Source organism: Leucobacter sp. gxy201, assembly GCF_051043335.1.
Classification (GTDB): Bacteria; Actinomycetota; Actinomycetes; order Actinomycetales; family Microbacteriaceae; genus Leucobacter.
This window is the reverse complement of the sequence record NZ_JAMXWS010000002.1, coordinates 115,344-171,536: the sequence shown is the minus strand read 5'-3', so window position 1 is coordinate 171,536 and position 56,193 is coordinate 115,344. Positions and strand designations below refer to the sequence as shown.

The window sequence follows — 56,193 nt, the reverse complement described above, 5'->3', positions numbered from 1 at the left end:
ACGACAGACCCCTGCGAAGAGCTGCGGGGCCGCGGGGTGACCAGGAGCTCAGCCGCTCCTTCTTGCCCATGGGTCAGGAACGGCGCCGGCGTGAGCGGTGCCCGCATGGTCGCACTGCTCGTGAGTTGCGCCCTATATCGACAGGCATCAATATAGACACGTGTCGAATCAAGAGCTCACAGCGGCCGCCCCTCCGATGCGGCGCATGTCGATGCTGGATCGGTGGCTGCCGCTGTGGATCGGCCTCGCCATGGTGGCCGGCCTGTTGCTGGGACGCTGCATTCCCGGCGTCTCCGGGCTGCTCGCGCGAATGGAGGTCGGCGGCATCTCCGTGCCGATCGCGCTGGGGCTCCTGGTGATGATGTACCCGGTGCTGGCGAAGGTTCGCTACGACAAGGTCGCCGCGGTCGCGGGCGATGCGAAGCTGCTTTTCTCGTCCCTGATCCTGAACTGGCTCATCGGGCCCGCGCTGATGTTCGCCCTCGCATGGTGGCTGCTGCCCGACCTGCCCGAGTACCGCACCGGCCTGATCATCGTCGGCCTGGCGCGGTGCATCGCTATGGTGGTGATCTGGAACGACCTGGCGTGCGGCGACCGCGAGGCGACCGCTGTGCTGGTGGCGATCAACTCGGTGTTCCAAGTCGTGATGTTCGCCGTTCTCGGCTGGTTCTATCTCACGATCCTGCCCGGCTGGCTCGGCCTCGACCCGCAGGGGCTCGACGTGTCGATCGGGCAGATCGCCCTGAACGTGGCCGTCTTCCTCGGAGTGCCGCTCGTCGCCGGGTTCGCTACGCGGTGGATCGGCGAGCGGCGTCGCGGGCGCCCCTGGTACGAGGAGACCTTCATCCCGAAGGCGGGACCCTGGGCGCTGTACGGGCTGCTGTTCACGATCGTGCTGCTGTTCGCGCTCCAGGGCGAGGCGATCACGACGAATCCGTTCGACGTCGCCCGGATTGCGCTCCCGCTGCTCGTGTACTTCGCCGTCATGTGGTTGGTGGGGCTGTGGGTCGGCAAGGCCATCGGCCTCGGCTATGCGCGGTCGACGACGCTCGCGTTCACCGCGGCGGGCAACAACTTCGAGCTGGCGATCGCGGTCGCCATCGGCACGTTCGGCGCGACCAGCGGCCAGGCCCTCGCGGGCGTCGTCGGCCCGCTGATCGAAGTCCCGGTGCTCGTCGGCCTGGTCTACGTCTCGCTGTGGGCCGCACGCGCCTGGTTCGGTACGGACCCCCATGCAGGGATCGCCGATGACCGCGCCTGACCCCGCGGAGTGCGCTCCGACGTCGTCGCGGGCGCTCGGCGTCGACATCGCATCCGAAGCGGCGGGAGTGCTGCGATCGATCGCCGACCCGCTGCGGTTGCGCATGCTGTCGGCGATCGCCGCCGACCCACGCGGCGAGGCCTGCGTCTGCGACCTGAACGATCTCGCCGACGTGTCGCAGCCGACGATCTCGCACCACTTGAAGGTGCTCAGGGATTCGGGGTGGCTCACCTCAGAACGACGCGGCACGTGGGTCTACTACCGCATCGCGGAGGCGCGTCGGGAAGCCGCGACGGTGCTGCTCGGCCCGGCAGTCGCCGCGCTCACCGCACCTGACGAGAGGGTCGCACCATGACCGACCGGAAACCGACCGTGCTCTTCGTCTGCGTGCACAACGCCGGGCGCTCCCAGATGGCCGCCGGTTGGCTCCGCGAACTCGCCGGCGACCGGGTCGAGGTGCGCTCCGCCGGCTCGATGCCTGCGCAACAGATCAACCCGGTCGCTGTGGCGGCGATGCGCGAGGTCGGCATCGATATCGCGGCCGAACAACCCCGGATCCTCACCCCCGAAGCCGTGCAGGTCTCAGACGCGGTAGTCACGATGGGGTGCGGTGACGCCTGCCCGTTCTTCCCCGGCAAGCGCTACGAGGATTGGCAGCTCGCCGACCCCGCTGGGCAGGGCATCGAGTCCGTGCGCCCGATCCGCGATGAGATCAGGGCGCGCGTCGAAGGGCTCATCGCTGATCTGCTCGTCTGACGGGGTTCGCGCGTTCGCTCCGGGCGCCGAGTCGTGGGGAACCGGGCTTTGCGTTGCGGCGAACGTCGTAGCTATGCCTCCCCTCTGCACCCCGTGAATGCGCGCTCAGCTTGCGCCTCGATACTGGCCTTCCCGTACGAAGGAGTGCAGCATGACCGCGACAGAGCGCAGCCCCTGGGCACGGCCGGAGCCGACCCCGATCTCGGACCCGCAGCACCCGGAAGCCGAGCTGGACGACACGATCCCTCTGCCCGCCTATCGACCCGAACGGCTCGGCTGAGACCGGCGCCGAGGCCGAGGCCGGAGCGGAAGCCGAGGTCGGAACGGGAACGCCCGCGCTACTCGCCGCCGGCGCTCTCGGTGCTCTCGGTGCGCCGCCGTTTCGGGTTCGTCGTCGCTTTGAGGAACAGGCGCACGAGCGACTGCTTCTTCTCGAAGTAGGCGTGGCGTTCGATCTCGCCGGCCGCATATTGCGCCTCGAGTTCGCGCAGCGTCTCTTCGGCGGCCGATGCGTCGAAGCGGGAGTGCTGTTCGCCGAAGTCGCGGGTCTCGCGGATTCTCATGCGCGCCGCCCGTTCGGGCTGTGCTGAGCGGGGCGGGCGTTCGGCGGGCCCGCGTTCATGCGGTGCACGCGTTCGACCGGCGCCATGTCGGAGGTGACCGAGGAGTCGGCGTCTTCCAGGCTGATGTAGATGCCCGTCATGCGCCGCATCGCCGGGTTCGCGTGCCAGGTCAGTACGAGAAAGCGCGCCTCGCCCGTGGTGTCGGTGATGCGGTTCACGATCGCGACGGGGTGGTTCGACGGGTTGCGCATGAGCATCCACGAGTCGGCCTCGATCTGGATCGGTTCGGCACGGGCCATGGCGGAGGCTCCTCTCGAAACTGTATGCGACGAGCGTAGGCGATGCCTCTGTCATCGCACTGCGGAGGTGAGACATCCCCAGGCTCGCAGTGTGCCGGGGCGAGAGGTCGGTCGTGCGCCGAAGGCTCTACGCCCGCCGGTGCTCCGCGACGATCGGGCATTCGAACGGATCGCGCGCTGCGAGCCCGACGCGGTTCAAGTAGGCGATCACGATGGCGTACGAGCGCCAGAGCGATGTCTCCGTGTACGGGACGTCGAGCGTGCGGCAGTGCTCGCGCACGATCTCGCGCGCCTTCGCGAGGTGCGGTCTGGCCATGCTCGGGAACAGGTGGTGCTCGACCTGGTAGTTGAGGCCGCCCATGAGGATGGTCGCCCACCATCCGCCGCGGATGTTGCGCGACGTGCGTACCTGCTTCGAGAAGAAATCGACCCGGGCGTCGTGCGCGATGATCGGCATCCCCTTGTGGTTGGGGGCGAACGACGCCCCCATATACACTCCGAATACGGCGAACTGCACGCCGATGAAGGCGAAGGCCATGCCGAGTGGCAGCAGCATGAACACGGGAACGAAGAGCGCCGCGAACCGCAGCGCGATGATGCCGAGCTCGAGCCAGCGCTGCTTGACCGGGCCGCGCTGCACGAGGTGCCGCAGGCTCTGCACGTGGAGGTTGAGCCCTTCGAGGGTGAGCAGGGGGAAGAACAGCCACCCCTGGTGCTGCGTGATCAGGCGGCGCAGGCCGCGCGCCTCGACGGCGTCCTCCTCGATGAACGAGATCGTGTCGACCGCGATATCGGGGTCTTTGCCGACCCGGTTGGGGTTCGAATGGTGCCGGGAGTGCTTCGAGTCCCACCACGAATAGCTCATGCCGATCGACCCCGCGAGCACTCGGGCGAGGCGGTCGTTCTTCGGTCCCTGGAGCAGGATCTGGCGATGCGCCGCTTCATGTGCGAGGAATGCGACCTGGGTGAAGATGATGCCGAGCGCTGCAGCGATGAGCAGCTGGAGCCAGCTGTGCCCCAGCAGCACGAAACCTGTAGCGGCGGCACCCAGCGCCACGAGGATACCGAGGCCGACGCAGACGTAGAACCAGGGCGTGCGTTGGAACAGCCCGGTCTCGCGCGCCACCTCCGACACCTGCCGGTACGCTTTCGCCACCGGGGGGAAGTCGCTGCTTCTCGCTCGTGTGGGGCGGAGCGGGCTCAAGCCCGTGAGATGCGACGGTGGAATAGAGGGCATTGCGCAGCCTGCTTCCTGAATGCAGCTCTTCTCGGAAGAGTGCTGGTGAAGCCAAAGGCGGGCGCCGATCGCTGGTGCCACCGTAACGGGTCGACCATGGCGTTACATGCATACCGGTGACGTCGACGGCGCGATCCCGGGTTGCACACCGGCCGAGGCGAACGCAACCCCCTATCGACCGGCGCCGACGCTTGCGAGAGTGGTGCCGTTCCCGATCGGGAGTCGGGGATGCAGGATCAACCGACGCGAGAGCAGAGGAGACGACTCATGGGTGCATCCGAGAAGATGTCGGCCGGTATGGACAAGGCCAAGGGAAAGATTGAAGAGACGGTCGGGCACATGACCGGCGATGAGGGCAAGGTCGCCGAGGGCAAGGCCGAACAGGCGAAGGGCGAGCTCAAGGGCGCCGCCGAGCGTGCGAAGGACGCCGCGAAGGACGCCTTCGACCGCTGATCGAGACCGACCGCCGCTGACGGCCGCGGCGAACCGACTGCCCCGGGGTCGGGCCGATGCATTCGGCTCGGCTCCGGGGCAGTGCCGTGCCGTTCGCCCCATGCGCGCCTGGTAAATTCGTGTGGTTCCCGCTTTTCCGTTTCCGAGCCGATTCCGTCCCTTCCCGGGCACCGCTGAACTCGAACCGGCGAGGCCCCCGCACGACCCCAGGCACGAAGTGGCGATGAATCAGAACCGCAGTCTCGAATGGATCCCGCCGTGGACCCAGGCGGTCGCCGCCATGCTGCTCGTGCAGCTCGCGGCAGCGCTCTCGGTGCCGCTCATCGATGTGATCGGTCCGGCGGCGACGGCCTGGCTGCGTCTCGCCTTCGGTGCGCTCATCGTGCTGTGCATCGCGCGCCCGAAGCTGCGCAGCATCAGGCGCCGCGACATTCCGGCGCTGCTCGGGCTCGGCATCGTCACGGGCGGCAACAACATGTTCTTCCTGTTCGCGATCGAGCGTCTGCCGCTCGGCACCGCCGTCGCGGTCGAGTTTCTCGGCCCGCTCGTCGTCGCGGGCATCGCCAGCAAGAGCCTGCGCGCTTTCGTGTGGCCCGTCATGGCGCTCGGCGGGGTCGTGCTGCTCACCGAGCCGTGGCACGGGCAGGCCGACGTCATCGGCATCGCGTTCGCGCTCGCGTCGGGTGCGTGCTGGGGGCTCTACATCGTGTTCACTCAGTTCGTGGGCGACCGTTACTCGGGCATCAGTGGTCTCGCGGTCACCTTCCCGATCGCGGTCGTGTGCACGGCCCCGGTCGGGGTGCCGCCGCTCTTCGCGCATCAGGTGCCGCTGTGGGGGGTCGCCGCGGCCGCCGGCATCGCGCTGCTCTCGCCCGTGATGGCGTTCGGTCTCGAAATGCTCGCGCTGCGCCGCATGACGCAGAACGCGTTCGGCACGTTGCTCTCGATCGAGCCGGCGTTCGCGATGCTCATCGGCATGGTGGCGCTGCAGCAGTGGCCGACGGCGATGAAGCTGGCAGGGATCGCCCTCGTCGTGCTCGCGGGCGCCGCGGCGCAGCGCAGCGGAAAGCGGGTCGGCGCCGCCGAAACCGAGGTACGGTAGCGGCATGAGCCTGCTTCGCGCCGCACGTATCGCACTCGGGTATGGGGCCTGACGGTGTGCGCGAGCTACGGCCTCGGCGGTGGCCGCCGCGACGACGGGCCCGGCACCGGAGTGAAGTTCGCACCGGTCGCGCCGCTCGACGAGCCGGTGCCCGCCGGGGTGGTCGCCGCGTGGATGCGCGAGTGGGGCGGCAAGGCCTCCACGAGCCGCGTGCGCAAGGACGGCCGTACCAATCTCAACCCCGTCATCTGGCAGGATGCCGGCGGAATGCGCCGGGTCGATCTCGGTTGGTGGTGGCTGCATGTCGGGGGAGCGCCCGCGAGGTTCACGGCGTTCAACAGCCGGGATGACGCGCTCCTCGTGAAGTGGCGGGAGCCGTTCCAGCATCGCGCGATCCTGCCTGCCGACTGGTATTCCGAGGGTGGAAAGGTCTGGCGTCTGCCGGGCGGCGAGTCCTTCGGCATGGCCGCGATCCTGTCTCCGCGCATCGTGGGCGGTGCGACCACGATCTCTTACTCGCTCGTCACCCGCGCGGGCATCGGCGAGGCTGCCTCGGTCGTCACTTCGCGGGGCGATTCGCGCATGCCGCTCGTGCTGCCTGCGGGCTTGCACGACGAATGGCTCGACCCGGCGCGGCCCGGTGATGCCGCACTGGTCGCGAAGGTGCAGGCCAGGAGCGAGGAGATCTCGCGCGCGCTCACCGCGAGGTGAGTGCGCGCATCTGCGAGGTCGGAGGCGCCTGGCGCCCCTGAGCGGGCTGCGCCGCCTGCGCCGCTTTGCGCGCCGCGCGCCAGGCGTGCCACCGCTCCCAGAACCGGGCGAGGATGCGGCGCAGCGCGCCGAGCAGACGCCTCGCCCAGTGGTATTCCGAGCCGAGCACGGTGAGGCCGAGGAAGACGATGAGCCAGCCCGGGCCGGGCAGCGGCACGAGAATGAGCCCGATCGCGACGATGGCGAGCCCGAGCGCGGTGACGATGATCTTGTACAGCGTGTTCAGCCAGGGCCGCCGTTGCAGCCAGCGCCGCCACCGTGCCATGAAGGCGCCGACGCGCCGGCTCATGCGGTGCGCGCGGGCGGCGTCTTTCGCGTACGGGTCGGTCATGCGGCGAGCGTACGCCCGGCGACTGAAAGCCGACTTCGAGCATGCGCCTCTCGTGCGAACTCGAAGCGAATACATAGGTGAATGCCCGAACGGCCAGGTTCGCGTCAGGCTCTCCAGCGTATGGTGGTGACTGTCGGCGGTCGTCGGCATTCCCGACGAAGGGCTCGATAGTGCAGATCATCAGCTACAACCTGCGCAAGAACCGTGCGGTGTGCGAGCTCGGCGAGCTGGCCGAGCGTCATGAGGCCGATGTGCTGTGCCTGCAGGAGGCGGAATCGGTAGCCCTGCCCGAGCACCTCGGGCACATGCAGCTCGCGCATACGACGTCGCGCAACCGGTTGGGGCTCGCGATGTATGTGCGCTCCGATCGCTTCGAGGCCCGCGCGGCGAAGACGTTCCAACTGAAGAAGTCGATGCACGACCGGCTGCTGGCGCCGGCGCACGAGCGTCTGCTCGGCGTCTCGCTGCACGACCATCGGACGGGCCGCGATGTCGTGATGGCGTCGTTCCACGCCGCGCCCCTGACGGCGTTGAATTCATTGCGCCGGCACCAGATCCATGCGGCGCTCGCCGAGCTGCGCGAACTCGGCCCGGGCCTGCCCGCGCTCATGGTGGGCGACTACAACTACCCGGTGTTCAAGGGGCGCCTCGATACCGAGATGCGTTCGCGCGGGTACGAGCTCAGCCTGAGCGACAAGCGCACCTACACGCGGTACAAGATGTTCCGCGGCCACTTCGACTTCGCGACGTCGGCGGGGCTCGACATTTCGAGCGTGCGCACGCTCGACCGCGGCCTCTCGGACCACCTGCCGATCATGGTGTCGGCGACGATGCGCGAGGAGCGCGTGCGCGAGATGGCCGCGGCGTAGACGGGTGAGGCGATCCCTGGAGCCGCTCTCGAACTGCGGGCGGCCCAGGGATCACCGGGCGTCATGCCTCCGGTTCGTGCCGATGGCCTTCGGCGCAGCGGCGCGCGGGCCCGTCGGGGCGCTGCGCATCCGATGACGCGTTGAAGCGGTGCAGTCCGTTGCGCAGTTGTTCGAGGTCTGCCGAGCTCCAGTCGGCGAAACGCTCGTGATAGGTGTGCGCCCACTGCTGATGCAGCCCCTCGAGCAGCTCCTTCGCGCGGGCGCTCGCGGTGAGCAGCACGACCCGGCGGTCTTCGGCCGCGGGCTCGGCCTCGACCAGTCCGAGCTCGCGCAGCTTCGTGATCTGGCGGCTCACGACGGCCTTGTCCATGACGAGCAGTTGGCCGATGCCCGTCGCGGTGATGGGGCCCTTGCGGGTGACGAGCTGCAGCACCATCATGCCCGCGCCGCGCAGGTCTTCATGGGTCTCTTCGGCGTACTTCGCCCAACGGGTGCGGGCGAACGCGAAGATCTCCGAGAACTCGACGATGATCTCGGAGATCACATCGGCGTCGTGACTCATGATCGCGAGCCTAGCGCTTCGACCCGGCCGCGTTCGACGGCCGGTGCGTCGGCAGCGTGATCGACCCCGTCGACGCGTCGAGCAGCACCGGGTCCGAGGCGCGCTCGGCGTCGGTCTCGGTATCGCCCGCGGCGTCGCCCGACCCGGCGTTCTTCGCCCGCTTCGCCTGCATCTCGGCGATGAGTTCGGAGTTGCTCTTCGTGCTCAGCGGGATGTTCGGGATGAGCGCGATGGCGATGAGCGCGATGACCGCGATCGGGGCGGCGGCGAGGAAGATGTGGCCGATGCCCATGCCGTACGACGCTTCGACGACCTCGCGGATGGGGGCGGGCAGCTCGGAGACCTTCGGCAGTACGCCGCCCGAGAGCACCTCGGCGCCCTTGAGGTCGGTCGGGGCGAGCTGCGCCAGCCCGTCCTTGATGTACTGCGCGACCTGGCCCGCGAGCATCGCGCCCATGGCCGACATGCCGGCGGTGCCGCCGATGGTGCGGAAGAACGTGACCGCCGAGCTCGCGGCGCCCATCTGGGTCGGCGCGACCGTGTTCTGCACGACGAGCACGAGGTTCTGCATCGTCATGCCGACGCCGGCGCCCAGCACGAACATCGAGATGCCGACGTACCAGTACGAGGTGTCGTAGCGCAGTTGGCCCATCATGAGGAGGCCGGCGAGCAGGCCGAAGCCGCCGATGATCATGTAGCGCTTCCACTTGCCGGTGCGCGTGATGATCTGGCCGACGACGGTCGACGAGATGAGCACGCCGCCCATCATCGGCATGGTGAGCAGGCTCGATTCGATGACCGAGCGGCCGCGGGCGAGCTGCATGTACTGGCCGAGGAAGACGGCGGTGCCGAACATGGCGAGGCCGACCGCGAGGCTCGCGATGACCGACATGGTGAAGGTGCGGTTCTTGAAGAGCGTGAGCGGGATCAGCGGTTCTTCCGCCTTGAACTCGGCGACCACGGCGAGCGCGAGCAGCACGATGCCGCCGCCGACCATGGCCAGCGTCTGCCACGACCACCATTCGAACTGCTGGCCGCCGAGGGTGACCCAGATGAGCAGGCTCGAGAAGCCGGTCGAGATGAGCACCGCGCCGAGATAGTCGATGCTGATCTTGCGCTTGAGCGTGGGCAGGTGCAGCGTGCGCTGCAGCATGATGATCGCGACGACGGCGATCGGGGCGGCGACGTAGAAGTTCCAGCGCCAGCCGATGGTGTCGGTGAAGAACCCGCCGATGAGGGGGCCGCCGACGGTGGCGACGGCCATGACGGCACCCATGATGCCCATGTACTTGCCGCGCTCGAGGGGGCTGATGATCTCGGCGAGCACGATCTGGCCGAGGGCGCCGAGGCCGCCCGCGCCGAGGCCCTGGAACACGCGGAACACGATGAGCCAGGTGGGGTCTTGCGCCATGCCCGCGAGGGCGGAGCCGAGGGTGAAGACGATCAGGGCGAGCTGCAGCAGCACCTTCTTGCTCGTGAGGTCGGCGAGCTTGCCCCAGATCGGGGTCGAGATGGCGCTCGCGAGCATCGTCGCGGTGATGACCCAGGTGTAGGCGGCCTGGGTGCCGCCGATGTCCGAAATGATGACGGGCATCGACGTGCCTACGACGTTCATCGCGAGCATCGAGACGAACATGCTGAGGAAGAGGCCGGTGAGCGCCAGATTCTTGGCGCGGCCGGTGAGCACGCCCGCGGGCGGCATCTGCTGGGTCTGGGTCATCGAGGTGACGGGATCCTTCCGGAACGGACGAATTGGTTGATGAGCGTCAACTATACGTGAATGGTTGATGCGCGTCAACCATCGGAGTCAGGCGGATTGCGGCGCGGCGGGCTGCCGCATTCCGGCATCGAAGAATGGAACCAGGTCGGTAGGGCAGAATAGGGGGCATGGCTTTGGGCGAGAGCGGCAGCATCAACATCGGTGTCATCGGGGGCGGGCAGCTCGCCCGCATGATGGTGCCTCCGGCGATCCATCTCGGGCTGCGCATCAGCGTGCTCGCAGAGGCAGAGGGATCGAGCGCCGCACGCGCGGCCGACATGGTCGGCGACTACCGCGACCCCGAGACGGTGTACGCCTTCGCCGACACCGTCGACGTCGTCACCTTCGACCACGAGCACGTGCCCGGCGAGATTCTGCGCGAGCTCGAGCGCCGCGGCAAGGCCGTGCACCCGCGCCCCGACGCGCTGCAGTACGCGCAGGACAAGATCCTCATGCGCGAGAAGCTCGGCGAGCTCGGCGTCCCCGTGCCCGACTGGGCCGCGGTCTCGGACGAGACGGAGCTGCAGGCCTTCATCGATGCGCACGGCGGCCGCGGTGTCGTGAAGACGGCGCGCGGCGGCTACGACGGCAAGGGCGTGCGCGTCGTGTCGAGCGCGGCCGAGGTGCGCGACTGGTTCGCGACTCTCGCCGAAGACGGCCGAGGCGGTCGCCTGCTCGTCGAAGAGCTCGTCGATTTCGTGCGCGAACTCTCGCAGCTGGTCGCGCGGCGCCCGAGCGGCGAGATTCGCACCTGGCCCGTCGTCGAGACGATCCAGGCCGACGGCGTGTGCGCCGAGGTGCTCGCTCCGGCACCCGTGCAGAACCCCGAGAACCTCGACGTCGCCGCCGGCATCGGCGTGACCGTCGCCGAGGGCGTGCAGGTCACGGGCGTGCTCGCGGTGGAGATGTTCGAGACCCGCGACGGCCGTGTGCTCGTGAACGAGCTCGCGATGCGCCCGCACAACTCGGGCCACTTCTCGATCGAGGGGTCGGTGACGAGCCAGTTCGAGCAGCACCTGCGCGCCGTCGCAGATCTGCCGCTCGGCGACACCGCCATGACCGCCCCGGCGGCCGTCATGGTGAACGTGCTCGGCGGCCCCGCCGAGGGGCCGATGCCGATGCGCTACGCGCAGGTGCTCGCCGCCCACCCGGGCGCGAAGGTGCACAGCTACGACAAGCAGCCCCGGCCGGGCCGCAAGGTCGGGCACGTGACGGTGACGGGCGACGAGCTTGAATCCGTGCTCGCGGAGGCGCGCGCCGCCGCCGCCATGTTCGACTGATAGGCCGGTCCATACGTGACGCCGGCGGTGTGAACCGAGCCGATCGAATACCGCATCACTACGTGCATCGAGGGCGGGTGCCCAGGTCCTCGATACTCGGCGTACTCATGCGGATCTCGGTCAGCCGTGCGTGAGTTTGGTCGCTGGTCAGATGTGAGTTTGGTCGCTAATGGCGTGTCAGTTTCGTCGCTGGTGGTAGGCAAGTCCGACCGCTCGGCCTGAGCGTGAGCGGCGGGGCTGCACACTGCTATTCGGACGCGGTCAAGCGTCGGGATCTTCGAAGGTGACGTCGCGGCCGCCGAGGCTGAGGCTGCCCCCTGCCGGCACTGCGACCCGTACACGGGGTTCGCATTCGAGCAGCAGGTCGCCGTCGGCGTCGATCACGTCGGTGCCGTTCGTCGAATCGAGGTCGGTGACGTAGAGGGTGTCGCCGTCGACCTCGAGCAGGGCGTGCGTGCGCGAGAGCACGCGTTCCGCATCGGAGAGCGACACCAGCTGCGCCTTCTCGGGGGCATCCTTCGGCGACGGGTTGCGGCCGAACACGTTCGAGACGTGCAGCGCGTACGCGGTGCCGTCGAGGTCGATGAGCTTCCATCGCGTCGCGGTGTTGCTGCGCGGGATGACGATGGTCGCCTCGAACTCTTCGTCGTCGAAATCGACTGCCGGGGGAGCGGCTGCCGGCTCGGGCCGGGGCTCCGGCTGCACGTTCGGCTGAGCGGGCTGCTGCGCGACCGGGGCGGCGAACATCGAGCGCTGCGGCTCTGATTGCTGCGGCTCCGACTGCTTCGGCTCCGACTGCTGCGATTGAGGTTGGGGCGGTCGCACCTGCTCGACCGGTGCTGGTGCCGATGCTGGTGCTGGTGACTGAGCCGGAGCCGGAGCCGGAGCCGGAGCCGGTGCCTGAGCCGTAGGTGCCGCAGGTGCAGGTGCAGGTGCAGATGCAGATGCAGGTGTGGGCGAGGCCACCGGAGACGCTGACATCGGTTGCTGAGGCCGTTCCGGTGCTGGAAACGCCGGTGGCTGAGGCGTTTGCGGTTGAGGCTCCTGCGGTCGAGGCGCCGGTGGCTGCGATGCCGGTGCGGCGGGTTCTGCGAGGCCAGGCTGAGCGGGTTCCGGCGGGGTCGGCCCGGAAGCCGCTGGCTCGGCCTCGATGGGATCGGACGGGACCGGCATCGAGGGGTCGAGTTCGGAGACGGCGGGCTCAGGAGTGCGGGTCGTCAGTAATGGAGGCCCTGGGAGCACCAGGGGAACATCGCTCACCTCGCGCTGGGATCGCGGCGCGGGCCTCGGCGCGGGCGGGGGCGCCGGTCGGGCCTTGCGCTGCTTGCGCTCCTGGGGCTTGCCGGGGGCCGGCTCGGCTGCGGCGGAGTCTCCCGGGAACACCGAAGGCGGCATCGGCGCCATGGGAACCTGCTGCGGCTGCCCGAACTGCGGCGGATAGTGCGTCGGGGGCGCGAACTGTTGAGGTGCTGAGTGCGGCGGTGCGAACTGTGGCGGGTGGGCATGAGTCTGGCCCGGTGGCTGAGGCACTGGCTGCTGAAGCGCAGGCTGCTGAGGCATAAATCGCTGAGGCGCGAATCCCTGAGGTGCGAATCCCTGAGGGTCGGGGGCCTGGGGCGCTGGGGGTGCAGGTGAGGGGTGCTGCATCGGTGACTGCGGGGGCAGCTGTTCGGCCGGGCGAGCGAACCGCTGCTGGTCGTGCGGGGGCTGCGGGGCCGGCGGGAGGTACTGCTGCGGTTGGTTCTGCGCTTGCTGGAATGACGGTGCCTGCTGGGGCCACTGTGCTTGCTGGGGCCACTGTGCTTGCTGAGGCTGCGGTGCCTGCTGAAGCTGCGGTGCCTGCTGGGGTCGAGCCTGCTGGGACCACTGCGCCAGCTGCGGAGCCTGCGGTGCCGGTTGCTGCGGTGCCGGTTGTTGGGATGCCGGTTGCAGGGGTGCAGACTGCTGCGGCTGCCATTGCTGCTGGCCCTGCCAATGCGATCGCGGCGATTGCGGTTCTTGGGGCTGCGGTTGTTGAGGCTGAACCTGCGGCGGCCCGGGCGGCGCTGCTGCAGGAAGTACCACTGCAGGCGGTGCATGCGGTGGGCCGGCCTGAGGTGGCATGGATTGGGGCGGTATCGCCTGCGGCGTCAGGGCCTGCGGATGCGGATACTGCGGCGGCGGAGGTGTTGCGGGCTCCGGTTGCTCCTGCGCGTCTTGAGAAGACCGGGCATTCGCAGCAGCGTTCTCCGGGTGTTCCCACGCCTGGGGGTGCGGCGGGTTCGGCTGTGACATCGGAGAATCTCCCGGCGCTCACGGGCGAACCGTGCGCGCGATCTGCTGTGATCTGACTTCGCTTCAGGGGTTGCACGTCGATCTCTGTGCGCGCCCTATGGCGAAAGTCTACGGGGGAGAAGCGCAGCCCGCACATCATGCGGCCAGAGGAGAGGCAACTGTGACATGAGAACCGTGACATGAGAACTGAGGCATGAAAGCGGAGGCATGGGAGCACGAGACATGCACTGTCGCCGATGTGCTGAGACAGCGCCTCGCGCACCCGAGAGTTTCGCCCGCAGCTTCGTGGGCGTCCTCAGAAAGACAGCCCCGATTCCTCACGCAGCCCTTCGTTTGTCGATGCTCGTGCTGAGACCGGTGCTGATGCCGGTTCCGTGCCCCGTGCCGGGCGGTGACAGTGCGTTGGCGAACGCATCTGCGAACGCATCTGCGAAGGCGAGGGCGTAGTCGAGCGTCGCACGTCGTTCGAGCGGAATCGGGTCGCCGCCATCGGGCGGATGCAGCATGAACGGGCCGAGCCCGTGCCGCGTCACCTTCCACCCGCGGTTGTGCAGTTGGAGGTGATGGAATCTGCAGAACAGCAGCCCGCGGTCGATATCGGTGCGACCCCCGTCGGCGACCCAGTGGTCGATGTGGTGCGATTCGCAGTACGAGGCGGGGCGGTCGCAGTCGTTCCAGCGGCACCCGCCGTCGCGCACGGAAAGGGCGATGCGCTGCCGCGACGAGTAGAGGCGCTGTTCGCGGCCGAGGTTGAGCGGGTCGCCGTTCGGGGCGACGTCGACGGTGACGGTGCCCGAGTCGCAGATGCGCTGGTCGGCGATGGCGGTCGGGATCGTCGCGAGCCCGTCTTCGCAGTGCGCGCTGCCCCGCGAAGCTCCGCCGGTTGCATTGCCAGCAGCTGCGCCGAAATCAGTACCGGCACCGAAAGCCGCGCCGGTCGCGTCATCGACGGCGGGCGGGACGACGCGCACGATGCGCACACCGGCCTGCTTCGCGCCGAGCACGGTCTTCGCATCGGCGAGGGCGCCGGCCTTGAACAGATCGATCATGAGGTCGAAGCTCAGCTGATCGTTGGTGCGCGGGTCGGCGATGAGCGCGTCGGCGCGCGCCCGTTCATTCGGGTCGACGAAGCGGGGCCCGCCGCGGCGCGGGCGCAGCGCGGCATCGATGACCGACTGCAGCATCGCCGCCGACTCGTCATCGAAGACGAAGCTGCCGCGGTGCTGCCCCTCCGCATCGATCCACATACGGAACGAGCGGGCCTCGTAGCGCTGCATGAAGCGCGCGTTCGCCCCATCGGGGTCGAGCAGATCGCGCAGGCTGCGCGCGGACTTGGCGAGCTCTTCGGTGGTGCTGTGCTCGGCCTCTTCGAGCAGCGCCGTTGCCGCCTGCGACCAGGCCTCGCGCACGGCGGCCGTGTGCGCGGCAGACGCCTCCGATGCATCGCCAGATTGTGCATCGCCAGATTGCGCAGCAGTCAGCGCAGCAGGGAGCGCATCCGGCTGAGCGTCGGCGGGCAGCGGCGGCTCGCCGAGCCCCTTCTTGATCGCATCGAACTGGGCGGAAGAGATCTCGCCGGCCGTGAGTGCGCGGCGCAGCGGGGCGTGCCAGGGCTCGGGGCGCGGGGCGGCGGTTTCGCCCGGCAGTACCGACCGGTCAACCTCACCGGAAGCCCCGGCCCCGGCAGCCGAGACGGGCCCGGCGCCGGGGTCGAACGCCTCGAGCAGCGACTCGCCGACGCGCACCTGGTGCAGGGCTTCGCCGCGGGTCGCCGGTCGCGTGCTGAATCAGCGCGACCGGCGACCGGTGCCCGAGCGATTGCGCGAGCCCTGAGTGCCCGGCCGCGCGCGTCGACCGTGCGCTCGCGACGCCGGTGGCTGCGAGCCCGATCTGCTCGATGGTGCGGGTGAGGCCCGACACGGCGGTGATGATTTCGACGATCGCCGCGTCGTCGAGCGCGGCGACGGCGGCCGGGAGATCTTCGGTGCGCGCGACCTCGCCGAGCCGGTCGCGCAGGGCGACGACCCGGGTCGTGAGGTCGGTGAAGATGTCCATGCTTCGATGATGAACCATGCCACCGACATTCGGTTTCGGCAGCGGACGGCTACGATATTCCCATGACTGAACCCGCATCGACCACCGCCGGCACGACTCCGCTCGTCGGGGTGATCATGGGCTCCGACAGCGACTTCAACGTGATGAGCGACGCCGTGCAGGTGCTGCGCGATTTCGGCATCGCGCATGAGGTCGAGGTCGTCAGCGCGCACCGCACCCCCGAGAAGATGGTGTCGTACGCGCACGACGCAGCGGGCCGCGGGCTCAAGGTGATCATCGCCGGCGCGGGCGGCGCGGCGCACCTGCCCGGCATGGTCGCGTCGATGACGACGCTGCCGGTCATCGGTGTGCCGGTGCCGCTCGCGAAGCTCGACGGCCTCGACTCGCTGCTGTCGATCGTGCAGATGCCCGGCGGCATCCCCGTCGCGACCGTGAGCATCGGCGGCGCGAAGAATGCGGGTCTGCTCGCCGTCCGTATTCTGGGCGCGACCGACACGCAGCTCGCGACGCAGCTCGACGACTACGCGCGCGGTCTCAGCGACATGGTCGCGGAGAAGAACGCTGCGCTGCAGGCGCGCATCGCAGCCGAATAGCTTCCGGGGGAAAGGCTTACGGGAGAACTCGTAGCTCGGGCCGGGCCCGGCGCGAGCTACAGGTTCGCGTGGGTCTCCCAGAGCTGCCAGGCGGTGTTGTGCCAGCTGAAGGCGCGGCTGCGGTCGAGCGCGAGCACCGTGTAACGGGCGTGCTCTTCGGCATCGCCCATGAGGCGGGTGAACTCGGCGCCGAAGTCGCCGGAGGTCTCCGCGATGATGCCGGCGTCGATCACGAGCTCGGTCGTGGCGGGGTGGCCTGCGTGCAGCACGGGCACGCTCGCGGTGAGCGCGCCGAGCACGGTGTATCCGGTCGTGGCGTAGCTCTGCGGCTGCAGCAGCAGCGAGGCGCCCGCGAGGGCGGCGCCGACGTCGCTGAGGTCGCGTGGGGTGACCATGAGCACGCGGCCGGCGAGGTCGACAGGGATCGCCGGTTCTTCGACCTGCTCGCCGGGGGCGGCATTCGCGGCGGGCTTCGGCCCGGGCTTCACCGGCGCCGTCGGGTCGAGCCCTTCGAGCACGACGACGGGCGGCAGCGATCCGTTGGCGCGCAGCGCGTCGAAGATCCATTCGAGGCGGCCGTGGTCGCCGCGAGTCGCGGTGGTGACGGCGTACTGCTCGGGCAGGCCGAGGGCCGCCGCGCGCTCGGCGCGGTCGACCGGCTCGAGAAACTCTTGCGGGGTCGCGAGCTGCAGCACCTGCACGGGCAGGTCCTCGCCGTAGTGCTGCTGCAGCAGGTTGGCGACGGAGTGCGAGGTCGCGAGGATCGCATCGGCGTACTTCGCGGCACGGCGCACGAAACTGCGGTAGAGGCGGGCCTGTGAGGCGCCGAGCAGCTCGGGCGCCTCCCATGCGAGACCATGGGTGATGGTGACGGTGTTCTGGGAGCCGTCGTCGTCATCGCGCTGGCGCAGCGGCACGAACGGCGTCACGGCGTGCACGAACTCGCCATCGAGCGGGCGCGCGGCCGACCCCGACCGCCAGATCAGCGGCAGCGACTTCGCGGGCACCGGCAGGTGCTCGGCGCGGATGCGCGGAGAGGAGAACTCGGGGATGTGCGCTCCACGTGACGCGAGGTAGCGGGCGCTGCAGGCGCGCGGCGCGGTGGCGGCGACCCCGATGGTGAGGTCGCGGGCCGCTGCGAGATGCTGCGGCGCCTCCCAGTCGGGGAAGGGCTCGGCGATGAGCGTGAGTGCTGTCACTGGTCTCCCGCCTCTAACTGCGCCTGTACATGTGAATCGGAGTGCATCGATTGTGACACCTGATCCATGATTCATTCTATGGAGTGCGCGGCTGGGAATATCGCGTGCTTCGCCGAGAACGTCGAATTGTGACCTCCCCGTGCTCTTCTCGGTATTCCCCAAAGAAGGTCGGGTAGATTCTTCACGTACTTTCGCGCCGGGAGCGGCGCAGGCCGGCACCCCGGTCGCCAGCAGCAGAATCGAACGGGCCCGCGCCCGTGCCACGATGGGACCATATAGACAGATGAGCAGAAGCCGCGAAGGTGAGCAGTTCGGCCGCGTCAGGCACGGACAGCTGCGCCGGTCGAACGCCTGGACGAACGGCCTCAAGCTGCTGCTCACCGGCGTGATCGCGTTCGGGCTCAGCGGGGTCGCGACCGTCGCCTACGCCGTGTGGGGGCTGACGCAAGACCTGAACACCGTCACGCTGGCGAAGGAGCCGGGCGTCGACACGGTCGACCTGAACGGCAAGGCGCTCGAGGGCGAGTTCACGGTGCTGCTCGTCGGCTCCGACAGCCGTGCCGGCTCGGTGCTCGACGACGGCGAGGAGGGCGAGCTCAACGACGTCAACCTGCTGCTGCACGTCTCGGCCGACCACCAGAACGCGACCGTCATCAGCTTCCCCCGCGACCTGATGGTGCCCATTCCGAGCTGCCCGGGGCCGAACGGCGAGCCCGAATACACGCCCGCGATGAGCGAGCAGCAGATCAACAGCGCTCTCAGCGTCGGCGGCCTGCCCTGCGTCGCCGAGACGATCTCGTCGCTCACCGGAATGGACGTGCCCTATGCCGGCCTCATCACTTTCGACGGCGTCATCGATATGACGAGCGCGATCGGCGGCGTCGGCGTGTGCCTGGCCGAACCGATCAGCGATCCCTATACCGGCCTCGACCTGCCGGCCGGTGAGAACTGGCTGCAGGGCCTCGATGCGCTGCAGTTCTTGCGCACCCGTCATGGCGTCGGCGACGGCGGCGACACGAGCCGCATCAGCAACCAGCAGGTCTTCATGTCGGCGATGGTGCGCCAGCTCAAGAGCGCCGACACGCTCGGCGACCCGCTGAAGGTGTTCGGCCTCGCGAAGGCTGCGGTCGAGAACATGACGCTCTCGGACAACATGGCGAGCGTGCCCTTCATGCAGTCGGCCGCGAGCACGGTGAAGGACATCGACCTGAACCGCATCAACTTCGTGCAGTACCCGACCTTCACCCACCCGTACGAGGAGGGGCGCCTCACCCCCGACTCTGCGTCGGCCGCGATCCTCATGGATGCTGTGAAGGCGGGCCAGGCGATCCAGGTGACCGCCGTCGGCGAGGGCGTCACCGACGCGGGCGCCGAGGGCACCGCCCCCGCGATCGACCCGGCGACGGGCTACCCCATCGACCCGGTGACCGGATGGCCGGTCGACCCGGCTACGGGCTGGCCGATCGACCCGGCTACGGGCGTGCCGACCGACCCCGCGACGATCGCGCCGCCGGCGACCGACACGCCGAGCGCCGACCCGAATGCGCCGGTGCAGCTGCCGTCGACGATCACGGGCCAGCCCGCGGCAGAAGAAACGTGCACCTCGGGGCGTACCGTCTTCTAAGGCGGCGAGCTGAGATAAAGTAACGCGCGTGAGCCAGGACCTCGAGCGGCCGATCCGCTATCCCGACGCCGAATCCGCCCCGCTCATGAACAAGCGGGCGCGGTGGCTGGTGCTTCTCGGGTTCGTGCTGCCCGGCAGCGCACAGGTGCTCGCCGGCAACCGGCGGCTCGGGCGCTTCGGCCTCGCGGCGACCGGGACCGCGCTGCTGCTGCTCGTTCTCACCGGCGTCGGCATGCTCGTCGCGCCGACCGCGACGCTGACGGTCGTCACAAACGCCTGGGTGCTGCTCGTCGTGCAGTGGCTGCTCGTCGCCTACGCGGTGCTCTGGCTCGTGCTCGGCTTCGATACGCTGCGCCTCACCCGTATCGTGAAGATGTCGCCGGGCTGGCGCGCCCCGGTCGCCGCCGTGGCGGTCGTGCTGACGCTCGTCGCGAGCAGCGGGGCCGTGTGGGCGTCTTCGGTGGTGTCGGCGAGCCGCGGCGTGCTCGACATCTTCGCGGGTGCCCCGTCGGTCGAGCCGGTCGACGGCCGCTACAACATCCTGCTGCTCGGCGTCGACCCGGGCGCCGACCGCGAGGGCACCCGCCCCGACAGCATCTCGCTCGTGAGCGTCGACGCGAAGACCGGGCAGTCGGTGATCGTCGGCCTGCCGCGCGAGCTCACCGACATGCCCTTCCCCGAGACGTCGCCGATGGCGCCGGTCTACCCCGAGGGGTTCTGCGACGAGGTCAACAACTACGAGATCGTCGAGGGCGGCGGCTACTACTGCTACGGCACCGGCTACCTCAATTCGATGCTGACCGAGCTCGACCAGTCGGGCTCGCCGTCGTACGAGGGCATGTACGCGGACGCCGTGTCGAAGGGGTCGAGCCCCGGCCTCGAGGCGATGAAGGATGCGGTCTCGGGCGCGACCGGTCTGACCGTGCAGTTCTACGTCATGATCGAGATGGACGGCTTCTCGTCGCTCATCGACGCGCTCGGCGGCGTCACCGTGAACGTGGAGCAGCCGATTCCGCTCGGCGGCTATGAAGACGAGTACACGGGCGAGTGGGTCGATGGTGACTCGTACATCGAGCCCGGCGTGCAGCACATGAACGGCGAGTTGGCGCTGACCTTCGCTCGCGTTCGACACGGCCTCGAGAACGGCGACTACGACCGCATGCTGCATCAGCGCGAGCTGCAGCGCGCCATTCTCGCGCAGATGAAGCCCGCGAACGTGCTGCTGCGGTTCCAGGAGATCGCGAAGAGCGGCACGGAGGTCGTGAGCACCGACATTCCCGAATCGATGCTCGGCCGCTTCGCGACGCTCGCGACGAAGGCGAAGGAGTACGAACCGGTCGCCGTCGAACTCGCGCCGCCCGCGGTCGACCCCGAGCTGCCCATCTACGAGGTGATTCAGCAGCTCGTCGCAGACGGTGTCGCAGCCGCCTCCCCGGCCCCGAAGGAGTAGGGGAGGCGCACCCGCGACCGCGGCGATTTCCGCGCCGGGTCCCGTTCCGTCTATCCTCAGTTCACGCACCTACAATCGGATGTTTGGCGTATGTGCGCCAGTGGGTCGTATTCGCTTGATCGACGGCAGGGATGGGTGCGCTGATGAGGCTGCGGAGGCTGCGCTCGCAGGGGAGCGAGAGCGACCCGACGTCGCCCGCCCCCGCGCGCACCGAGCACCGCTTCTGGCGTGCCCTCCGCCGCATCTCGGGCTGGCTCGGGGCGCTGCTCGGCGGTGCCCTCATCGGGGCCGCGATCTGGATTCGTACGACCTTCGGGCTCATCACCGTCGACCAGATGCTCGCGAATCTCTCGGGCGGCGGCGAGGGCGTGCCCGAGGGGTACCTGTCGAGCTTCGTGTGGCAGGTGCTCGTGCTGCCGGCCGTGGCCATCTTGGCGGCGTACGCGGTGGCGCGGGTGATGCGCTGGCGCGTGCGGCGCAATGCGCGCAGCAGGGATCTCGGGCCCGGCATGGTGCGCCGCGGGGCAGATGCGACATCGAAGTGGCTGCCCGGTCTCGCTGCCGTGAGCGTGCTGTGCGCAGGTGCCGGCCTCTTCGCGCAGACCATCGACCTCGCCGGGTACGTGCGCTCGCTCACGACCGACTTCTCGCTCGCCGACTACTACGTCGTGCCGACCGTCGCCGAGAACCCCGACCCGAAGAACCTCGTCGTGATCTACCTCGAGTCGGCCGAGAACGCGTTCGGCGACGAACGGTACGTCGAAGAGAACGCGTTCGCGCCGCTCGAGGGCGTCACGCAGGGCTGGCAGAGCATCGAGAACCTCAAACAGTTCGATGGCGGCGGGTGGACGATGGCCGGCATCGTCGGTACGCAGTGCGGGGTGCCATTGCGCGGCACGCAGACGGCGCAGGCCGGTCGTCTCGACGAGATCGGCGCGCACTCGAGCGAGTTCATGGCCGGCGCGACCTGCCTCGGCGATGTGCTGCGGCAGGCGGGATACGAGAACGTCTTTCTCGGCGGCGCGGATGCGTCGTTCGCGTCGAAGGGCAACTTTCTGCGCACGCACGGCTTCGACGAGGTGCACGACCTCGAGTACTGGCGCGAAGAGGGCGTTGCCGAGGAGTCGGAGTGGGGCGCATCGGACCGCTCGCTGATGGAGCAGGCGAAAGACGAGATCGACCGCCTGCACGAGACCGGCCGGCCCTTCAACCTGACGATGCTGACCCTCGACTCGCATGAGCCGGTGTACCTCTTCGACTACTGCGATGCCGACACCGAGATCGCGCTGACCTCGGCGCTGCGCTGCTCGATGGAGCAGGTCGCCGGGTTCGTCGAGCACATCGAGGAGCAAGGGTATCTCGATGACACCGTGGTCGTGCTGATGGGTGACCACGAGAAGTTCGTCGTCGCCCAGTCGGAGTACCGCGACTTCGCAACGATCGAGAACCGCACGATTTTCAACCGCATCTGGGCGCCCGATGGGGCGGAGATCGCGCGCGACGACGTCGACCAGCTGAGCATGTACGCGACGATGCTCGACCTGCTCGGCTTCGACGTCGCAGATCATCGCGCCGGCGTCGGCGTTTCGGCGACGGTGCCGGCGAGCGCGAAGACGGGCATGCTCGCGCTGCGACCCGCCTACTACCGCGAAGCGGTGGAGTCGCGGTCGGGCGATCTCTACGCGAAGCTGTGGGGCCTTCCCGACGGGCAGACCGTCGATGCCGACTACTTCGACCCCAATAACCCGGATCGCGCCTCCGAAGAGTGAACGGCATCTGGCGTTCAAGGAAACGTTCAGTGCTGCCACGTAAGCTAAAGCACTTATGCGGCGTGTACTGCTGCGATGGGGATGCTAGGAGTGGCGGTTGCAGGAAGTGTCGGAGCACGAAGCGGGAGAAGCTGAGTCGGTTAGCTCTGAACGACGGTTCTGGCGGGGCTTTTTTCGAGTAGGCGGCAGAGTGGTCTTTTGGCTGCTTCTCGTGCTCGGCGCCGTCTTTGTCGGCGCAGCGATTTGGATCCGGCGTACTTTCGGACCGATCACGGTCGACCAGATGATCATGAACTTGGTCGGCGGCGGCGAAGGCGTCCCGTCCGGTTACATCGAAACGTTCATCTGGCAGGCAATCGTCATCCCGATCGCACTTCTGGTCGTTGCAGCACTGCTCGTACGGTTCGTGACGCGGAGGATTACCGGGCCTCGTGCTGCGCACACTCATCCCGAGCTGCCGAGTGCTCGAGGGGTTTCTCGATGGAGGGGAGCGGTCAAGCCGCTCGTTGCGATCGTGGCATTCTCGACTGGTTTGGCGGTGTTCGTGCAAGTGGTCGGTCTGGACACGTTCATCCGATCGATCGTCACCTCCGTCACCATGGAGAAGTACTACGTGGTGCCCGACGCCGAACAGACCTATCGGAACGCTGTTCAACGGGAGGACAAACCGAAGAACTTGGTGATGATCTTCCTCGAGTCAGGAGAAGAAAGTTTCAGCGACCCGTCGCTGTTCGGTCGGAACTTGAACGAGTCACTCGAGGAAGCCACTGCAGACTGGCAGAAGTTCGACCGCTTGGAGACCTACGAAGGCGGCGGATGGACGATGGCTGGCGTCGTCGGCACCGAATGCGGTGTTCCCCTCCGCGGTGCGGGGATCTTTGCGACGGCGGGCAGCCCGAATGATATCGGCACGGACAGCGATGGATATATGCCCGGCGCCGTCTGCATCGGTGACGTTCTGGACGATGCCGGCTACCGAAGTGTGTTTCTCGGTGGCGCGGATGCCAGCTTCGCCTCGAAGAAGGATTTCCTCAAGACGCACGGCTATGACGAAGTTCTCGACTACAACGACTGGCATGAAATGGGCGAGACCCAGATGTCGCCTTGGGGCTTGTCGGATGGGCGCTTGATGGAGCAGGCGAAAGCCGAGGTTACCCGCCTGCATGACAGCGGTGAACCGTTCAACCTGACAGCGCTTACCGTGGATCCGCATGCTCCGGCGTTCATCCATGAGTACTGCCCGACCGATTCAGACGATGAGACGGAGAAGATGGCAGCTGCCACGGAGTGCTCGCTGCAGCAGGTGGCAGGCTTTGTCGACTACATGCGGGAGATGGGCTATCTCGAAGACACCGTCGTATTCATCACCGGTGATCATCCGAAGATGACGGGCGAGGGCGAACCGTTCTACGAGGAGATGCGAGGCCTGACAGACCGGCCGCTCTTCAACAGGCTGTGGAATCCGGACGCAACCGAGATCGAGCGGACCTCGATCGACCAGTTGTCCGTCTACGCCACGTTGCTCGATGTGCTGGGCCTCGGCCGCAGTGATCACCGTGCCGGCGTAGGCGTATCGGCGCTCGTCAGCCCGGATGGCTTCGACGACGATAAGTCGGCGATCACGAGTCTCACTCGTGATGAGTACAGCGAGGTGATCACCTCCCGGTCTCCGGGGCTGTATGAGAAGCTCTGGGACGAATCAGGTGCGAACACGTCGGAGGCGGCGGACCGCTGAAGCAGTGGACGCTCTCTGCCTCAGAGCCTGTTCACGCAGTCGTCACCTCGAGTGGATGGTTCATGCAGTGTTGGTTCCCTAAGCTGAAGGTTTGGCTCAAGTCTTGATATCCGGGAACGGTGGATGCGGCGCGAAGTGAAGTTAGAGTTCATCCCTGAGATTCAGGGCCTGCGTACCGTCGCGTTGCTGATGGTTGCTACCTTCCACGTCTGGTTCGACAAGGTTTCCGGCGGCGTGGATGTATTCCTGCTGGTGTCCGCATATCTCATGACGCGGTCGCTGGTCGCACGGAGTGAACGCGGTTCGATCACGCGACCGTTCTCGTTCCTCGTGCACAAGTTCTCGCGACTGCTTCCGGCTGCGGTATCGGCGCTACTGCTCATCTTGGCGGGTGTGTTCTTGGTCCTGCCGCCGAGCAGGTGGAACGAATCGGTCGGGGAGTCGGTCGCTTCGCTCTTCTACGTTGAGAACATTCGTCTCCAGAATGCACTGGTCGACTATTTCAATACCAATCAGATCGACGCCAGCCCGTTCCAGCACTTCTGGTCGTTGTCCGTGCAAGGGCAGATCTTCATCGCATTCGTTCTCATCCACCTTTTCGGGGATCTCGTCGCCCGAGCGTTGAAGCTGTCTCCGCGGAAGGTGCTCCTGGTGCTTTTCATCGTGGCCGCTTCGTCTTCGTTCGCCTACTCGGTCTGGTTGACGAGCCAAGACCAGGCGTTCGCATACTTCGATACCGGAGCACGCGCTTGGGAGTTCGCAGTCGGTTCTATACTCGCGCTCGTTCATCCCTGGATTCGCGCGGCGACTTGGTTCCGTGTCGTCGCCTCGTGGGCGGGTATCTGCGCAATGCTCGCCTGCGGTTTCGTGCTCCCCGTCGAGTCGAGCTTCCCCGGTTGGGCGGCGCTCTGGCCCGTGGGCGCTGCAGCGCTCGTCATCATCTCGACCGGGCCGCCCACCAAGTACGGTGCCGATCGAATCCTTGCGACCGGCGTGCTGAACTCGCTCGGTTCGTACACCTATGCGCTGTATCTCACCCACTGGCCTGTGCTCATCCTCTTCCTCTTCGCCATGGATCTCGAGCGATTGAACTGGTGGCAGGGGGCTGTCGTGCTGGGCATATCGTTTGTGCTCAGCTTCGTGATCGCGCGTCTCGTCGAACAACCGATCGCGCGGTGGACCAAGGCCGAATTGCCTCCGAAGAAGCTCTGGATGCCGCGGTTCGGGTGGAGGAGCCCGATCACTATCGCGCTCAGTGCGGCGCTGGTACTCGTCGGAGCCGGAGCCGGTGCGCACGCAGTCGAGCAGCAGCGCTCGGCCGACCTCGACTTCGTCGAAGGCACGGTTATCGCCGACGTGGGAGCCAACGCCATCGGGAATCCCGATGCGACACCCGCACCGGTGCCGGCCGAGACAGTGGCATCGAACGACTGGGTGTTCGCCGGCGCCGAATGCGCGCAGGACGACCCGTACATCAGCGCTCGATGCTATGAGATTCCCGCTGAGACGAAGCAACCCGAGAAGACCGTTCTCACCGTCGGCAGCTCCCACACGGCGCAGCTGAACGGTGCGCTTCTGGAGGCGGTGAACCGAAATCCTGGTTGGGAATTTCGAACGCAGTTCACGCCCTTCTGCTACTTTTCAAACCGGGTCGACATCGGTGAGGAATGCGTTGTGATGTGGGACCAGGTGGCCGCATACATCGTTGACGAGCAGCCGGACCTCGTCGTGCTGCCGGCGACGCGGACCGATTTCGATTCCGAGCCTGCTGAGCCCGAACTCGTGGAATGGATGAAGGCCCTCTCCGCGGCCTCACCCAGCACGCAGTTCGTCGCAATGCGGGATACTCCGCGTAACCCGAGCTCGCTGTTCGAATGCGCGGTGCAGAACGGGTTCGAGAGCGACGAATGCGTCTACTGGTACAGCACGAGTCCGGACCCCGACTACATCGGAGAGATCGAATCAATAGGGGCGATTTGGGTGGACATCAACGACTACATCTGCCCGGACAACATCTGCAGGCCAGTTGAAGGGGGCGTGGTGACCTACTTCGACGAAAGCCACCTGACAGGAACGTACATGCGAACGCTCGCGCAGAAATTTACTGACGCGATCACCGATCAGGTCGAATGGTGGCCGCAGAACGTGTACGCCGAAGGTACGCCAGTGGACCGTGCACAACGTGCAGTCAATACGAAGCCGTTCTGGTGGCCGCTTTAGGCCCGGCCCGGATACGAGTCGGGCCTCAAGCGGCTCAGAGAACGGCGCTTCGCACGTAGGCTTCCAGAGCAGCCTGAGCCGTGCGCGGGGTGAACCCGGTCGCTTCGATCTTGTCGAGCGCGAGCGCGCTGTTCAGCGGCCGCGGAGCGACGGACTTGCCCGCGAAGTACTCGGCAGTGCTGATGCCGCTGACGCGCTCTGCATCGTGCCCGGTGGCGGCGTAGACCTGCTTTGCGATCTCTGCCCAGGACATCACGGGGCCTTCGTTGCTGAGGTTGTAGACGCCGTAATCCGCCTTGACGCCCAGAAGATGCGCGATGCCGGCGGCGATGTCCTCAGTGAAGCTGAGGCGTCCGAGCTGGTCGTTGACCACCGACGGATCGATGCCGCGCTCGGCGAGAGACGCCATAGTGCGCACGAAGTTGTTCCCGTCGCCGATGACCCAGCTGGTGCGAACGATGTAGTGCCGCGGAACCGTCGCGATGATGGCATCGCCAGCCGCCTTCGTCTGACCGTATACGCCGAGCGGTGCGAACACGTCGGCCTCGGTGTACAGGCGCTTCGTGCCATCGAAGACGTAGTCGCTCGAGACGTGCACGACGGTGAGACCGTGCTCGGTCGCAGCGCGGGCAAGCGCAGCGACGCCGGTGACGTTCGCAGCCCATGCATCGATGCGGCCGGTATCGGTCTCGGCCTCATCGACCTTCGTGTAGGCGGCGGCATTGATGACCGTGTCGTAATCGGCCCACCGCACGCCGGCGAACGGGTCCGCCGATGCGAGGTCGATACGGTCCCGAGCAGCGAAGTCCGCGGCCGGCAGAGCTTGCTGCAGGGCCTTTCCGAGCTGTCCGTTCGCGCCGAGCACGAGCGTGCGCTTCGGCTTCATCGGGACGACGTCGGCAAGTCGAGGATGCGCGAGGTCCTTCTCCGAACGCTCAGCTTCTGCGAGCGGGATCGGCCATTCGATGGCAGCGGTCTCATCCTCGAGGTTCAGGAAGGTGTACTCGCCTTGGGCCTCGGCGCTCCAGTGATCGTTGACGAGGTATACGTACGCCGTGTTGTCCTCGAGCGTCTGATAGGAGTTGCCGACGCCGCGGGGAACGAAGATGGCCGTCGACGGGTCGAGCTCGGCGGTGAACACATTGCCGAAGCTCGGCCCCTCGCGCAGATCGACCCAGGCCCCGAAGATCTTGCCGGTGGCGACCGAGACGAACTTGTCCCAGGGCTCGGCGTGGATGCCGCGAGTGGCGCCCGTCTTGTCATTGAACGAGATGTTGTTCTGCACCGGGCCGAAATCGGGCAGGCCCAGTGCGACCATCTTCTCGCGTTGCCAGTTCTCCTTGAACCACCCGCGATTGTCGCCGTGCACGGGGAGATCGAGGAGCACGAGCCCCGGAATCGTGGTCTCGCGGATCGAGAGCTGCTTCGCCGCCATTGTTACTGACCCTGCTCCTTGTACTTTGCCTCGGTAGCGGCCTTCTGCGGCTGCCACCAGGCCTCGTTGTCGCGGTACCACTCGATGGTGGCTGCGAGCCCCTTCTCGAAGTCGGGGAACGAAGGCATCCAGCCGAGCTCAGTGCGGAGCTTGGTCGAATCGATCGCGTAGCGCAGGTCGTGGCCCGGGCGGTCGATGACGTGATCGTAGGCGTCGGCGGGCTGGCCCATGCCGGTGAGGATGAGCTCGAGCACATCCTTGTTGTTCTTCTCGCCATCCGCGCCGATGAGGTAGGTCTCGCCGATGCGGCCGGCTTCGACGATGCGGAGCACTGCGGAGGAATGGTCGTCTGCGTGAATCCAGTCGCGTACGTTGAGGCCTTCGCCGTAAAGCTTCGGGCGTTCGCCCACGAGGATGTTCGTGATCTGGCGGGGGATGAACTTCTCGACGTGCTGACGCGGGCCGTAGTTGTTCGAGCAGTTCGAGAGCGTGGCCTGCACGCCGAACGAGCGCACCCAGGCGCGCACGAGCATGTCGCTGCCGGCCTTGGTGCTGCTGTAAGGGCTCGACGGGTTGTACGGCGTCGATTCGGTGAAACGGTTCGGGTCATCGAGTTCGAGGTCGCCGTAGACTTCATCGGTCGAGATGTGGTGGTAGCGCTTCTCGTGACGACGCACCGCCTCGAGCAGCGTGTAGGTACCGATGATGTTGGTGTCGAGGAACGGACGCGGGTCGTGCAGCGAGTTGTCGTTGTGGGACTCGGCGGCGTAGTGGACGACAATGTCGCTCGCGGCGACGAGCCCGTCGACGAGTTCAGCATCGCAGATGTCACCGTGCACGACTGAGACCCGGCTGTCGGGCAGGCCTGCGAGCGAGGCTTCGTTCCCTGCATAGGTGAACTTGTCGAGTACAGTCACAACATCGTCGGTGTTCGCGACGAGGTAGTGAACGAAGTTCGATCCGATGAAGCCGGCTGCACCGGTCACGAGAATCTTGCGGGCCACGGCGGTCCTCCAGACAATGAGACAGAACAGCGCCGGGGTGGGCGCACGCATCCCATCCTAACTTCGTCGGCGAGCGCGATGCCTGTGGACTCGTGCCAGTGCCCTAATTCGAGCGCTGGGCGGCGCGTACTTTGAGCGTGCCTCGCACTCGCAGACCTGCTGTAATCACCCAGCGGAGCGGAGCATTGAGCGCTCCCGCATAGCGCTTCGACATGAACCTGATCGCACTGTTGGTCATCTTGCGCTCAACCGCGACGGCATGCTTCTTCGTCGAATGGGCGCCGCTGTGCACGATGGCCACTGACGGTTCGAAGCGGTTCTCGTACCCAGCGCGGCCGATGCGGTACCCGAGGTCGATGTCCTCGAAATGCATCACGTAGCCCTCGTCCCAACCGTCGAGTTCGCGGTTCACGTCTGCACGGACCATGACTGCGGCGCCGGAGAGCCAGCCGCTCGGCCGCGGCGAGTCGTACTCCGTGGCGTTCTGGTACGCGCGACTCCAGGGGTTGCCTTTCCAGACCTTGCTGAAGAGTGCATGCCCGATGCCTGTCGAGACAGACGGAATGTTGCGTGCCGAGGGATAGACCGTTCCGTCTTCATTCAGAATCTTCGGGCCGATGGAGCCGAGCCGCTTGTCGGCAGTCAGAACGGCAGCGAGAGACTCTGCGGTTTCTTCGAGGAACACGACATCCGGGTTGCAATAGAAATAAGCATCGACGTCGCCGCCAACGGCCTGCGCCCCGGCATTCATGCCCGCGCCATAGCCCGGGTTAGTCGGAAGTGGAACGTACGCAGCACCGAACGTTCGGGCGATCTCGGCGACGTTCTCATGATCCGGCTTGTTGTCGACGACGACGACCGGATGGTGCGCCGAGTGGAATTCGCGAAGCGATTCGAGAAACTCGGTCAGGGCTTCGCCCGACCCGTAGCTCACGGTGATGAAAGCAACTCTGGGGTTCGCCATGGCCTTCATTCTAGATCGCAGCGAATCTCTCGAACTTGTGCGGAATGCCATTCGCGGCAGTGCTGAGGCGATGCGGAGCAGTGACCTCGTAGGATTGACTGCAGTTCTTGAAAGGAAGTGACCCCTATGAAGGGCATTATTCTTGCCGGTGGTTCCGGTACGCGCTTGTGGCCTATTACTAAAGGCATCTCGAAGCAGCTCATGCCGATCTATGACAAGCCGATGGTCTATTACCCCCTTTCGACCCTCATGATGGCAGGGGTTCGCGAAGTCCTCATCATCACGACTCCGGAGTACAACGAGCAGTTCCAGGCACTCTTCGGCGACGGGTCGCACCTCGGAATGCAGATCGAGTACGCAGTGCAGCCGTCGCCCGACGGACTCGCACAGGCCTTCATCATCGGCGAGGAGTTCATCGGCGACGATAGCGTCGCCTTGGTGCTCGGCGACAATATTTTCCATGGCGTGGGGCTCGGTACCAACCTGCGGAAGCACACTGAGATCGAAGGGGCGGTTGTTTTCGCGTATCACGTTTCCAGCCCGGAGGCATACGGCGTCGTCGAGTTCGATGACAACATGAAGGCGATCTCTATCGAAGAGAAGCCGACCGTTCCGAAGAGCAACTACGCGGTACCGGGGCTGTACTTCTACGACAACGACGTCGTGCGCATCGCGAAGACGATCACGCCGAGCGCTCGTGGGGAGCTCGAGATCTCGAGTGTGAACGAGGAATATCTCAACGCCGGCCGCTTGAACGTGCAGACGCTCGACCGTGGCACCGCGTGGCTCGATACCGGCACCTTCGAATCGATGATGCAGGCATCGGAATACGTTCGTGTCATCGAAGACCGTCAGGGATTCAAAGTCGGATGCATCGAAGAGATCGCATGGCGCAACGGCTGGATCGACGATGCGCAGCTCGCGGAGCTTGCACGGCCGCTGCTGAAGAGCGGATACGGGAAGTATCTCACCACGCTACGGTAAGGTTTATCTCTTGCGGCGCACGTCGTACTGCGTAATATCTGGAAAGGCAAAGCATGAATTCTGCCCCTGAGCGGTACGCTCGCCTGGCGCAGGAGCCGATGCGCATTGTCGGGTCGACGAGCAAGGGCTTGCGGCTTGCGAGCTCGTTGCGCGACCTCTGGATGAACCGGGCATTGCTGGGGCACCTGATTCGTCGAGATCTGAAGGCGCGTTACAAGGACAGCGTCCTGGGCGTGTTCTGGTCGCTCGCTCGCCCTCTCACACAGTTGCTGATCTACTACCTGGTTCTCGGCAAGTTCCTCGGTGCGGAACGGGGAATCCCGGACTTCGCTATTTACATCTTCACCGGACTCGCGGTCTACGGTCTCTTCGCCGAGATCCTGATGTCGGGCTCCTCCGCGGTCGTAGACAATAGTGGCCTGGTGAAGAAGGTGTATTTCCCGCGCGAGATCCTCCCGCTCTCATCAGTCGGCTCGGCTCTCGTCAACTTTGCTATTCAGCTCACGATTCTTCTGATCGCGATGCTGGTGCTCCGGAGCTCCCCCACTTGGGACAAGCTCGGATACCTCGTACCGGCATTTCTTCTCGCCCTCATGCTTGCGACGTCGATGACATTGGTCCTCGCCGCGATGAACGTCTACTTGCGGGACGTTCAATATCTCGTCGAGGTCGGAACCATGGTGCTGATGTGGGCTTCTCCGATCGTGTACAGCTGGTCGATGGTGAAGGGCATTCTCGGGGAAGGGATCCTGCTGTCCCTGTATACGGCGAACCCTCTTACCGTCTCGGTCCTGGGGTTCCAGCGCGCGCTCTGGGGGGCCGGGAACGACCCAGGGTTCTTCCCGGATGGCCTCTGGTCCATGCTCTGGGTGGAGTGCGGCTTCGCTGCGATCCTTCTCTGCGGGGCGTACATGCTGTTCCGTCGCATGCAGGGCAACTTCGCCCAGGCCCTCTGATTTTCCGCGACGTCTACCGCGAGATATGGAAGTGAAATGAGCAGCTCTGAAACTGCCCGGCCGATTGTGGTTTCGGTCGAAGGGGTCTCGAAGGAATTCAAGATCCGCCAGGACAATTCCTTCAAGGAACGGGTGGTCACCTTCGGTAGGCGTGGCAGGGAGCACCGTGAGGAGTTCTGGGCGCTCAACGATGTGAGCATTCAGATCGAAGCCGGGCACACGGTCGGCCTGATCGGGCATAACGGATCGGGCAAGAGCACTCTGCTCAAGATGATCGGCGGGATCTTGAGCCCGACCAGTGGGACCGTATCGACGAGGGGCCAGATGGCTGCGCTGCTCGAGCTCGGCGCCGGTTTCCACCCCGACCTCACCGGCCGGGAGAACGTCTACTTGAATGCGTCGATGCTCGGGCTTACCGAAGAGCAGATCGCTTCCCGTTTCGATGACATCGTTGAGTTCTCCGAGATCGGCCAGTTCATCGACACTCAGGTAAAGTTCTATTCGTCTGGAATGTACGTTCGGCTCGCTTTCGCCGTCGCCGTGCACACCGACCCGGACGTGCTTCTTGTCGATGAGGTGCTTGCTGTCGGCGACGAAGCGTTTCAGAAGAAGTGCTTGGACCGTATCCGTCAGTTCCAGCAGGAAGGTCGTACGATCATCCTGGTCACCCACACCCTCTCGACCGTAGAAGAAATGTGCGACCAGGCCGTGCTTCTCGATCACGGACGGGTCTTCTACTCCGGATCACCGGCAGTCGCCGTGAACGAGTTCCGGAGGATCCTCGAGGAGCATCGCCTGCATGTCGCGGGGCGGTCAGAAGCAACGAAGAGAACCGGCCGAGTGGTCGGGGCCATGGCGAAGCCTCTACACGGCAAAGTCGGTCAGCAATTCGTTCCCGGGGATAGCCTCGAATTGACCGTTGACCTTCGGTCAGAGGAGCCATTGGAAGACTGGGATCTCGTGATCAGCGTCGCCCCGGTCGGGGGAGGCACGGAGGTGTTCGAGACGAGCACTGCACGTCTTCAGCCCTCTGCCGTTCCGGTTGAAGGGCTTCGGCGGCTCTCCTTCGTGCTCGATGACATGCATGCCGGGCCGGGGACCTACTCGATCCAGCTCGCGCTTCGGGATGCCGACGGAGTGGAGATCCACACGTTCCCGGATGCAGCGACTATCACCGTCGAACCGGATCCGCTGTACAGCGGTGTGATCTACGGCAAGCCGCGACTGCTCGACCATGGTCGGGTCGACCTCGAAGGCTGAAAAGACCTACTCGTCGCGGTCGCCGGTCACGCGGTGCTCGCTCAGAACGAATCGCGCACGGCAGCTGTGACTCTGCGGATCTCGTCCGGCTGCATGTCCGTGAGCACGGGCAGGGAAACGATCCTATCCGCGATCGATTCGCTGTGCTCCAGACTCACCATTTGCGGGAACTGCTCGAGCCACGGCTGCCGGTGCAGGAGGGGTGCGTAGTACGCACGGGCCTCCACCGAAGCGTTTTGCAAAGAAGCGAACACGCGAGGTGCGGAAGCCTGGTGATCGACGATCATCGAAGCGAAACAGATCGAGGAGCGTTCGATGTTCGTGGGGAACGAAACCGGTAGTGTTGCGAACTCATCGGAGTATTGACGGAGGACGGCCTTCCGCTTCGTCAACGTATCCTCGAAGTCGGTGAGCTGATGGCGACCGATTGCCGCGTTGAGCTCTTGCAGCTTTCCGTTCAGACCGACAGCAATAGCTCCGACACCGGCAGCGAATCCGAAGTTCGTGAAGCTTCGGAGGTTCTCCGCAAGGGTGTGATCTCGCGTGGTGACCGCTCCGCCTTCACCGATCGCGAATGGCTTCGTGGCATGGAACGAGAACACCTCGCAGTCGCCTCGTGAACCGAGTCGCTCCCCGTCTGGGTACTCGGAGCCGAAACCTGCGGCGGAGTCGAGGATGAGCGGGATCCCGTGTGAGCTCGCCAATTCCTCCCAAGCGTCGATATCGGCAGCCCCGACTCCGAAGGTCTGAGTCAGGAGGATCGCTCGAATCCGCGGATTCTTCTCGTGCAGAGCATTGAACGAATCCAAGTCTGGCTGAAGCGTCACCGGGTCGATATCGAACCATGCAGGTCGATAGCCGTGCCAGATGACTGCCTGCGCTCCGGCCGCGAAAGTGAACGTGGCTACCGCGATCGATTCAGTGTTATCGCCGCGTGGAAGTAGCCCGGCGAGTGCCGCCATCAGGCCTGTTGTCGCATTATTCATCGTGACGACAGCGAGCTCGTCATCGCCGATGAAGTCGGCGATCTCGGTGCGGAATGCCTGCTCGATCGGCCCGAAGTTCGAGAACCAATTGGCTTCGGAGATTCGTTCGAGATCGTGCGAGAGCACCTGCGCAGTGGGAAGAGCCGGGCGAATGAATGGGATAAGTGCAGACATGCAGGTATGGATGCCTCTCGTTGAGGGGTGAAACCTCAGTCAGCTTAGCTGAGGCGGTTACGCTGGTTCCAATAACTACCCATGAGGTTCGTGAGCGAGGCGCAGAGATTGAACGATTTGCGAGGCAGCAGCCGCAAAGTAGGTTTCCTTGGGGCAGGCGGACAAGCCATTGAGATGCTGGACTACTGTCAGGATGAGGTCCAGTTCTTCGCAGTCGAGCGACAGTTTCTTCAATCCGAAGAACACGTCCCGAGAACTGTAGATATCGCAGAGCCTGGAGAAGCGTTTGCGCAGTCTCCGGTGATTGCGGCGATCGGGGCGCCTGGCCTCAAACGCATGCTTCTGGACCGATGGGCGGGTGTGCATTACGGGAGGGTCATTGCGGCAGACGCGACGATCGCTGCAAGTGCCAGGATAGGCGCAGGCGTAGTGATCGCCCCAGGCGCCAAAGTCATGGCGAGAGTCGTGCTGGGCGATCACGTGCTGGTGAACACCGGGGCAATCATCAGTCACGAATGCGTGGTCGGCAATTACGCCACCGTATCTCCGGGTGCAGCACTGGGCGGCCGCTGCATCCTCGAACAGGGCGTCTTCGTGGGAATTGGCGCAACCCTTCGCGATGGAGTGCGAATCGGTGAAGGCGCGGTGATCGGTGCAGGTGCGGTTGTGATCGATGACGTGGCGCCGGGAACAGTGGTCGTTGGCAGTCCCTCGCGGGAGCTGCGAAAGCTGGATGACTGGCTCACCGCACTGTGACTGAATTCACTCCCCGGCTGCGTCCTTCGCATGGTAGGGGAGCATATGGACAGTAGTGACGTAGTCCTCGGTGCTCGACATGCGAACGCCAATGTCCTTCATGCGGCGGATAAGGTTCCAGTCGCCTGGCTCGTCGACTCTCCAGCTCTCGGTGTCGTACTCCATGAACCGCAGACCGGAATGGTAGATGGCGGCTTGCATGCTGATCTGTCCTGCGACGGGGGGATCGCTGTAGATGCGTGCTTCGTCTCCGGTGAGCAGGCGCTTCTGCCGGATCGCTCCATATGCGAACTCGGCACGGGAGGAGCGCGCGACATCGAGCAATCGCTCGATGTGATCTGAGTCGAATTCGTCGTCGTCGTCGAGCGGAGCGATCCAGCTGCCCCGAGCGAGTTCTGCGCCACGATTCATGCCCGGAGAGCCGGCGACCATCCAACGAAGGTGCGGGTCCTCAGGGTATCTACTTCTCGTCGGGAACTCTTCGTACCGGATGCGGCTGTCTCCGATCGCCTCGACAGCGGCGCGAGTTTCCGTGTTCGGACCGTCGTTGACGATGATCAGTTCCCAGTTCGTGTGACTCTGAGCCTGGACCGATGGAATAGCCCGATTCACCAATGCCTCGGTGTCGCGGTAGCTTGCAATCCGAACCGATACCAGTGGGAGCTCCTCCTCCCAGGCAGCGTTGTAGTCAGAACTCTCCCGCATCCCCTGTAGGAGCTCGATCATCTCGTTCGGTCTGGCCCGCTCGAGTCGATCGCTCTCGATCTCGACTCGAACTCGTCTGGACAGGAACTGGAGCAGCTCGTCTTCCTGCTGCCAGCGGACCCGGATCTCCGCGAGCATTGCGGTCATCTGTGCTCCGAGCGCATTGACCTCCTGACGCATTTCCTGACGATTTGCGACGGCGGCGTCGAGGATCTCGGCGGCACGCTGTTGAGCTGCCGACTCCTGGTTCTCGGCCAGACGCTGAATGCCGGCCAGGCGCAGTGCGCGGTTCTTGACGCGGCTGCCTACGTTGCCGACAGAGCCCGGGGCAGGAGAATCGGGGTTATGCGAGATGTTCATACCTATAGTCTCCTATGAAGTCACAGTGGCGCAGCGCAGGGTCTTGCTTGAGCCGGGACCCGCGTTGACGGCGAACACGCACACCTCATGCGAACCCGGTGTGGCTGGGATGCGGGCCCCGAACCCATGATTCAAACCGACTTCGGGCATCAGCTGTGCCATTGCTGAATATGGTGCATTTGCGGGAACAACGTACCACTGCGTCCCGTCGACCCTGACGTGCAGATCAATGGGGTCGGTGGTGTCGGGATCGGCGGCCCAACCCCACATGCTGATCTGACCGGGCAAGCCGATGAGTTCCTTCACCTCGCCACGAGGGTCGCTGCTCGGAACGACGACGTCCTGGCACTTTAGCGTCGTGTTCGAGCCGGCGCCCTGGTTGATCGCGTAGACGCAGACCTTGTTGCTGCCGGGATCGGCCGGGATGACCGCTCCGAAACCGTGGTTCGTGCCGTGATTCGGATAGCTCGCCTGGGTCGACAGATTCTGCGCGTTCGCAGGTACAACGGCCCAACGTCCGTTAATGGATACGTGCAGGTCGATCGGGTTCACCGTGTCCGGGTCGAGGGCCCAACCCCACATCTTGATGACGCCGGATTCACCCCACATCTCCTTCACCTGTCCGACGGGGCTTCCGCTCGGCACGGTTACAGTGCGGCACCCCAATGTGGTGTTGCTGCCTGGGCCCTGGTTGATCGCGTACACGCAGACCTTATTCGATCCGGCGTCAGCGGGAATCCTCGCGCTGAAGCCGTGGTTGGTTCCGTGATTCGGGTACAGCCCCTGCGTCGACAGGTTCTGAGCATCGGCGTTCACAACTGCCCATCGGCCATTGATCGAGACATGCAGCACGATCGGGTCGACAGTGTCAGGATCGAGCGCCCAACCCCACATGCTGATGGTCCCAGGAGTCGCCCAGAGGTCTCCGAGCTTGCCTGCGGGTGAGCCGTCGGGCACGGTGAGTTCCTGACAGCCGAGTAGGCGGTCTGCGCCTGAGCCGATGTTCTTCGCGTACACGCAGACTTGCTGCGCACCGGGCGGTGCGGTGAACGCGAGGCCGAACCCGTGGTTGGGTCCGGACCCCGGATACAGGGCCTCGGCGCTGCCATTCGGGGCGTTGGCGGTCGTGGCTGCCCAGGACGGGCCGAACTTGACATGTATCTGGAGCGGCGCCTGACGGTCGTCGAGGTCGACCGCCCAGCCCCAGAGGTGGATGGTGTTATTCGTCGCCCACAAGTCTTTCAGCTCGCCGAAGGGGGTTCCGTCTGGCGCCTGGGCGTTGCCGAACCACGTGGTGAAGAGCAGGTAGAAGTTTCGGTTGCCATAGGTGGAGCAGGAGTCTCCGGTGCCCCATCCTGCATCGAGTGCTGCTTGGTTCGGGCGATACGGCGTATAGATGTACAGAGCGGCAGTCGCCCAATTCTCGATGTAGACCTGCGACGTACCGCAGGCGACATTCGGATGCCACTGGATGGTGTTCCATCCCGGGCGATAGTTGTAGTTATTCGGATGCGCCTTGTAGACCTTGATCTGCCAGGCCGCTCGGTAGACCTGCTGCATGAACCCGGTCTGGGAGGGGTCGCAGTTCGCCGAGTTGTTCGGTCCGCTGTCCGGGCAGGCGTACCCCATGGCGACATTGAACTGGCGCACTGTGGGCCAGGTGTCGGAGACGAGCGACTGTTCCTTCTCGAGCATGACGAGCAGCGTCTTCTGGCTGACCCCGCAGGATCGAGCCGCCTTCGTGATGATCGTCGCTGCGCTCTCGGAAGGGCTGCCCGCGTAACTCGCGCAGTACGCATTCGCGGCCCGGGACGATGTAGAGAAGTAGGCGTCCTTCAAGCAGTTGCTTGCGACGGTCGTGCCGTAGATGGCCGTGCCCGGTGCGCGACCAGGGTCGCCGATTGTGCAACGGGGCACCTGCTTATTGAGGAATGCCTGAACCTCTGCAGCAGTCATCGCGTTGCTGTTATAGAAGTTCTCATCGCTGATGATGTTGCCGGGATTGAAGCCGGTGACAGGAGCTGCCTGCGCTGGAGTGCCTGCAACTGCGCCAAAGCTGAGAAGCAGCGACAAGGCGAAGAGTCCGGTGAGCAGTCTGTGTCGTAGACTAGACCGTGACCGTCTCTGCGTCATTCTAGGTAGCCTCCTGGTAGCACCGACCATATCCGAATAAGTGTAGTGTGCTTTCGTTTTGAGCAGTGTGCCTGGTCGACCGTTGTCGGTCCCACCTACGAAAGCGCTGTGTGCAGTCCCATCAGGAAGATGCGGGCTGACGTTTGAAACCGAGCGAAGGAAGACAATCCGTGGAATCTCTAGATGTGCAGTCGGTCGTCTATACGAATGACCCTGCCGATCTGCTCCGAGCTGCAGAAGCTGTGAGCAATTCGGCACGCATCGCTCGGGGCTCCGGGCTCCTGGGGGATTGGGCATTTCGACTGGGCGATGGCAGTCCGGTACCCGTTCTCGGAGACGGCCATCTCGAGCAGATTCGGTCCCTTGTCGAAGCGCAAGGCGGCGAGTTCGAACATGATGTGTTCGGCGACAACCTCGGGTCCGCCGGCGGGCACAACCGTCTGGCGAAGCTCGGCTCGCACTCTCAACTGGTGATCCTAAACCCCGACGCGCTCATGGACCCGAATACTCTTTCTGTACTTCTGCGAACGGCTGCGGAAGACATCGGTTTTATCGAGGCGCGCCAGATCCCCGTCGAGCATCCGAAGGAGTATGACACTCTTACCGGCGACACCGAGTGGGGCTCCACCGCCTGCGCCCTGATTCCCCGCGCTCTCTTCGAAGAGCTCGAGGGGTTCGACTCCGAGACCTTCTTCCTCTACTGCGACGATGTCGATTTCTCCTGGCGCGTCCGTCTGGCGGGCAAGCGCGTCGTGTATCAAGCCGCAGCACGCCTCTTCCACGACAAGCGTTTGACTCCGACAGGTGACTGGCCTTCATCGAATGCGGAGCGCTACTACTCCGCTGAAGCCGCGCTGCTGCTCGCGTTCAAGTACTCGCGGGATGACGTGCTCAAGCAGAACCTCCGCGCGTTCTCTCGTTCGAGCAATCCCGACCTGCAGAAGGCGCTGGCCGCATTCGAACAGCGTCGCGCGCAGGGCAAGCTGCCCGCGCGCATTGACGCGGAGAACGAAGTGGCCAGGTTCGTGGCCGGCAACTACACCGAGCACCGCTACTAGAAGGGCATGTGAAGATGACGGATGATGCGTTTGACGTGCACAGCCCCGCCGCTGAGCGATGGCTCGAAGATATCGCCGGTAGCAATGCAGACGAGCGGCTGAAGAAGTCGCTCGCCGAGGTGCTGAGTGTATTGAAAGCCGGGCGAGAGATCGATGAGGATCGGCCGTTTCTGTCGGTCGTGATGCGCACTCAGGGTAAGAAGCTTGAAGCGCTGCAGGATGCGCTTCTGACTCTGGTCGGCCAGACCGATCAGGACTTCGAACTCCTGTTAATGGCGCACAATACCGATGAAGCAGTCCTGTCGTCGCTTCGGGAGATCGTCGACTGGCAGATGCCGAGCTTCAGGTCTCGTGTTCAGCTCATCGATGTGCAGGGCGGCGGCCGTTCGCGCCCGCTGAATGAAGCCATCGAGGTGGGCCGCGGTCGATACTTCGTCTTCTTCGATGACGACGACATGGTGTTCGGCAATTGGGTTGAGGCCTTCCACAGCGCCGCCGAGCAGAACCCGAGCCGATTGCTGCGTGCGATCGCTTCGACGCAGAAGGTTCGCTCCGAAGTGTGGCCCGGCGGAGTCCTGGGGTTCCGCACGCTGACGTGGCCGAAAGCCGAGTATCTTCGTAACTTCGAGTACGAGCGGCATCTCGAGGTCAACCACTCGCCATTCATGTCCGTGGCGTTCCCCCGCGAGCTGTTCTTCCTCTGGGGAGAGCGCTTCGACGAAGTGCTGGATGTCTGCGAGGACTGGGACCTCATCCTCCGCGGCGCATTTCTGCTCGGCGTGCACTCGATCGACGAGCTGACTGCAATATACCGACTCTGGACCGGTGTGACGTCGAGCTACACCGAGCATGACCGCGCATCGTGGAAGGCGTCGGAGGATCGTGTCCGGAAGAAGCTGAACTCTCGCCCGTCGATTCTGCCCGAGGGCGCACCGGCGTCGATCGTGGAATCCGTGAAGCAAGTAGAGGATCGTGCCGTTGTCGATATGCAGGTCGTGAACGACTTCTTGAACAGCACGTCATGGAAGGTGACCGCGCCCCTGCGGAAGGTGACGCGCAAGGTACGCAGCCTGCGCGGGAAGTAGCGCGCAGAACACAAAGGGCGCGTGCGGTATACACCGCACGCGCCCTTTGTTCGTATCGCCTAAGGGGCGACCGTGGCTTTCTCTGCCGGTGGTTGACTGACTCTGTCGGCGCTGCGGCCGGTGGCCAACCGAGTGCGGCGCAGTGCGGGGCGCTCGACGAGGTACCAGCTGCTGACAGCGAAGACGGCGGTGATCGACAGAGCAAGAACGCTGAACAGTATCGGCCCGAGCGTGACGAGGCCGAACACCGCTAGGAGCTGCTGCACAGGGAATGCGTACACGTAGATGCCGTAGGAGACATCGTTCTGCGCGATCCACTTGGGTTGAGGAATCACAGTGGAGAGCCAGAGCAGGCCGTAGGCGAGCAGCGGCGCGAGCAGCTCGGCCGTCCAACTCGGGCCGAACTCGATCCCGAAGATCACGATGAGCAGGGACGCTACGCCGGAGAGCCAGTGGAGACCGAAGTACGGGAGCAGGACTCTTGCGACGGCGCCGCCGAGGAAGTACGGCAAGAGCATCGCCAGCAGCCGGAAAGAGGGGTTGCCATCCACGAATGACAGGAAGAAATCGATCTTCGCGTAGACCAGCACCGATACGAAGAACGCGAGGATGATCGGCCACACGGAAGTGCGCGCGCGGCGCCAGATCAGGAAGACGCCGACGAAGATATAGCAGAGGAACTCGTAGTAGAGAGTCCAGAGTGAGCCGTTCCAAGCATCAGGGTACGGGACGTACGAAAGCGTATCGCCGATCGCGTAGGTGCGCACCTCGAGGAAGAGATTCAAGAAGATATAGCTCATCGGGCTCGTGCCGGTTCGCAGGTACCCGCTGAGAGTCCCGTGATTGATGAAGTGCGCGATCGGCCCGAACAGGAACGCGGTCACGAGGAGTACCACGATGAAGGCCGGGAAGATCCTTCCGATGCGCAGGATCAGGAAGTCGGCGAAGCGGGAACGCTGGCGGCTCGCCGTGATGAGGTATCCGCTGACCGCGAAGAATCCGGCCACCGCCCAGACCCCAAGGTGCTGATCGCCGAGGAGCGGCTGCGATTCCGGCGGGAGCCCGATGATGAAGTAGGTGTGGGCGAAAAGGACGAGCGAGGCCAGAAACAACCTGATGAGGTTCAGGCTGTTGTTCTTCGGGTCCAGCGGTGCGCCGAACTTCGGACGGCTCGAGGTCTTACCTTTCGTGGGCTCTGCCATCGCGACCTTAGGCGGGCTGGACATCGGGCTGCTCGTTGATCCAAGCAGCGAGACGATGGATGCCTTGAGCGAGATCGACCTGGGGCTCCCAGCCGAGCACCTCGCGGGCGCGCGAGATGTTCGCCCATGCATGGCGGACGTCGCCGAGGCGGTATGCGCCGTTGACGTGGGGCGCAGGGGCGCCGTACTCCGCGCTGATGAGCTGTGCTGCATCGCCGATGGTGTGCATCGTGCCGAGTCCAATATCGATCGGCTCGCTGTCGACGCCGGCGACGCTCGCGGCAGCAACGACAGCGCTGGCGACGTCATCGATGAGGATGAAATCACGACGGACTTCACCGTCTTCGTAGAGCGGGATCGACTTGCCGCCCATAGCCATACGGCAGAACAGCGACATGATGCCGGTGTACGGGTTGATCAGTGACTGCCCGGGGCCATAGACGTTCTGCAGGCGCACGATGACCGCCTCGATGTCGAACGATTCGGCCCAGGTGCGCACGAGATGCTCCTGGGCGAGCTTCGTGGCGGCATAGACGCTCACCGGGCTCGGATTCACGACCAAGGCATCCATCGCGACGGGAGCGAGTCCCTCGAAGTCCCACTGCGCAGCCTCGAGCTGTGCTACGGAACGCTGACCCGGGTAGTGCAGCGCACCCTCGGCATCGGCCCATGCGCCTTCACCGTACACGGCACGGCTGCTCGTTAGCACGATTCGCTGAGGCATGGCCTCATTGCGACGGAACGCATCGAGCATCTGGGTCGTGCCGACGACGTTCACGGTCGCATGGCGAGTGGATTCGCTCAGGGACTGACCAGTTCCGGTCTCTGCCGCAAGGTGGATGACGGTATCGGGCTTGAAATTGCTGAGCACGCGATCCCAGTCCTCAGCCGAACTGACATCTCCGACGACGAGTTCGACACGGCTATCGAGCTCTGTCGGGCGTTCGCCAGTCGCGTGGATCTGCGGGTGCAGGTTGTCGAACGCGACAATCTGAGTGGCCGTATCGAGGAGCGAAGAGATCGCTGTGCCGATGAAGCCTGCCCCACCGGTGACGAGAGTGCGCCCAAGGGGGCGATGGGCAAGGTCTGTTCCGGTCACAAATCACTCCTAGACGAATCGATGCGGAAGGGCCGCACCTCACTATTATTGCCGACCACCCCGGGATATAGGCGAATTCGCCAGTGCAACCCGGGCCGATCAGGAGCGCCGAAAGGCGAGCAACTACGATGGCTGTAGATATAACGTGAGGCTCGTGACCTGTCCTACGCCTGCTTCACCGGGAGCAATCCGGCTTTTCGCCTAGAGGAGATCGAACTACATGAACGCAGACCATTCGTCGGTTTCCATCGTGCTCGTCAATTTTCGTGGAGCGGAAGACACGATCGAAGCCGTTCGCCATCTGGACAGTATCGACTGGCCGAAGGCGCAGCTCGAGATCGTTGTCGTCGAGAACGCTTCGGGAGACGACAGCGCCGAGCGGATCGCAGCGGCCGCTCCTCACGTAAAGCTCATCAAGTCAAAGGAGAATCTCGGGTTCGCCGGCGGCTGCAACCTCGGGGTGAAACACAGCACCGGCGACATCGTCGGCTTCCTCAACAACGATGCGAAGCCCGACACCGGGTGGGTGCGCGAGGCAGTGCGCCGATTCGACGAATCATCGAGAATCGGCGCAGTGGCGAGCCGAGTGCTGAACTGGGAAGGCGACAAGGTCGACTTCATCGATGCCGGTCTCACGTGGTTCGGTATGGGCTACAAACCGTATTCCGGGCTCGAGATCCCAGACAAGCCCGACCTGCCGCACGACGTGCTCTTCGGTACCGGATCGGCGATGTTCGTGCGCCGCGGGGTGTACGAGGAGCTCGGCGGCTTCGACGAGCGATTCTTCATGTTCTTCGAGGACGTCGACTTCGGCTGGCGGCTGAACCTCAAGGGCTACCGCTATGCCTACGAACCCGCATCGCTCGCCTTCCACAAGCACCACGCGAGCATGGACAAGCTCGGGGCGTACAAGGAGACCTACCTGCTCGAGCGCAATGCGCTCTACACGCTCTACAAGAACCTCGGTTCGGAGCAGATCGATGAAACCCTCGCAGCGACCTTGCTGCTCGCAGTCCGTCGGAGCATCACTCGAGGCGACCTGGACTCGACGTCGTACGACATTCGCAATGCAGGAGCCGATCACGAGCTGACCGAAGCGATCTCGAAGGACACGATCGCAACGCTCTACGCGATCGACCAGTTCATTCAGGAGCTTCCGTCGCTCACCGCTTCCCGGAAAGAGATCCAAGCGACCCGAGTGAAGCCAGAGCATGCGATGCATAAGCTCTTCCTCGAAACGAATGCCCCGTCATTCGTCGGGAAGGAATTCATGAAGGGATATCGACATATCACTGAATCGTTCGACGTGCTCAACGAGCCGGCGCGCACACGGGTGCTCATCATTACGGGCGACCCGCTCGGCGTGAAGATGGCGGGCCCCGCGATCCGAGCCTGGCACATGGCCGAAGCTCTCGCTCCCGACAACGATGTGCGGATTGTCAGCCTCGCCGGCAACGAACCACTCGACGCGGACTTCGAGATCGATACCGTGAAGCCCGGCGACAACAAGGCGATGGCTCAGCACGAGGACTGGGCTGACGTCATCATCTTCCAGGGCCTTGCGATGGCGCTCTTCCCGTCGATCCGCAAGACCCAGAAGGTACTCGTCGTCGACATCTACGACCCGATGCACCTCGAACAGCTCGAACAGGGCCGCCCGCAGGGCGAGGAAGCGTGGACTCGCGCCACCGCCGACGCGACGACGGTGCTCAACGAGCAGCTCACCCGCGGCGACTACTTCCTGTGCGCCTCCGAACGCCAGCGGCACTTCTACCTCGGGCAGCTCGCAGCCCTCGGCCGCATCAATCCCGCGAACTACGCCGACGACCCCGACCTCACCGGCCTCATCAGCGTCGTGCCGTTCGGCCTCGAGGCCGAGCCCCCTGCCCACGAGAAGAAGGTGCTGAAGGGCGTGCACCCGGGCATCGGTGAAAACGACAAGCTGCTGCTGTGGAGCGGCGGGCTCTACAACTGGTTCGATCCGATAGCCCTCATCCGTGCGGTCGCGAAGGTCGCCGAGACCCACCCCGAGGTGAAGCTCTACTTCCTCGGCACCAAGCACCCGCACCCGGGCGTGCCCGAGATGAAGATCGTCAGCGACTCGCGCGCCCTCGCCCAGGAGCTCGGCGTCGCAGACAGCAACGTCTTCTTCAACGGCTCATGGGTCGATTACAAGGACCGCGGCAACTATCTGGTCGAAGCCGACCTCGGCGTGAGCACCCATCACTCGCACATCGAGACCACCTTCAGCTTCCGCACCCGCATCCTCGACTACCTCTGGGCCGAGCTGCCCATGGTGGTTACCGAGGGCGACCACTTCGCCGAGCTCGTCGACGACCGCGGTCTCGGCCGCGCCGTGCCAGCGGGAGATGTGGATGCGCTCGCCGCAGCGATCGAAGATCTGCTGTTCGGCAAGGGCAAGCTGGCCGCCGCGCAGAAGGCAATCCGCAATGTACGCGGCGAATACGAGTGGGGCAATGTGCTCGAGCCCCTCGTCGACTTCGTCGGCAACGCGCACTATGCGGCCGATCGAGTGCGTCGCGGCGAAGTTCGCGTCGATGCCCCAGGTGCGAAGCGGCAGAAGCGACGGCGCCCTGCGGGCCAGAACGGCATCGTCGAGGACGTGCGCCGTGCGAGCCTGCTGCTGGTGCGTCAGGGGCCGGGTGCTGTCGTCCGTAAGGTCAAGCAGCGGCTCGGGCAGTAGGAACAGTTCGCTCCGGGATTCTTACGGGCGGGCCAACGGATGCGGGTTCGCTGCCAGAGTCTGCTCGAGAGCAAAGCTGCCGAGAGGCGCTTCGGGGTAATTGCTGAACTCGGACACCCAGATGTTGCCGTTGAACAGATAGGTCCGATACCAGGGTCCGCCAAGACCGCGGTCGTACGGCTCCATGTATGCCACGGTGTTCCCAGTGGCTGTCTTGGTGAACACAGAGTCGTCGAGCGCCGACGTAAGAGTTGCCCGTGCTGTATCCGTGATCTCGGTGACGATTACCTGCGTGAGACCGTCGGTGTCGGGCACTCCCCAGACGCACACCTTCGACTGCACGGCATTCATGAACGTATCGCTGGCGACCGGTCCTTCATATGGAGAGGCCTGCGGAAAAGCCTCAGAGGGAGTGACTTCGAACCCCGTATGGCCGGTGAGTGACCTGACCGTCTCGACGGGGATAAGGTCTGCGCAGTCTAGAAGCTGGATCGGAACGGGATCGGCAGCCGGCGTTTCGGTCGGGGACTCCTCGGATGTCTCCTTCGGCGTACTGGGCGACTGCGTTGCGACTGGTGGCGTCGTGGGCTTCGCTTGCGGAGGAGTCTCGGTGGAGCAGGCGCTCAGACCGACGAGGAGTGCCGCCGCACAGGCTGCGGCCAAGGCCTTGACGACACGTTGCTTGCTCATGGCCTGAGGCTATCCCAGAACTGGAGCTCCCGAAAGCTACGCTTGCGCCGCGGGCTGGCGGTGGTCGCGCTCGCGCCACTGAGCCACGTCGGCCGCGAAGTCGCCCGACCACTCGACGATGCCGTCGAGCAGCAGATCGCCCTGCGCGTACGCCTGCTGCAGTGCCTCGATCTGCGCCTCATCGATGCCGTGGCGCTGCATGCCGATCGAGTTCAGGCCGCGAATGCGCGCCGGCGAGCCGAAGGCCTTCACATACGGGGGCAGATCGCGGGCGAGGGGAGTGCCCATGCCCACCATGCAACCCGCGCCGACGAACACCCGCTGGTGAATCGATGCGTTCATGCCGATGTTGACGCGTGCTCCGATGACGCAGTGGCCGCCGATGCTGACCCCCGCGCTCACGGTGCTGCCGGCCCCGAGCAGCACGTCGTGCGCGAGGTAGGCGCGGTTCAGCACCCAGGCGCCCGCGCCGACGGTGGTCGCGCGGTAGCTGCCCTGATGGATGACGGCGCCCTCGCGGATCACCGCGCCAGCTTCGATGCGCACACCCGCATGGGCGAGGTCGCCCGACCAGGCGGCGTTCTGGGGCTGGTCGGTCATCTCGGGCGGTGCGCCGATCTGGGCGCCCGCGCCGATGAATACGTCGTCGCCGATGGTGCACGGGCCCAGCACGATCGCGCCCGGGCCGATCGAGACGCGTGCGCCGAGCTCGACGCCCGGCCCGACGAATGCCGCCGGGCTGATCAGACCATCACTCACCGGAACCGCCGAGGTGCACGGTCGCACCGGTCTTCGCCGATTCGATCGACGCCTCGCAGACGCGCAGCACCTCGAGGCCCTGCTGCAGGCTGACTGCCTCGGTCGCCTTGCCCAGGATGCGATCGCGGAAGGCCTCGTGCTCGGCTTTCAGCGGTTCGCGCTTCTCGATCGCGAAGCGGGTCATCGTGCCCTCGCTCACGCCGCGGAAGTTATGCAGCGCCTCCCACTCGGTGTCGAAGGTGCCGTTCTCGAAGAAGGTGAGATCGACATTCAATGTGTCGGCGACGAAGGCGCCGCGCTCGCCAGTGACGAGCGTCATGCGCTCCTTGAACGGGGTCAGCCAGTTCACCAGGTGGTTCGTGATGATGCCGTTCTCGAGCTTCGCCGAGATCGTCACCATGTCTTCGTGGTCGCGGCCGCTCTTGAACGCGGTCTGCGCGGCGACATCGGCGTACGCCGACTTCGCGAGCCACGAGGTCAGATCGATGTCGTGGCTGCCCAGATCCTTGATGACGCCCACGTCGGCGATGCGGCCGGGGAACGGGCCCTGGCGGCGGGTGTGGATCTGGTACACCTGGCCGAGCTCGCCGTTCTCGAGGCGCTTGCGCAGCTCGACGAGCGCCGGGTTGAAGCGCTCGATGTGCCCGACTGCGCCGATCAGGCCGCGCGAATCGAACGCTTCGACGAGGCGCCGGCCCGCATCGATCGACTCGGCGATGGGCTTCTCGATGAGCGCGTGCACGCCCGCCTCCGCGAGCTCGAGGCCGACGGCCTCGTGGAACTGCGTGGGCACGGCGACCACGGCCGCATCGATGCCGTGCTCGACGAGCTGCGCGACGCTCTCGAAGCGGGGCAGCGACCCCGCGACGCCGTGCGGGTCGCCCATCGCGTCGGCGACGGCGACCAGTTCGACCCCTTCTACTTCGCGCGCCACACGTGCGTGGTGGCGCCCCATCATGCCGAGCCCGATGACGCCCATTCTGATGGTCATAGTGCGAAGAACCTCCGAAGTAGTCTCTGCGCCCGCAGGGTTGCGGGGCAATGCATGAGAAGAATTCTACCGCCCGCGGTGCTCCGGCTCCGCAGGAGGGCGCTGGCCTACGATTGACGCGTGTTCACCCTCACCTATTCGGAGGTCGGCGCGACCGCGGGCGATCTGCCCGCAGGCTTCCACCATGTGCGCGCCGAACGCGTCATCGGGCACGGGCGCGAGGCGTTCGAGCGTGCCGGCGCAGACCTCTTCGCAGGGGAAGTGCAGCGGCGCGCGGGCGCCGAGGTGCAGCTGTCGCAGGCGCCGCTGCGCCTCGGGAGCCGCGTGGAGATGCGCCTGCGTTTCGGTCCGCTGAAGTTCACGGCGCCGTGCCTTGTCGTATGGGCGGAGCGGAGCGCCGAACTCTGCGGATTCGCCTACGGCACCCTGCAGGGGCACCCGGAACGCGGCGAGGAGCGCTTCGAACTCCGGCTCGACGCGTCGGGCGACGTCGTGTTCCGCATCACCGCGTTCTCGCAGCCGGCGCGCTGGTACACGCGCCTCGGCGGGCCGATCGCCCGCCTCGTGCAGGCGCGCATGACCCGCCGCTATCTCGCCGTGCTCGGCGAACCGATGCGCGGCGCAGGCGCGTAGAAGGCTGAACGGCGTCCTACCGGCCCTCGTCCTGCCGCTCCGAGAGCCGCGCCTCCATGAGCGCGACCGACCGGGCAAGCTCGGTCACTCGGGCATCCTGGCGGGCCCGAGTGCGCACCGAGATCAGCGCGAATACGAGCGACGCCAGTACGAACACGTAGAGCAGCAGGTCGGCGCCGCGGCCGATGCCGAACAGATTCGCCACCCAGGTGAGCAGCTGCGGGAAGAGGATCGCGAGCACCGCGCACACCGCGAAGAGGATCGCGAGCATGCGCTTCACCGCGAGCGAGCGATCGCCCGACAGCAGGCGCAACGCGAAGATCGCACCGATGGCGATGACGGCGATGAGCAGCAGCTGGAAAACAGTCATGGCGTCCCCCTTACCGGATGACCAGCTCGATGAGGATGTTGATCGAATTCAAGAGTGACTGGCCCTTGCTGCGCGAGTAGTCGGTGTACAGCACCTCGACCGGCTGCTCGGCGTACGGCAGACCCGTGCGGCCCAGCTGCATCACGATCTCGGTGCCGTGCGCCATGCGATCCTGACGCAGCTTCACCTGGCGCAGCGCATCCTCGCGAATCACGCGCAGGCCGTTGTGCGCGTCGGTGAGCTTCGTCTTCGTCGTCCAGTTCGTCGCGACCACCGCGGTCTTCAGCACGATGCGCTTCAAGAGCCCGGGCTTCGTGCGGTCGTCGAGGAAGCGCGAACCGAACACGATCGACAGGTCTTCGGCACGGGCCCGCGCGACCATCGCCTCGGCGTCGACGACGCGGTGCTGGCCATCGGCATCGAACGTGACCACGAACCGCGCGTCGTGCTCGACGGCGTACTCGAAACCCGTCTGCAGCGCCGCTCCCTGGCCGAGGTTGATCGGATGCGACACCACGCGGGCGCCCGCGGCGCGCGCCACAGCCCCCGAACCGTCGCGCGAACCGTCGTCGATGCAGACGACATTCGGGAAGACCGGCAGCAGACCCGCGATGACTTCAGCGATGACCGTCGCCTCGTTGTAGAGCGGAATGACCACCCAAACATCGCGATTGTCGGCGCTGGCAGCGGGGTGCTCGGCCGGATTGAAGCTCATACGACTATTCTGGCAGACGGACGAATCGAAAGAAGGTCACCTCCATGGTCGAGTTCATTCCCGCGGCGAAGCCGATTATTGGCGACGAAGAACGCGCCGCCGTTGACCGGGTGCTGCGATCCGGGATGATCGCACAGGGCCCCGAGGTCGCCGCTTTCGAACGCGAGTTCGCCGAGCACTTCGTGAACGGACGCGAAACCGCCGCCGTGAACTCGGGTACGAGCGGCCAGCACCTCGGCCTGCTCGCCGCGGGCGTCGGCGCGGGCGACGAGGTCATCGTGCCGTCGTTCACCTTTGCGGCCACCGCGAACTCGGTCGCCCTCACCGGCGCGACGCCGGTGTTCGTCGACATCGAGCCCGACTACTTCACCATCGCCCCCGACGCCGTGCGCGCCGCGATCACGCCGCGCACCAAGGGCATCATGGGCGTGCACCTCTACGGCCACCCCTACCTCGTCGACGAGATCGACGCCATCGCCCAGGAGCACGGCCTCGCCATCTACGAGGATGCCGCGCAGGCGCACGGCGCCTCGTGGAACGGTCGCCCCGTCGGCACCTACGGCGACTTCGCCATGTTCAGCCTCTACCCGACCAAGAACATGACCTCGGGCGAGGGCGGCATGGTCACCTGCGGCAGCGCCGAGATCGCCCGCAACGTGCGCGTGCTGCGCAACCAGGGCATGGAGAAGCAGTACGAGAACGAGGTCATCGGCTTCAACGCGCGCATGACCGACATCCACGCCGCCATCGGCCGCGTGCAACTCACCAAGGTCGACGCGTGGACCGCGCAGCGCCAGGCCAACGCCGCCGCGCTCACCGCAGGCCTCGCAGGCCTCGCCGGCGTGCAGACGCCGAAGGTCGCCGAGGGCGCCGTGCACGTCTACCACCAGTACACGATCCGCGTCGACGCCGGCGAGCGCGACCGCATCCGCCAGGCACTGAACGACGAGCATCAGATCGGCTCGGGCGTCTACTACCCGATCCCGAACCACCGCCTGCCCTCGCTCACCCGCTTCGCCCCGGGCCTCGATCTGCCCGAGACCGAGAAGGCTGCAGCCGAGGTGCTTTCGCTGCCGGTGCACCCGTCGCTGACCGATGGCGACATCGAGCGCATCGTGTCGGCGATGACCGCCGTGCTCGGCGCGGGCGCGTAACGCCGACCTGCGGGCCTCATGAAGGAGATCTGGAGAACTCTTCGCGAACTGCTGCCGATCATGCCGGCAGGCGCACGCCGGTACTTCATCGGCTATGTGATCGCCACTACCGCGATCACCGCGCTCGACGCGGTCGCCATGGGCCTCCTGGCCATCGTGATCGGCCCGGCGCTGTCGGGCGGCACGTTCACGGTGCCGCTGCTCGGCGAGCTCGGCCAGGACTCGGTGCCGCTGCTCGCGGGCACCGCGATCGGCCTCGTCATTCTGAAGTCGGTGCTCGCGGTGACGCTGCACTGGTTCGCGACCCGCCGCTTCGCGCGCTACGAGCAGGAGATCGGCGACCGCCTCTTCCACGCCTACATCAACTCGAGCTGGGAGCAGCGCTCGAAGCGCACCGTCGCCGAGGTCACCCGCATCGCCGATCAGGGCATCGCCATGTCGATGCAGAACTTCGTGCTGCCCATCGCCCGCGTACCGAGCCTCTTCTTCACCTTCGTGGCGGTGCTCGGCGTGCTCGTCTTCGCCGACCCCGTCACCTCGCTCGTCGCCCTCGTATACCTCGGCCTCGTCGCCTACCTGGTGCACGCGGTCGTCACGAAGCGGGCGCTCGTCGCCGGCCAGGTGGGCCTCGATTACACCTACCGTGTCGCGAACCTCATGACCGAGATGATCGAGGCGCTCAAGGAGCTCAGCCTGCGCGGTCGGCTGGGCGAGGTCGCGGGCCTCGTCAGCAAGAACCGCACCCACGCCGTGCGCGCGCGGGCGAACATCTCCTTCCTGAGCGTCGTGCCCGGCTTCGCCTTCGAGGCGGCCCTCATCGGCGGTGTCGTGCTCATCGGTGTCAGCTCGTTCGTCGTGAACGGCAACATGACGGCCGCGCTCGCTTCGGTCGCGCTGTTCGCAGCAACGGGCTTCCGCATGATCCCCGCCCTGACGGGCATGCAGGCCGCGCTCGTGCAGGCCGGCCAGGGCGTCGCCACCACCCGCGACGTCATCACCGACCTCACCTCGGCCGAGCACGACCTGCTCACCTCGCAGGTGCCCGACGACACCGCCCGGCTCGACGAGCGGCCGCAGCACCTGCGGTTCACCGACGTGAACTTCCGGTACCCCGGCTCGCCCGACGACGTGATCCGCGGTCTCGATCTCGACATCCCGCTCGGCAGCTCCCTCGGCATCGTCGGCCCCTCGGGCGCCGGCAAGTCGACGCTCATCGACCTGATTCTCGGCCTCAGCCAGCCCGGCAGCGGCTCGATCGACATCGACGCCGACCCGCTGCGCACGGTGCTGCAGCAGTGGCGCGGCCGCGTCGGCTACGTGCCGCAGCGCGTCGCGCTCTTCGACGGCACCATCGCCCAGAACGTCGCGCTCACCTGGTCCGATGACATCGACCGGGAACGCGTGCAGTACGCCCTCGAACGCGCGCAGCTCGCCACGCTCGTCGCCGGCCGGGAGCACGGCATCGACGAGCGCATCGGCGAACGCGGCGTCTCGCTCTCGGGCGGGCAGCAGCAGCGCCTCGGCATCGCCCGCGCGCTCTACACGAACCCGCTCGTGCTCGTGCTCGACGAGGCGACCAGCTCGCTCGACACGAAGACGGAAGACGAGGTGACGAAGGCGATCAAGGAGCTGCAGGGTCAGACGACCCTCATCTCGGTCGCGCACCGCCTGTCGACCATCAAGGACTACGACAAGATCTGCTACCTCGACGGCGGCCGCATTGCCGCGCAGGGCACCTTTGCCGAGGTCGCCGCGGGCCACTCGGCGTTCGGCGAACAGGTGCTGCTCGCCGGGCTCGCCGGCGAGCTCGGCACTGGCCGCGCGGCCGGTGAACCGGGCCCGAACGAGAGGTAGCGCGCACCCATGGATCGGAACCGGCTTCCCGGCTGGGCGAACAAGGTCATCGACGGCATCGCCGATGCGCCGATGAGCCCGCTCGGCCGCCTCGCCGCGCGCCGCCTCGGTCGCCCCGAGCCGCGCGGAAGCGTGGGGGTCACCGAGTTCGACCTCCGCGTGCCGACCCGGCTGCTCATCGCGCCCGTGAACTATGCGGCGCAGGGGCGGGCCTGGGCCGAGTCGCTCGAGCGCTCGAGCGATCGCATCTCGGCGCGCAACATGGCGGTCACCATGCCGGGCGGCTTCGCCTTCGAATCGGACCTGCTCGTGCCGACCGGTACGTACCACAACGACGCCGACTGGCAGCAGCGCCAGTTCGACGCCGTCGCCGAGAACGCCACCCACGTGCTCATCGAGGCCGAGGAGCCGCCGTTCGGGCGCCTCATGGGCCGATCGGTCGAACGCCAGGCCGAGGCGCTGCTCGAGCGCGGCGTCGACGTCGCCTATCTCGCTCACGGCACCGATGCGCGGCTGCCGTCGCGGCACCGCGACCAGAGCGAGTGGTCGTACTACCGCGACGAGTCGGTCTACCTGCCGCGCCTCGAAGACGTCGCCGCGCGCAACATAGAGCTGCTGCAGGCGAGCGCCCGCAAGCTCTTCGTCTCGACCCCCGATCTGCTGCTCGACGTGCCGCAGGCCGCCTGGTGCCCCGTCTCCGTCGACACGGCGCGCTGGGCCGCGACCGAGCGGCCGCCCCGCGACCCGGCCGCCCCGCTGCGGGTCGTGCACGCGCCGTCGAACCCGGTGCTCAAGGGCACTCCGCTCATCATGCCGACGCTCGAGAAGCTCGCCGCCGAAGGCGTCATCGAGTTCCGGGTGCTGCAGGGCATCGCGTCGGCCGAGATGCCCGCGGTGTTCGCCGAGACCGATGTGCTGCTCGACCAGTTCCGCCTCGGCTCGTACGGCGTCGCCGCCTGCGAATCGATGGCCGCCGGCTGCGCCGTCGTCGGGCAGGTTTCGGCGCAGGTGCGCGAAGCGGTCGCCGCAGCGAGCGGCCGCGAGCTGCCGATCGTCGAGGCGAACCCCGACACCCTCGAGACCGTGCTGCGCGGGCTCGCGGCCGACGCCGAGTTCGACGCGTTGAGCCGCACTGGCGTCGAGTTCGTGAGCGAAGTGCACGACGGGCGGATGGCCGCCGGCGTGCTGCGCGAGCACTGGCTCGACTGACCCGGCCGTCGATTACGGGTTTTCACTGAAGGGCGCCGCGGGTGCTCGTGTGCGACTCTACTCTGGGTCGACACGACCCCTCGGCCTCGACCCTCGGAGCAGATGAACCCTCAGACACCGCGCGCGCGGCCGCGCAAGGAGCGGCGAACGCATGCGCTCGGGGCCGACTACTCGCCTCCGCCGTTCAAGACCCTCGTGATCACCGCATCGCTCGTCGTGCTCATGCTGTATGCGCTCGTGGTGACGCTGCACGCGACCGGCGGCACCCGGGGCGACGCCGAGAAGTATGCGGTGTCGGAGAAACAGATCGAGCTCATGATCACGCCGAGCGAAGTGGACGCAGCGGGAGATCGCCTGATCGCCGATCTGAGCTTTCGCGAGGGCGGGCTCATGACGGCCATCGACGGCCTGTCGGTGATGACCGACCTCGAGGTGTACATGACCTCCGAGCACAGCGGGCAGGAGCTGAGCTTCGAGGCGAACCGCCCCATCGCCCCGACGAAGGTCTCGCTCAACACGACCGGTTCGATCGAGCTATGGCCGTTCGACCGGCACGAGGCGCAGACCATGGTCGACGTCTACCGGCCCTCCCCGAATCCCGGGGCGCCGGTGGGCGCCGACGACGCCGAGCTCGCCGCGTACGAGCAGTCGCTGCCGGCCGTGCTCACACTCGGCGACCACGACGTGCCCGGGTGGAGCATCTCGCTGCGCTCCGACCCCGAGCTGGCGTTCACCGACCCCGACAGCGGTGCGGTGGTGCAGACCTACCTGATCGAGGCGCAGCGGGAGCCCGCGACGATCGTCTTCGGCATCGTGCTGCTCGGGCTGATGGTCATGCTGCCCGTGCTCGGGCTGACCGTCGCTATTCAGTGCCTGCGCGGCAAGCTCCGTGCCGAACCGGCCTTCTTCACCTGGAACGCCGGCATGCTCTTCGCGACCCCGACGCTGCGCAACTTCTTGCCCGGGCAGCCGCCGGTCGGGTCGTGGGTCGACTACCTCGTGGTGCTCTGGGTCATCGCGGGCCTCATTCTCGCACTGTTGTTCAGCGTGGTCGCCTGGTACCGCCAGCGCACGGCGGAGCCCGAGCCGCAGGCCGCGGCTCCGCCACAACCGCAGACGCTGGTCGAGCCGGCCGGGCGCTGAGTGAGCAACCGCCCGGCTGACCCGGGTCGGGAGCTAGACGAACATCGTCTGCAGTTCTGAGGCGCCGACCGAGACCGCGGTGAACCCGCCGGCCAGCTGCAGCAGGCGGGGCTTCACGGCATCGACGGCCCTGCCGGCAGCCGAACGCTCGGCCACGGGGCGCGGGCGCGCGGTGCGCTGGGCGAGGAACCCGGCGAGCAGCGTGCGGAACGGGGCCTGGCTGTGCAGTGCGAGCAACGGCTGCGAGCTGATCAGGGCCGTGGGGCGGTTGTAGTGAGCCGTGGCGTCGACGAGCTGCCGCACGCGTGCGTACGACGGGCGGGCGGCCGTGATCTCATCGACGAGCGCCCGGTGCGACATCGACAGCCAGCCGAGCACGCCCGGCGAGAGGGCCTTCAGCTCTTCGGCGACGGCAGCGAGGTCGGGCTCGCTCGCCCAGAACTGCTGCTCGTTCTGCGTGCGTGCGCGCACGGCGTCGAGGAAATGCATGCGGATGAGCTTGAGCACGATCGAGCGGCGCATGTCGGCGGGCGCCTGCGCGAACCATTCGAGGCGCTCGACCTCGCGCAAGAACCCGAAGTCGAGCATGACCTCGCGCGGTTCGGCGGTGACCCGGTCCTCGGCATCCTCATTCAGCACGTAGGCGGGGCCGTGCAGATCGTACGCGAGCTTCTGCGCGGTGAAGAACACCGAGAGCGAGTAGGGAATGTCCTCGCCCGAAGGAAGCCCCTCGGCGAGTCGCAGCTGCCCGAAGCGCTCCCGGCTGAGCAGACCGACCGGGGTGCTGCGGTAGGCCAGACGATCGCGCACGGCGTCGAGGCCCTCGAATCGGCGGCCGCCGCGCACCGGGGGATAGGGGTCGGTTCTGCCGTGGTCGATGATGCGGGCAAGCACCGCTTCGGCGCCCGTTCGACGCTGCATCGCGAGCCACGAGTCGATCGCCCCGGGTTCGAGTTCGTCGTCCGAGCCGATCAGAGAGATGAAGGGCGCCGTCGAGCTGGCGAAGCCGAAGTTCATCGGCCCGGCGGGCGACGGGATGCCGTCGCGCAGCTCGAGCACCTCGACTCTGGGGTCGGCGGCGTACGCGCCGAGGTTGGCGCGGATGATGCCGGATTCGATGTTGTGCGCGACGACGATGACGCGCACGGGGGCCGCAGTGTGGTCGATCACTGAACCCACAGCTCGTGCAATGGGCCGTGTGCTCGTATGCACAGCGATCGTCACGTCAACTCGTGGTGCGCTCATGCACCCGGAGTGTAGGCGAACGCTGAGTGCCGCATCGGGCGAGGCCGGCCGAAGAGGCCCGCAACGGCATGAACTCGCGGAACACCACTAGGTGCAAGCTCGTACGCCGCGGCGCCGCACCGGGCCCGGAAACTACAGTCTTGCGGGGCACATTCGAAATCGAGAGAAGTGGTGAGACGAGACGCATGTCTGCAATGAAGAAGATCGCGATCTGGGTACTGGTGGCGATTCTCATCGTCGGCGCGGGGGAGGTCGCGCTGCGCATCATCATCCCGAAGCAGATCGCCGAGGCGATGCGCTCGCAGTTCCACCTCGACGCCGCCCACCCGGTCGAGGTGAGCACGAAGGGCATCGCGCTCGTCTCCGCAGTGCAGGGGCGCATCCCCGACACCCGCATCCACGT

52 protein-coding genes (1 of these 52 cut by a window edge) are annotated in these 56,193 nt (G+C 65.9%); 28 read left to right on the top strand and 24 right to left on the bottom strand.

The window, feature by feature from the left end:
• Nucleotides 1-196: 196 nt before the first annotated feature.
• The 4 genes from arsB to NHL51_RS03670 all read left to right on the top strand — a co-directional run bounded on the left by arsB (nt 197) and on the right by NHL51_RS03670 (nt 2,297).
• The gene (gene arsB, locus NHL51_RS03685; RefSeq protein ID WP_434142190.1) at nt 197-1,261 is read left to right on the top strand and encodes an ACR3 family arsenite efflux transporter; all 1,065 of its coding nucleotides are present in this window, start codon (nt 197-199) and stop codon (nt 1,259-1,261) included.
• A complete protein-coding gene (locus NHL51_RS03680; RefSeq protein WP_434141819.1) occupies nt 1,248-1,616 on the top strand; it encodes an ArsR/SmtB family transcription factor in 369 nt (122 codons plus the stop codon). The genes arsB and NHL51_RS03680 overlap by 14 nt, the downstream gene beginning before the upstream one ends.
• On the top strand, nt 1,613-2,017 hold the full coding sequence (locus NHL51_RS03675; protein WP_434141818.1) for an arsenate reductase ArsC: 405 nt from the start codon (nt 1,613-1,615) through the stop codon (nt 2,015-2,017). Before NHL51_RS03680 ends, NHL51_RS03675 begins: the two co-directional genes overlap by 4 nt.
• Nucleotides 2,018-2,168: 151 nt before the next feature.
• Entirely contained in the window at nt 2,169-2,297 is a 129-nt protein-coding gene (locus NHL51_RS03670) for a hypothetical protein (RefSeq protein WP_434141817.1), read from the top strand.
• Between the two features lie 58 nt (nt 2,298-2,355).
• Here the strand turns inward: NHL51_RS03670 and NHL51_RS03665 are convergent, their stop codons facing one another.
• The 3 genes from NHL51_RS03665 to NHL51_RS03655 form a co-directional block, all read right to left on the bottom strand.
• Nucleotides 2,356-2,580: a hypothetical protein gene (locus tag NHL51_RS03665; protein ID WP_434141816.1), complete on the bottom strand. Its 225-nt coding sequence runs from the start codon at nt 2,578-2,580 to the stop codon at nt 2,356-2,358.
• Entirely contained in the window at nt 2,577-2,879 is a 303-nt protein-coding gene (locus tag NHL51_RS03660) for a hypothetical protein (RefSeq protein WP_434141815.1), read from the bottom strand. Before NHL51_RS03660 ends, NHL51_RS03665 begins: the two co-directional genes overlap by 4 nt.
• Nucleotides 2,880-3,006: 127 nt before the next feature.
• A complete protein-coding gene (locus tag NHL51_RS03655; protein WP_434141814.1) occupies nt 3,007-4,116 on the bottom strand; it encodes a fatty acid desaturase family protein in 1,110 nt (369 codons plus the stop codon).
• A gap of 267 nt (nt 4,117-4,383) precedes the next feature.
• Between NHL51_RS03655 and NHL51_RS03650 the strand changes: the two genes are divergently transcribed.
• The 3 genes from NHL51_RS03650 to NHL51_RS03640 all read left to right on the top strand — a co-directional run bounded on the left by NHL51_RS03650 (nt 4,384) and on the right by NHL51_RS03640 (nt 6,382).
• Nucleotides 4,384-4,569, top strand: coding sequence for a CsbD family protein (locus tag NHL51_RS03650; protein WP_434141813.1), 186 nt, complete (start codon nt 4,384-4,386; stop codon nt 4,567-4,569).
• A 223-nt stretch (nt 4,570-4,792) separates the two neighbouring features.
• The gene (locus NHL51_RS03645; protein ID WP_434141812.1) at nt 4,793-5,671 is read left to right on the top strand and encodes an EamA family transporter; all 879 of its coding nucleotides are present in this window, start codon (nt 4,793-4,795) and stop codon (nt 5,669-5,671) included.
• 54 nt (nt 5,672-5,725) lie between these two features.
• Nucleotides 5,726-6,382: an SOS response-associated peptidase family protein gene (locus tag NHL51_RS03640; protein ID WP_434141811.1), complete on the top strand. Its 657-nt coding sequence runs from the start codon at nt 5,726-5,728 to the stop codon at nt 6,380-6,382.
• On the opposite strand, the gene NHL51_RS03635 is transcribed toward NHL51_RS03640, so the two are convergent.
• The gene (locus NHL51_RS03635; protein WP_434141810.1) at nt 6,369-6,773 is read right to left on the bottom strand and encodes a TIGR02611 family protein; all 405 of its coding nucleotides are present in this window, start codon (nt 6,771-6,773) and stop codon (nt 6,369-6,371) included. The genes NHL51_RS03640 and NHL51_RS03635 overlap by 14 nt on opposite strands.
• 170 nt (nt 6,774-6,943) lie before the next feature.
• Between NHL51_RS03635 and NHL51_RS03630 the strand changes: the two genes are divergently transcribed.
• A complete protein-coding gene (locus NHL51_RS03630) occupies nt 6,944-7,642 on the top strand; it encodes an endonuclease/exonuclease/phosphatase family protein (protein WP_434141809.1) in 699 nt (232 codons plus the stop codon).
• A gap of 61 nt (nt 7,643-7,703) precedes the next feature.
• Here NHL51_RS03630 and NHL51_RS03625 read toward each other — a convergent pair whose 3' ends face one another.
• Together NHL51_RS03625 and NHL51_RS03620 are read right to left on the bottom strand one after the other, a co-directional pair.
• A complete protein-coding gene (locus NHL51_RS03625) occupies nt 7,704-8,204 on the bottom strand; it encodes a MarR family winged helix-turn-helix transcriptional regulator (RefSeq protein ID WP_434141808.1) in 501 nt (166 codons plus the stop codon).
• A 10-nt stretch (nt 8,205-8,214) separates the two neighbouring features.
• Nucleotides 8,215-9,924, bottom strand: a complete 1,710-nt coding sequence (locus tag NHL51_RS03620) for a DHA2 family efflux MFS transporter permease subunit (RefSeq protein WP_434141807.1) — start codon at nt 9,922-9,924, stop codon at nt 8,215-8,217.
• 167 nt (nt 9,925-10,091) lie between these two features.
• Here NHL51_RS03620 and NHL51_RS03615 point away from each other — a divergent pair, with 167 nt between their 5' ends.
• Entirely contained in the window at nt 10,092-11,243 is a 1,152-nt protein-coding gene (locus tag NHL51_RS03615; RefSeq protein ID WP_434141806.1) for a 5-(carboxyamino)imidazole ribonucleotide synthase, read from the top strand.
• A 261-nt stretch (nt 11,244-11,504) separates the two neighbouring features.
• On the opposite strand, the gene NHL51_RS03610 is transcribed toward NHL51_RS03615, so the two are convergent.
• The 3 genes from NHL51_RS03610 to NHL51_RS03600 all read right to left on the bottom strand — a co-directional run bounded on the left by NHL51_RS03610 (nt 11,505) and on the right by NHL51_RS03600 (nt 15,572).
• Nucleotides 11,505-11,990, bottom strand: coding sequence for an FHA domain-containing protein (locus tag NHL51_RS03610; RefSeq protein WP_434141805.1), 486 nt, complete (start codon nt 11,988-11,990; stop codon nt 11,505-11,507).
• 1,844 nt (nt 11,991-13,834) lie between these two features.
• On the bottom strand, nt 13,835-15,262 hold the full coding sequence (locus tag NHL51_RS03605) for a DUF222 domain-containing protein (protein ID WP_434141804.1): 1,428 nt from the start codon (nt 15,260-15,262) through the stop codon (nt 13,835-13,837).
• On the bottom strand, nt 15,180-15,572 hold the full coding sequence (locus NHL51_RS03600; RefSeq protein WP_434141803.1) for a hypothetical protein: 393 nt from the start codon (nt 15,570-15,572) through the stop codon (nt 15,180-15,182). The genes NHL51_RS03605 and NHL51_RS03600 overlap by 83 nt, the downstream gene beginning before the upstream one ends.
• Nucleotides 15,573-15,634: 62 nt before the next feature.
• Between NHL51_RS03600 and purE the strand changes: the two genes are divergently transcribed.
• Complete coding sequence (gene purE / locus NHL51_RS03595) at nt 15,635-16,165, top strand: 5-(carboxyamino)imidazole ribonucleotide mutase (RefSeq protein ID WP_434141802.1); 531 nt, start codon at nt 15,635-15,637, stop codon at nt 16,163-16,165.
• Nucleotides 16,166-16,221: 56 nt separating this feature from the next.
• On the opposite strand, the gene NHL51_RS03590 is transcribed toward purE, so the two are convergent.
• On the bottom strand, nt 16,222-17,364 hold the full coding sequence (locus NHL51_RS03590; protein ID WP_434141801.1) for a glycosyltransferase: 1,143 nt from the start codon (nt 17,362-17,364) through the stop codon (nt 16,222-16,224).
• Between the two features lie 283 nt (nt 17,365-17,647).
• On the opposite strand from NHL51_RS03590, the gene NHL51_RS03585 reads away from it, so the two are divergent.
• The 5 genes from NHL51_RS03585 to NHL51_RS03565 all read left to right on the top strand — a co-directional run bounded on the left by NHL51_RS03585 (nt 17,648) and on the right by NHL51_RS03565 (nt 26,162).
• Nucleotides 17,648-18,988, top strand: coding sequence for an LCP family protein (locus tag NHL51_RS03585; protein ID WP_434141800.1), 1,341 nt, complete (start codon nt 17,648-17,650; stop codon nt 18,986-18,988).
• Nucleotides 18,989-19,016: 28 nt separating this feature from the next.
• The gene (locus NHL51_RS03580) at nt 19,017-20,438 is read left to right on the top strand and encodes an LCP family protein (RefSeq protein WP_434141799.1); all 1,422 of its coding nucleotides are present in this window, start codon (nt 19,017-19,019) and stop codon (nt 20,436-20,438) included.
• Nucleotides 20,439-20,581: 143 nt separating this feature from the next.
• Nucleotides 20,582-22,207 (top strand): sulfatase-like hydrolase/transferase, encoded by a 1,626-nt coding sequence (locus NHL51_RS03575; RefSeq protein ID WP_434141798.1) that lies wholly within the window; start codon nt 20,582-20,584, stop codon nt 22,205-22,207.
• Nucleotides 22,208-22,397: 190 nt separating this feature from the next.
• Nucleotides 22,398-23,942: a sulfatase-like hydrolase/transferase gene (locus NHL51_RS03570; RefSeq protein ID WP_434141797.1), complete on the top strand. Its 1,545-nt coding sequence runs from the start codon at nt 22,398-22,400 to the stop codon at nt 23,940-23,942.
• Between the two features lie 123 nt (nt 23,943-24,065).
• A complete protein-coding gene (locus NHL51_RS03565) occupies nt 24,066-26,162 on the top strand; it encodes an acyltransferase family protein (RefSeq protein ID WP_434141796.1) in 2,097 nt (698 codons plus the stop codon).
• A gap of 34 nt (nt 26,163-26,196) precedes the next feature.
• Here NHL51_RS03565 and NHL51_RS03560 read toward each other — a convergent pair whose 3' ends face one another.
• The 3 genes from NHL51_RS03560 to NHL51_RS03550 are packed head-to-tail and all read right to left on the bottom strand — an operon-like array spanning nt 26,197 to nt 29,565.
• Nucleotides 26,197-27,597 carry a sugar nucleotide-binding protein gene (locus NHL51_RS03560; protein ID WP_434141795.1) on the bottom strand — a complete coding sequence of 467 codons (1,401 nt, stop codon included), beginning with the start codon at nt 27,595-27,597 and terminating at the stop codon, nt 26,197-26,199.
• Nucleotides 27,598-27,599: 2 nt separating this feature from the next.
• Nucleotides 27,600-28,652: a dTDP-glucose 4,6-dehydratase gene (gene rfbB / locus NHL51_RS03555; RefSeq protein WP_434141794.1), complete on the bottom strand. Its 1,053-nt coding sequence runs from the start codon at nt 28,650-28,652 to the stop codon at nt 27,600-27,602.
• 52 nt (nt 28,653-28,704) lie between these two features.
• A complete protein-coding gene (locus NHL51_RS03550; RefSeq protein ID WP_434141793.1) occupies nt 28,705-29,565 on the bottom strand; it encodes a glycosyltransferase in 861 nt (286 codons plus the stop codon).
• Between the two features lie 126 nt (nt 29,566-29,691).
• On the opposite strand from NHL51_RS03550, the gene rfbA reads away from it, so the two are divergent.
• From rfbA to NHL51_RS03535, 3 genes are read left to right on the top strand one after another with little or no spacing between them, the layout of a single operon-like run.
• Nucleotides 29,692-30,549, top strand: a complete 858-nt coding sequence (rfbA, locus tag NHL51_RS03545; RefSeq protein WP_434141792.1) for a glucose-1-phosphate thymidylyltransferase RfbA — start codon at nt 29,692-29,694, stop codon at nt 30,547-30,549.
• A 53-nt stretch (nt 30,550-30,602) separates the two neighbouring features.
• On the top strand, nt 30,603-31,505 hold the full coding sequence (locus NHL51_RS03540) for an ABC transporter permease (RefSeq protein WP_434141791.1): 903 nt from the start codon (nt 30,603-30,605) through the stop codon (nt 31,503-31,505).
• Between the two features lie 36 nt (nt 31,506-31,541).
• The gene (locus tag NHL51_RS03535; protein ID WP_434141790.1) at nt 31,542-32,765 is read left to right on the top strand and encodes an ABC transporter ATP-binding protein; all 1,224 of its coding nucleotides are present in this window, start codon (nt 31,542-31,544) and stop codon (nt 32,763-32,765) included.
• A 41-nt stretch (nt 32,766-32,806) separates the two neighbouring features.
• Here the strand turns inward: NHL51_RS03535 and NHL51_RS03530 are convergent, their stop codons facing one another.
• Nucleotides 32,807-33,925 (bottom strand): DegT/DnrJ/EryC1/StrS family aminotransferase, encoded by a 1,119-nt coding sequence (locus tag NHL51_RS03530; protein ID WP_434141789.1) that lies wholly within the window; start codon nt 33,923-33,925, stop codon nt 32,807-32,809.
• A gap of 90 nt (nt 33,926-34,015) precedes the next feature.
• On the opposite strand from NHL51_RS03530, the gene NHL51_RS03525 reads away from it, so the two are divergent.
• Complete coding sequence (locus NHL51_RS03525; protein WP_434141788.1) at nt 34,016-34,681, top strand: acetyltransferase; 666 nt, start codon at nt 34,016-34,018, stop codon at nt 34,679-34,681.
• Between the two features lie 6 nt (nt 34,682-34,687).
• On the opposite strand, the gene NHL51_RS03520 is transcribed toward NHL51_RS03525, so the two are convergent.
• Together NHL51_RS03520 and NHL51_RS03515 are read right to left on the bottom strand one after the other, a co-directional pair.
• Nucleotides 34,688-35,746 (bottom strand): glycosyltransferase family 2 protein, encoded by a 1,059-nt coding sequence (locus tag NHL51_RS03520; RefSeq protein ID WP_434141787.1) that lies wholly within the window; start codon nt 35,744-35,746, stop codon nt 34,688-34,690.
• 12 nt (nt 35,747-35,758) lie between these two features.
• Nucleotides 35,759-37,819: a hypothetical protein gene (locus tag NHL51_RS03515; protein WP_434141786.1), complete on the bottom strand. Its 2,061-nt coding sequence runs from the start codon at nt 37,817-37,819 to the stop codon at nt 35,759-35,761.
• A 230-nt stretch (nt 37,820-38,049) separates the two neighbouring features.
• On the opposite strand from NHL51_RS03515, the gene NHL51_RS03510 reads away from it, so the two are divergent.
• Nucleotides 38,050-38,937 (top strand): hypothetical protein, encoded by an 888-nt coding sequence (locus NHL51_RS03510; RefSeq protein WP_434141785.1) that lies wholly within the window; start codon nt 38,050-38,052, stop codon nt 38,935-38,937.
• A gap of 14 nt (nt 38,938-38,951) precedes the next feature.
• Nucleotides 38,952-40,022: a glycosyltransferase family 2 protein gene (locus NHL51_RS03505; RefSeq protein ID WP_434142187.1), complete on the top strand. Its 1,071-nt coding sequence runs from the start codon at nt 38,952-38,954 to the stop codon at nt 40,020-40,022.
• A 59-nt stretch (nt 40,023-40,081) separates the two neighbouring features.
• On the opposite strand, the gene NHL51_RS03500 is transcribed toward NHL51_RS03505, so the two are convergent.
• Together NHL51_RS03500 and NHL51_RS03495 are read right to left on the bottom strand one after the other, a co-directional pair.
• Entirely contained in the window at nt 40,082-41,248 is a 1,167-nt protein-coding gene (locus tag NHL51_RS03500; protein WP_434141784.1) for an acyltransferase family protein, read from the bottom strand.
• Complete coding sequence (locus NHL51_RS03495; protein ID WP_434141783.1) at nt 41,232-42,323, bottom strand: NAD-dependent epimerase/dehydratase family protein; 1,092 nt, start codon at nt 42,321-42,323, stop codon at nt 41,232-41,234. Before NHL51_RS03495 ends, NHL51_RS03500 begins: the two co-directional genes overlap by 17 nt.
• Before the next feature lie 220 nt (nt 42,324-42,543).
• Between NHL51_RS03495 and NHL51_RS03490 the strand changes: the two genes are divergently transcribed.
• Nucleotides 42,544-45,027: a glycosyltransferase gene (locus NHL51_RS03490; protein WP_434141782.1), complete on the top strand. Its 2,484-nt coding sequence runs from the start codon at nt 42,544-42,546 to the stop codon at nt 45,025-45,027.
• Nucleotides 45,028-45,048: 21 nt separating this feature from the next.
• On the opposite strand, the gene NHL51_RS03485 is transcribed toward NHL51_RS03490, so the two are convergent.
• The 3 genes from NHL51_RS03485 to NHL51_RS03475 are packed head-to-tail and all read right to left on the bottom strand — an operon-like array spanning nt 45,049 to nt 47,467.
• Nucleotides 45,049-45,717, bottom strand: a complete 669-nt coding sequence (locus NHL51_RS03485; RefSeq protein WP_434141781.1) for a hypothetical protein — start codon at nt 45,715-45,717, stop codon at nt 45,049-45,051.
• 36 nt (nt 45,718-45,753) lie between these two features.
• Nucleotides 45,754-46,476: a DapH/DapD/GlmU-related protein gene (locus tag NHL51_RS03480; protein ID WP_434141780.1), complete on the bottom strand. Its 723-nt coding sequence runs from the start codon at nt 46,474-46,476 to the stop codon at nt 45,754-45,756.
• Nucleotides 46,469-47,467: a Gfo/Idh/MocA family oxidoreductase gene (locus tag NHL51_RS03475; protein WP_434141779.1), complete on the bottom strand. Its 999-nt coding sequence runs from the start codon at nt 47,465-47,467 to the stop codon at nt 46,469-46,471. The genes NHL51_RS03480 and NHL51_RS03475 overlap by 8 nt, the downstream gene beginning before the upstream one ends.
• A 120-nt stretch (nt 47,468-47,587) precedes the next feature.
• Here NHL51_RS03475 and NHL51_RS03470 point away from each other — a divergent pair, with 120 nt between their 5' ends.
• A complete protein-coding gene (locus tag NHL51_RS03470; RefSeq protein WP_434141778.1) occupies nt 47,588-48,100 on the top strand; it encodes a DUF1990 family protein in 513 nt (170 codons plus the stop codon).
• Between the two features lie 16 nt (nt 48,101-48,116).
• On the opposite strand, the gene NHL51_RS03465 is transcribed toward NHL51_RS03470, so the two are convergent.
• Both NHL51_RS03465 and NHL51_RS03460 read right to left on the bottom strand, forming a co-directional pair.
• Complete coding sequence (locus NHL51_RS03465) at nt 48,117-48,470, bottom strand: DUF2304 domain-containing protein (protein ID WP_208046016.1); 354 nt, start codon at nt 48,468-48,470, stop codon at nt 48,117-48,119.
• 10 nt (nt 48,471-48,480) lie between these two features.
• Complete coding sequence (locus tag NHL51_RS03460) at nt 48,481-49,185, bottom strand: glycosyltransferase family 2 protein (protein ID WP_434141777.1); 705 nt, start codon at nt 49,183-49,185, stop codon at nt 48,481-48,483.
• Nucleotides 49,186-49,229: 44 nt separating this feature from the next.
• Here NHL51_RS03460 and NHL51_RS03455 point away from each other — a divergent pair, with 44 nt between their 5' ends.
• From NHL51_RS03455 to NHL51_RS03440, 4 genes are all read left to right on the top strand, one after another.
• Nucleotides 49,230-50,339, top strand: a complete 1,110-nt coding sequence (locus NHL51_RS03455; protein ID WP_434141776.1) for a DegT/DnrJ/EryC1/StrS family aminotransferase — start codon at nt 49,230-49,232, stop codon at nt 50,337-50,339.
• A gap of 60 nt (nt 50,340-50,399) precedes the next feature.
• Complete coding sequence (locus tag NHL51_RS03450) at nt 50,400-52,193, top strand: ABC transporter ATP-binding protein (protein WP_434141775.1); 1,794 nt, start codon at nt 50,400-50,402, stop codon at nt 52,191-52,193.
• 9 nt (nt 52,194-52,202) lie between these two features.
• Complete coding sequence (locus NHL51_RS03445) at nt 52,203-53,402, top strand: hypothetical protein (RefSeq protein WP_434141774.1); 1,200 nt, start codon at nt 52,203-52,205, stop codon at nt 53,400-53,402.
• Nucleotides 53,403-53,504: 102 nt separating this feature from the next.
• Nucleotides 53,505-54,545: a DUF4436 family protein gene (locus NHL51_RS03440; protein ID WP_434141773.1), complete on the top strand. Its 1,041-nt coding sequence runs from the start codon at nt 53,505-53,507 to the stop codon at nt 54,543-54,545.
• Nucleotides 54,546-54,578: 33 nt separating this feature from the next.
• On the opposite strand, the gene NHL51_RS03435 is transcribed toward NHL51_RS03440, so the two are convergent.
• Complete coding sequence (locus NHL51_RS03435) at nt 54,579-55,790, bottom strand: glycosyltransferase (protein ID WP_434141772.1); 1,212 nt, start codon at nt 55,788-55,790, stop codon at nt 54,579-54,581.
• Between the two features lie 185 nt (nt 55,791-55,975).
• On the opposite strand from NHL51_RS03435, the gene NHL51_RS03430 reads away from it, so the two are divergent.
• Nucleotides 55,976-56,193 carry the 5' portion of an LmeA family phospholipid-binding protein gene (locus NHL51_RS03430; RefSeq protein WP_434141771.1) on the top strand. The gene runs 523 nt beyond the window's last position, so the window shows 218 of its 741 coding nt (coding positions 1-218); its start codon is at nt 55,976-55,978; its stop codon lies off the right edge, out of view.

Coding starts and splice junctions, on each gene's coding strand:
- NHL51_RS03530 (WP_434141789.1), bottom strand. CDS start 33,925: ATGTCTGCACTTATCCCATTCATTCGCCCGGCTCTTCCCACTGCGCAG.
- NHL51_RS03670 (WP_434141817.1), top strand. CDS start 2,169: ATGACCGCGACAGAGCGCAGCCCCTGGGCACGGCCGGAGCCGACCCCG.
- NHL51_RS03460 (WP_434141777.1), bottom strand. CDS start 49,185: ATGAGCTTCAATCCGGCCGAGCACCCCGCTGCCAGCGCCGACAATCGC.
- arsB (WP_434142190.1), top strand. CDS start 197: ATGCGGCGCATGTCGATGCTGGATCGGTGGCTGCCGCTGTGGATCGGC.
- purE (WP_434141802.1), top strand. CDS start 15,635: ATGACTGAACCCGCATCGACCACCGCCGGCACGACTCCGCTCGTCGGG.
- rfbB (WP_434141794.1), bottom strand. CDS start 28,652: ATGCGTGCGCCCACCCCGGCGCTGTTCTGTCTCATTGTCTGGAGGACC.
- NHL51_RS03565 (WP_434141796.1), top strand. CDS start 24,066: ATGCGGCGCGAAGTGAAGTTAGAGTTCATCCCTGAGATTCAGGGCCTG.
- NHL51_RS03615 (WP_434141806.1), top strand. CDS start 10,092: ATGGCTTTGGGCGAGAGCGGCAGCATCAACATCGGTGTCATCGGGGGC.
- NHL51_RS03500 (WP_434141784.1), bottom strand. CDS start 41,248: ATGTCCAGCCCGCCTAAGGTCGCGATGGCAGAGCCCACGAAAGGTAAG.
- NHL51_RS03455 (WP_434141776.1), top strand. CDS start 49,230: ATGGTCGAGTTCATTCCCGCGGCGAAGCCGATTATTGGCGACGAAGAA.
- NHL51_RS03440 (WP_434141773.1), top strand. CDS start 53,505: ATGAACCCTCAGACACCGCGCGCGCGGCCGCGCAAGGAGCGGCGAACG.
- NHL51_RS03625 (WP_434141808.1), bottom strand. CDS start 8,204: ATGAGTCACGACGCCGATGTGATCTCCGAGATCATCGTCGAGTTCTCG.
- NHL51_RS03650 (WP_434141813.1), top strand. CDS start 4,384: ATGGGTGCATCCGAGAAGATGTCGGCCGGTATGGACAAGGCCAAGGGA.
- NHL51_RS03675 (WP_434141818.1), top strand. CDS start 1,613: ATGACCGACCGGAAACCGACCGTGCTCTTCGTCTGCGTGCACAACGCC.
- NHL51_RS03665 (WP_434141816.1), bottom strand. CDS start 2,580: ATGAGAATCCGCGAGACCCGCGACTTCGGCGAACAGCACTCCCGCTTC.
- NHL51_RS03575 (WP_434141798.1), top strand. CDS start 20,582: ATGAGGCTGCGGAGGCTGCGCTCGCAGGGGAGCGAGAGCGACCCGACG.
- NHL51_RS03465 (WP_208046016.1), bottom strand. CDS start 48,470: ATGACTGTTTTCCAGCTGCTGCTCATCGCCGTCATCGCCATCGGTGCG.
- NHL51_RS03550 (WP_434141793.1), bottom strand. CDS start 29,565: ATGGCGAACCCCAGAGTTGCTTTCATCACCGTGAGCTACGGGTCGGGC.
- NHL51_RS03620 (WP_434141807.1), bottom strand. CDS start 9,924: ATGACCCAGACCCAGCAGATGCCGCCCGCGGGCGTGCTCACCGGCCGC.
- NHL51_RS03475 (WP_434141779.1), bottom strand. CDS start 47,467: ATGACCATCAGAATGGGCGTCATCGGGCTCGGCATGATGGGGCGCCAC.
- NHL51_RS03600 (WP_434141803.1), bottom strand. CDS start 15,572: ATGGACATCTTCACCGACCTCACGACCCGGGTCGTCGCCCTGCGCGAC.
- NHL51_RS03635 (WP_434141810.1), bottom strand. CDS start 6,773: ATGACCGACCCGTACGCGAAAGACGCCGCCCGCGCGCACCGCATGAGC.
- NHL51_RS03645 (WP_434141812.1), top strand. CDS start 4,793: ATGAATCAGAACCGCAGTCTCGAATGGATCCCGCCGTGGACCCAGGCG.
- NHL51_RS03540 (WP_434141791.1), top strand. CDS start 30,603: ATGAATTCTGCCCCTGAGCGGTACGCTCGCCTGGCGCAGGAGCCGATG.
- NHL51_RS03535 (WP_434141790.1), top strand. CDS start 31,542: ATGAGCAGCTCTGAAACTGCCCGGCCGATTGTGGTTTCGGTCGAAGGG.
- NHL51_RS03585 (WP_434141800.1), top strand. CDS start 17,648: ATGAGCAGAAGCCGCGAAGGTGAGCAGTTCGGCCGCGTCAGGCACGGA.
- NHL51_RS03660 (WP_434141815.1), bottom strand. CDS start 2,879: ATGGCCCGTGCCGAACCGATCCAGATCGAGGCCGACTCGTGGATGCTC.
- NHL51_RS03505 (WP_434142187.1), top strand. CDS start 38,952: ATGACGGATGATGCGTTTGACGTGCACAGCCCCGCCGCTGAGCGATGG.
- NHL51_RS03610 (WP_434141805.1), bottom strand. CDS start 11,990: ATGTTCGCCGCCCCGGTCGCGCAGCAGCCCGCTCAGCCGAACGTGCAG.
- rfbA (WP_434141792.1), top strand. CDS start 29,692: ATGAAGGGCATTATTCTTGCCGGTGGTTCCGGTACGCGCTTGTGGCCT.
- NHL51_RS03490 (WP_434141782.1), top strand. CDS start 42,544: ATGAACGCAGACCATTCGTCGGTTTCCATCGTGCTCGTCAATTTTCGT.
- NHL51_RS03485 (WP_434141781.1), bottom strand. CDS start 45,717: ATGAGCAAGCAACGTGTCGTCAAGGCCTTGGCCGCAGCCTGTGCGGCG.
- NHL51_RS03680 (WP_434141819.1), top strand. CDS start 1,248: ATGACCGCGCCTGACCCCGCGGAGTGCGCTCCGACGTCGTCGCGGGCG.
- NHL51_RS03655 (WP_434141814.1), bottom strand. CDS start 4,116: ATGCCCTCTATTCCACCGTCGCATCTCACGGGCTTGAGCCCGCTCCGC.
- NHL51_RS03560 (WP_434141795.1), bottom strand. CDS start 27,597: ATGGCGGCGAAGCAGCTCTCGATCCGCGAGACCACGATTCCGGGGCTC.
- NHL51_RS03435 (WP_434141772.1), bottom strand. CDS start 55,790: ATGAGCGCACCACGAGTTGACGTGACGATCGCTGTGCATACGAGCACA.
- NHL51_RS03445 (WP_434141774.1), top strand. CDS start 52,203: ATGGATCGGAACCGGCTTCCCGGCTGGGCGAACAAGGTCATCGACGGC.
- NHL51_RS03520 (WP_434141787.1), bottom strand. CDS start 35,746: ATGAACATCTCGCATAACCCCGATTCTCCTGCCCCGGGCTCTGTCGGC.
- NHL51_RS03450 (WP_434141775.1), top strand. CDS start 50,400: ATGCCGGCAGGCGCACGCCGGTACTTCATCGGCTATGTGATCGCCACT.